We start from the raw sequence: 56,207 nt of genomic DNA, 5'->3' as shown, positions 1-56,207 counted from the left end.
GACGGTGCGAATGAGGTTGGGAAGTTCTGTAAGACGTCCGCGATAGCCGGTCTTGAGGATTTTCCAGTTCTTCCAGTGCGCGATGCATCTTTCGACCGCCGAACGGATGGAGGAGATGTATCGGTTGGCTGTACGTGTGTTGTCATCATGTTGTCCGTGGTGAAATTTTTTCCGGGGAGTGACTGCGGTGGTTCCGACGTACGCTGGGTCCGCTATCCACTCGGCATTATCGAGAATCGGTTCCCATCCACACAGGCTGATGGTCGCTCGGTCGTGCCGAGCGCCGGGGGTCGGATCGGACACGCAAAGCAAGTTACCGTTCACGTCCGAGGCAACTTGCACGTTCAGCCCTTGACGGTGTCGCTTCCCGGAGTAGTTCGCTCTCCCCGTCACGGCGCGGTTCCCGGTGGGAACATCGGTGCCGTCGACCAGGACCACTCGGCCCTGGATAGCCGTCTTTAAACACACCCCCGACAAACAGCAGGCCTGCTCGATCAGCGGGACGATCCGCCGATATGCGCGAGAAATCGTGGGCTGCGACACACCGAACATATCCGCGATAGTCGCTTGGTTCACGTTCTGCCGCAATATGATCAAAGTCATAACGACCTGCTCGCGAATGTTCAGCAGCACCGGGCGTCCCGAAACCTCACCCCTCCCCGCGACAATCTGCCAGATCCGACAGATCAGCTCCGTCAATTGCTCCGCATCCAGGCCTGTAGTAGAGTCGTACCGCATCGGCTTCCCGTTCCGAAAATAGCGAGCTTTGGAACTTCTATTCTCCCGAATGGGAAGCCGATGCCTCGGAACGACACGCCCGAATCAGACCTTATGAATAACGCTCTGAGTCGATTTCTCCGAGCTTTCAGTTCTCGAGCAGGAGACGCCGGTCGCAGGACGTGGCGACTCTCTCGCTGTGAGTCGCGATGAGGAAGCGGCTCCTCCCTGAACTTCAGGTCCGTGAACAGAGGAGAAACGGTGTTCTCGGTGAGAATGTCCAGATGGGGGCACGGGTTCCGCGGTCCTCGCCGCAGGGCGATGAGAGTACTCACGCGGGCTCCTCTGAGACCACTCCTGGCGCGAGTGCACGAGGCCGGTCGAGTCCTCGATCCCGAAGCGCTCGTCGAGCAGTGCTTCGAGCGCGGGGAGATCCACCAGCTCTCGCGCGTCGACGAGTGCGACGTGGACGGCGGCCGGGCCGTCGTCCTCCAGGTCATCGCTCATGCCGGCGGCCCCGTCGTCGCCCGGCGCACGAGCTGCGTCGGAAGCTGCACGTGCAGCGAGCGGGGTTCGCGGCCGGACATGAGGGCGATCAGCATCTCGGTAGCGGTCGCGCCGAGGGTCTGCATCGGCTGGCGGACGGTCGTCAGCGGCGGGTCGAAGCGGGCGGCCTCTGGGACGTCGTCGAAGCCGACCACCGAGAGATCGTGCGGGACGGCGAGCCCCAGGTGCGCGGCGGTCTCGATGATCGCGAGCGCAGAGACGTCGTTCGCGGCGAAGACGGCGCTCGGACGATCCGGGAGCGACAGTAGCGAGGAGGCGGGGCGTCGCGCGGTGTCGCGGTGGTAGTTGCCCACCCGCAGGAGGCGCTCGTCGAAGGCGATGCCCGCCTCCGCCAGTGCTGCCCGATAGCCGGCCTCGCGCAGCCGCGCCGAGCGGAGGTCGCCGCGGCCGGCGACGAAGCCGATGCGGCGGTGCCCGAGCGCGACAAGGTGGCGGATGGCCAGCAGGGCGCCGCCGAAGTTGTCGGACTCGACGGTCGGCAGATCGGCGCGGCCGGTGTGCGGATCGACGGCGACGAGCGGGATGTCGGAGGGGGCACTCACCACGGTCGGCGTGACCAGGATCGCGCCGTCGATGAGGGTGCCGCTCAGGCGGCTGAGCGAGCGCCGCTCCCAGCCCTCCTGCTCCCCCTCGTGCGAGCCGGAGTAGGCGAGCAGGTCGAAGCGCGACTCCGCCAGCACCGACCCGACGCCCTTGAGGATCTCAGCGCTGAACGGCTCGAACCCGGCGACGAGCACGCCGATCACGCCCGTGCGTCGTGAGCGCATGCTGCTCGCAACCAGGCTCGACTCGTAGCCGAGCTCGCGCACCACCTCGAGCACGCGCGTGGCAGTGGCGGGCGCGACCCCGTAGCGGCCGTTCACGGCCTTGGATACCGTCGCCACCGAGACTCCGGCCGCGGCGGCGACGTCGTGGATGGTGGGTCGCGCAGTCATGACCCCGACGATAATCCCCCCTTCGAAAACCATTTCGAAAACGTTTGACCAGTTTCGCAACCACTGCGGACACTGGCTCCACCCGCGCAGGCGGAAACCCTCACGGCGCCGGTGCACCAGGCGGCGCCCTCGATGAAGAGAACGGTTGAACGATGAAGTTCAGGAAGATCGCAGTGGCGACAGCCGCCCTGCTCGGCACGGTCGCGGCCCTCAGCGGCTGCTCGGCCCAGGATTCGGGATCGAGCGACGGCACCGTCGCGATGACCCTCTGGCAGAACTCCACGACGGGCCCCGGCCAGGAGTTCTGGGAGAAGACCATCACGGACTTCGAGGCCGCCAACCCCGGAGTGAGCATCGAGTCGCAGGCCATTCAGAACGAGGACCTCGACGGCAAGCTTCAGACCGCGCTCAACTCGGGCGACGCCCCCGACATCTTCCTTCAGCGAGGCGGAGGGAAGCTCGCGGGGATGGTCGCGGGCGGCCAGCTGAAGGACCTCACCGGAGGCATCTCCGACCAGGCGCGCAGTGAGATCCCCGAGGGCTCGTTCTCGGCGAACACCCTCGACGACAAGGTCTGGGCGATGCCGGTCGCGGTCCTCCCAGGAGGTCTCTTCTACAGCCAGGACCTCTTCACCGCAGCGGGCGTCACCGAGACTCCGAAGACGATCGACGAGCTCGACTCCGCGATCACGAAGATCAAGGGCAGCGGTGCTCAGGCCGTCGCGCTCGGCGCCAAGGACGCCTGGCCCGCCGCGCACTGGTACTACTTCTTCGCGCTGCGCGAGTGCAGCGCCGACACGATGGCCGAGGCGGCCGACACGAAGGACTTCTCGGACGACTGCTGGGTGCGCGCCGGCAAGGACCTGCAGGACTTCTCGGGCACCGAGCCCTTCAACGAGGGCTTCCTCACCACCGCCGCCCAGCAGGGCGCGGGCAGCTCGGCCGGACTCCTCGCCAACCACCAGGCGTCGATGGAGCTCATGGGCGCCTGGAACCCCGGCGTCATCGCCTCCCTCACCCCCGACGAGAAGCCGCTGCCCGACCTGGGCTGGTTCCCCTTCCCCGAGATCGACGGCGGTGACGGCGAGGCCGGCGCGATCATGGGCGGCGTCGACGGCTACTCCTGCTCGGCGGGTGCTCCCGACGAGTGCGTCGACTTCCTCAACTACCTGGCCACCGCCGACGTGCAGAAGGAGTACTACGCGGCCTTCAACGCGCCCCCGGTGAACACCGTGGCGCAGGAGGCGGTCACCGAGCCGTACCTGCAGCAGATCCTCGCGGCGTACAACTCGGCGCCGTACGTCTCGCAGTGGCTGGACACCGTGTACGGCCTCAACGTCGGCAACGCGCTGAACGTCGGAGTCGTCGACCTTCTCGCCGGCAAGAGCGACCCCGAGCAGCTGGTCGAGGCCGTCAACGCCGCCGCAGCGAAGGCCTAGTCACTGTGGCACTCCGCGAGAGCCCGCTCCTCGGAGTGGATGAGCCCCGCGGGACCGAGCGCACCGGAGGCGTCACCTCGACGCCTCCGGTGCGCCGGCGCCGCCGCAGCGTGGGCTGGGCGGGGCGCTTCGAGATCGCGCTCCTGGTCGGCCCGGCGCTGATCGTCTTCCTCGCCTTCGTGATCTTCCCGGTCGTGATGGCGGCCTACTACGGCTTCTTCAGCTGGCAGGGCTACGGGGCGCCGACGGATTTCGTCGGCTTCCGCAATTACCTGACGATCCTGCAGGACCCGACCTTCCACGACGCCCTCGCGCACAACGGCATCATCGTGGTGCTCTCACTGGTGCTTCAGGGTCCGGTCGCGATCCTCCTGGCGCTGCTGCTGAACCGCAAGTTGCGCGGGCAGTCGATCATCCGCGTCCTCATTTTCGTGCCGTACGTGATCTCCGAGGTCGTCGTCGGCACCGGCTGGAGCCTGATGCTCCAGACCAGCGGAGCGGTCAACGGCCTGCTCGAGAAGGTCGGCCTCGGCGCGCTGAAGCAGGACTGGCTCTCGGATCCGGCGATCGCGATCTGGACGCTGATGCTGATCATCACCTGGAAGTACATCGGCTTCGCGGTGATCCTCTTCCTCGCGGGCCTCCAGGGCATCCCCGAGGAGCTGTCCGAGGCCGCGGCCATCGACGGCGCCTCCTACTGGCAGGTGCAGCGGCGGATCACCCTGCCCCTGCTCGCACCGACCCTGCGGATCTGGGCGTTCCTCTCGATCATCGGCGCGCTCCAGCTGTTCGACCTGGTCTACATCATCTGGGGGCAATACGTGTCCTCGACCGCGGGCACCTCGACGATGGCGATCTACCTGGTCACCAACGGCCGCAACGCCGGCAATTACGGATACGGGAACGCCGTCGCGGTGGTCCTGTTCCTGATCTCGCTCGTGGTGGCGCTGCTCTACCAGCGCTTCGTGCTTCGGCGCGACACGGCGGGCGCACTGACGGGAGACAAGCGATGACCGGCACGACGATGACCGCCCCGCCGATCACTCCCCAGACGCCTCGGCCGCTCGCGGTGAAGCGGCGCAAGCAGCCGCTGGGCCGCGGCACCACCATCGCCTACGTCGTGGCGATCGTCGTGATCGCGCTGATGCTCGCTCCGGTGGCGTACATCATCCTCGGTGGCTTCCGCACGAACGCGCAGATCACCACCGATCCGGCAGGCCTGCCCTCGCCGTGGAACGTGCAGAACTACCTCGACGTGATCACTGGCGGCGTGTTCTGGCAGGAGGTCGGCAACTCCACGATTGCGGGACTTGCCACCACGCTCGGCGTGGTCGTACTCGGCTTGATGGCGAGCTACGTCCTGGCCCGCTACGACTTCACCGGGCGAGGCGTGTTCTACGCGCTCTTCGCCGCCGGCCTGATGTTTCCGATGACCGTAGCGATCACTCCGCTCTATCTGGTGATCAAGAGCCTCGGCCTGATGAACTCGCTCGCCGGAGTTGTCCTGCCGCAGATTGCGTTCGGCCTACCGACCACCATCATCATCCTGGTGCCGTTCCTGCGCGCGATCCCGGACGAGATCCAGGAGGCGGCCTTTATCGACGGCTGCAGCCGGATCGGATTCTTCTTCCGGATGGTCGTGCGCCTGGCGATGCCGGGCGTGATCACGACGGGGATCCTCGCGTTCATCGCGAGCTGGAACAGCTACCTGCTGCCGCTGTTCATCCTCAACAACGAGTCGACCTTCACGCTCCCGCTCGGGGTGCAGGCGTTCTCGTCGCAGTACTCCGTCGATACGGCGAAGGTGCTCGCCTTCGTGTCGCTGTCGATGATCCCGGCGCTGATCTTCTTCAGCGTCTTCGAGCGCCGCATCGTCGGTGGGCTCACGGGGGCGGTGAAGGGATGAGCGGATCGCTCCGCGCGCCTGCCGCCGCTCCGCCCGCCGCTCCGGCTCCCGCTCCGGCTCCCGCTGCGGCTCCTGCGCCCGCCGCCCCACCCGCAGAAAGGGTCGCACCGTGACCGCACCGCACGCACCAGAGGACCCCCAGGCTCCGTCCGCCCGCACCACCGAGCTGCTGGACCGGATGACGCTGGAGGAGAAGCTCGCCCAACTCGTCGGCTACTGGGTCGACCAGGGCGGGGAGGTCGTCGCTCCGCTCGCCGGCGAGATGGCGACCTCGACCGGATACGCCGAGGCCACCCGCGAGGGGATCGGCCAGCTCACCCGCGTCTACGGCACGCGCCCCGTCGATCCGCTCGAGCGCGCGCAGTGGCTGTGGAGCGAGCAGCGGCGGCTCGTCGAGGAGACGCGACTGGGCATCCCCGCGATCGTGCATGAGGAGTGCCTGACCGGTCTGGCCGCCTGGCAGGCCGCGACGTTCCCGACTCCGCTCGCCTGGGGCGCCTCCTTCGACCCGGAGCTCGTGGCCGAGCTGGGCGCCGTGATCGGCGGCTCGATGCGCGAGCTCGGGATCCACCAGGGCCTGGCGCCCGTGCTCGACGTGATCCGCGACCCGCGCTGGGGCCGCGTCGACGAGTGCATCGCCGAGGACCCGTACGTCGTCGGCACGCTGGGCACCGCCTACGTGCAAGGACTCCAGTCGGCCGGAGTCGACGCGACGCTGAAGCACTTCATCGGCTACTCCGCCTCCCGCGCGGGGCGCAACCACGCGCCGGTGCACGCCGGACCGCGCGAGATCGCAGACGTCCTGCTGCCGCCGTTCGAGATGGCGATCCGCGACGGCGGCGCCCGCTCCGTGATGAACTCCTACGCCGAGATCGACGGAGACCCGGTCGGAGCGACGCCCGCCTACCTCACCGGTGTGCTGCGCGAGCGCTGGGGCTTTGACGGAGTGGTCGTCGCCGACTACTTCTCCGTCGCGTTCCTGCACCTGATGCACGCGGTCGCTGCCGACCTGGGCGAGGCGGCAGAACGGGCGCTCGCCGCGGGGATCGACGTGGAGCTGCCCACCGGCGACGCGTTCCTCGCTCCGCTGGCCGCGCGCATCCGGGCCGGCGAGGCCGACGAAGCTCTGGTCGACCGGGCCGTGCTGCGGGTGCTCGCGCAGAAGGAGCGGCTCGGCCTGCTCGACGCGCGCTTCGACGACGCCCCCGAGTCGATCGACCTGGACTCGCCCACCCACCGCGACATCGCCCGCCGCCTGGCCGAGGAGTCGGTGGTGCTGCTCGCGAACGACGGCGTGCTGCCGCTCGCTCCGCCCCGCCGCCTCGCGCTGATCGGCCCGAACGCCGACAGCGCGCCCGCCCTGATGGGCTGCTACTCCTTCGCCAACCACGTGCTGGCGCACCACCCGGGCGTGCCGCTGGGCTTCGAGATCCCGACGGTCGCGGACGCGCTGGCGGACGAGTTCGGTTCGGCGGAGCTGGTGCTGGCCGAGGGCTGCGCGGTCGAGGGCGACGACGCCTCCGGGATCGCCGAGGCAGTTCAGGCGGCCACCGACTCCGACGTCGCGATCGTGGTCGTCGGCGACCGGGCGGGCCTGTTCGGCCGCGGCACGGTCGGCGAGGGCAACGACATGGAGAGCCTGGAGCTGCCGGGTCGTCAGCGCGAGCTGGTCGAGGCCGTGGTGGCGACCGGCACTCCGGTCGTGCTCGTGCTGCTGACCGGCCGCCCCTCTGCGGTGGGCTGGGCGCTCGACGGGCCGAACGCTCCGGCCGCTGTGGTGCAGGCGTTCTTCCCGGGGGAGGAGGGGGCCGGCGCGATCGCCGGGGTCGTCTCTGGCCGCGTCACTCCCTCCGGGCACCTGCCCGTCTCGCTGCCGCGCTCGGCCGGGGCGCAGCCGTTCTCGTACCTGCACCCGATCCTCGGCGGCCCCTCGGACGTGACCTCGGCCGACAGCACGCCGGTGCGGCCGTTCGGCCACGGGCTCTCGTACACAACCTTCGCCCGCACGGACCTGGCGGTGGCGGAGTCGGCTCCGACCGGCGGGTCCTTCACGGTGATCGTGCGGGTGCGCAACACGGGCGCGCGGGCGGGTACCGACCTGGTGCAGCTGTACGCCCGCGATGTGTTCGCGAGCGTGACACGGCCGGTGGCGCAGCTGCTCGGTTACCTGCGGGTTCCGCTCGAGGCGGGCGAGGAGGCGGAGGTGCGCTTCGAGGTCCCGGCCGCGCGCCTGGCCTTCACCGGGCGCGAGGGCGTGCGGATCGTCGAGCCGGGCCGCGTCGAGCTGTGGGTGGGCCCGGACTGCGCGACGCGCGAGACGGAGGCGGCGCTCGAACTGGTCGGCGCGGCCGCCGCGGTGAACGCCTCCTCCCAGCGCCTCGTCGGGACCGAGGTTCAGCGAGTGGGGGCGCGCATTCCGGCCTCATTCGGTTCATAACGCAGGAAGGATCGCTTCGGCGGCCCGTGGATCCGTGGATCCCGGTGCCCGCGGGGCGACCCTTCCTTCGTTATGAACACGGGCCCAGCCCTGGCGTGGTTACGGCGGGCGCGGCAGGCTGGGGGAATGAGCGACGACGCGAAGCAGACCCTCCTCCGCTACCTGCAGGAGGGGCGTGACGCCCTGCTGCACAAGCTCGACGGGCTCGACGAGTACGACGTGCGCCGGCCGCTGGTCGCAACGGGCACGAATCTGCTCGGCCTGGTGAAACACGTGGCCGGCACGGAGGCGGGCTACCTCGGCGTCGTGTTCGGGCGGCCGTTCCCCGAGCCGATGCCGTGGATGGAGGAGGAGTCGGAGCCGAACTCGGACATGTGGGCGACGGCCGACGAGTCGCTCGCCGATGTGGTCGCGCTGTACCGCCGCGTGTGGGCCCACTCCGATGCGACAGTCGCGGCACTGCCGCTCGAGGCTCCGGGCGTCGTGCCCTGGTGGACCACGCGCGAGGTCTCGCTGCATCGGATCCTCGTCCACATCACCGCGGAGACGCACCGGCACGCGGGTCACGCCGACATCGTCCGCGAGCTGATCGACGGGCAGGTCGGCCTCCGCGCCCCCGGCGACAACCTGCCGCCGGTTCCCCGGGAGTGGTGGCCCGAGTACCGCGAGCGCCTCGAGTCGCTGGCGCGTGCCGTCCGCGACCGGGGCTGACGTTCCGAGAGCGCAGGACTCCGGGGGTGCGATTCGCAGGGGATCCCGACATCGCGGAGTTCTTTGGGCCGAGGAGAGCGCTCTCCCGTGCGCATCCCCTGCGAATCGGACGGTGCTCCCCGGGCGGCGGCCTCAGCGGCAACGCGTGAGCACAGGAGAGGATCCGCACCCCTCTGGTCCACCCCGTCAAGGGGTAGGGAGCAGGGTGGCCGCCGTCCTACCGTCGGAGGACGCGCCGGCCGGAGTGGCGGTCCGGCGATCCTGGGGAGGACGAGATGCAGAAGCTGTATTACGCGAGCGGATACGTGCTGCTGGGGGACCAGGTGTGCTCGGCGGTGGTCGAGTACGCCCAGGCGTTGGCCAACGTGGGCAAGTCGGACCTCGTCGTGGTCCCGTCCCTGTCGGATGAGGGGCTGCGCGGGGAGACCCGGTTCCTGGTCGGACCGGCCAGCCAGCTCTTCACCAGCCCGGCTCTCGACCGCGGTGTCGACCTCGACGACCCGGAGGCGGTGGAGTCGATGCGCGAAAAGACTCGCCGACTCCAGCCCGCTCGGCCGACCGTGCAGCCCCGCGGCGAGGACGAGGACGACACGGACGGCGGGACCGACTACCTCTGAGCGTTCAGGAGTCGAGCGTGGCGCTGGGGCGCTCGCCGAAGCGATGGGCGTAGGAGGCCGAGAACCGGCCGAGGTGCGCGAAGCCCCAGCGTCGCGCGACTTCGCTGACGCTCACGACTCCGGGTTCGCCTGTCCGCAGCTCCTTCTGCACTCCGTCGAGTCGGATGCGGCGCAGGTAGTCGACCGCGGTGAAACCGAATTCACGGCGGAACTCGCTCTGCAGCGTCCGCAGGCCCGTGCCCGCCGCCTCGGCGATCCGCTCGGTCCGTAGCGGCTCGTGGGCGTGCGCGTACATGAACTCGATCGCCAACCGCAGCCGCCCCGAGCGGGGCACTCCGAGGTCGCCGGGGGTGTCGAGTGACGCATGCGGGAATGTCTCGAGCAGCGCCACCGCGACCGCGCGGTCGGCCTCGTGGCGCAGGAGTGGCGAACTGTCGGCGTCGTAGATCACCCGCGCGACCGTGGCGACCGTCGCCGACCAGTGCCGCAGCGCCGCGCCCTCGGGCCGGGCGGTGGTGTCGAAGAGGAGGGGACCGCTCGTGCCCTCCACTTCCTCCGCAATGCGCTCGAGGTAGGAGCTGTCGAAGTGAATGAGGTTTTGCCGGTAGTCGTGGAACTCGAACCGGCTGGGCCGGCCGTTGACGAAGATCGCCGGCCGCCCGAATCCGAGGGTCACCGCGTCGCCGTCGAGATCAGTGACTCCCTCGCCCGCGGTCAGCCACGAGACGACGTACTCGCCCTCGGTCTGGATGGAACCCTGCACGGATCCGGCGAACTGGCTCCCGCGGAGGGTGACGTCGCCGTCGCCGACGGAGGTGTAGCGGTACGAGAAGTTCGTGCTGGGTTCGACGACGAAGCGGTGTCCGTTGTAGAACTGCTCGAACAGGGCCCGCGCCTGCTCGATGTCGCGCCCGCCGATATCGGAGCGAGTGACCTCGTCGTTCTGATCCATCGGCACCAGAATCGCACGGTGGGCGTCGGCGACAGTGTGCCCCATCCGGGAATTTCGCTAGGCGGATAAACTGGCCGCTGGCCCTGCGGCACGGGTCATCGCCTGGACTGTGGCGGCCTGGAACTGGCTGAGCAGCACCACGGTGTGCCGCGCTCCGGTCTCGACCGCGAGGGAGAACGTGGCTCCGGCCGGGGTGGCCCGCCACGAGCGGATGTCGTGGGTGCCGACCTGGGTCGAGGCGCCGATGGCCGCGCTCCGCAGCACCAGAGAGTCCGGCGTCACGCGGAGCGCGCCGCTCACTCCGGCCACCGTCGATGAGCACTCGAAGCCCACCTCGTCCGGCATCGCACCGGCGAGTTCGACGAAGTCGGTGACCTCAATCGGCTCCGAACGGTCGGGGTCGCCTCCGGGCACGGCGCGCTCAGGCACGGCGTGCTCAGGCCGCGTGCGTGAGCCCGGAGGACTCGGACTGCTGCGCCGGTTCGGCGACGATGCGCAGGCCGCGCCCGCTGTTGGCCTCCTCCATCAGGGCTCTCACCCAGGTCGAGTTGATCGCCGGGATGCGGCTGCCGTGGAACGAGAACTGCAGCGGGATGGTCGGGTGCAGCCACAGTGTCTGGCGGCCGGTGCCGTGCGCGCTTGACGCATCGAGCTGGAACGCGAACGCCTCCTCCCGACGGAACTTGTTGATCATGACGATCTGGAGATGCGCGAGCGCGCGGTCGTCGATCTCGTGCGAGGTGGGGGGAGTGCCGTAGAGGAGAGCGCCCATGATGTGTGCCGCCGTTCTGTGCTGTGTCGCGGAGACGGCCGCGACGGTGGCTGTCCCGGCGAGTGCCGCCGGGAGGGGGAGTGCGAGTTCGAGGGGAGAGGGGACGTGCGAGTCGAACGCAGACCCGGGTTGCATCGTCGGTGGAGTCGAGTCGTGAGGGATGGTTGTCGGTCCCGGAGTAGCGGCCTTGGGGTACCGGTCCGGGGATATCTGGCCCCGGAATGTGGGGCCCGGACGCCGTCGTCCCGATGGTGCGGGCGCCTGCTCCGCAGGCTGGTGGACCCGAACGGTCGGGCCGCCGACTGTTCTTCGAAAATACGCTTCTCCTCCGGAGGGCACACACCGCTATCCGGAATGCGAAGCAGTCGCCGTCGTGCTTTCCGGAGTTCAGACTCGGCATCGCGTAGCGGACGCGGCAGGAGGGGAGGCGCTCGGCGAGAAGGAAGGATGCGTCAGCGGACACCCCTCGGTCCTTCTGCTGACTAGAGTCCCCTCATGCACGACGACTCCTCAGCCCGGCCCGACTCCTCCGATCTGCCCGTCGACCTCGTCGCCGCCCTCGCCGCGGTCGAGGCGGGCCTGGCCGCGATGGCCGCGGGCGACCCGGAGCCCTACCGCCGCTGCTGGGCCGACTCCGCCGACTCCACCCTCTTCGGCGCCTTCGGCACGATCGAGCGTGGGCGGCCGGCGATCGACGAGACCCTCGGCTGGGTCGCCGGGCGATTCGCCGCGGGGGTGCTCCGACCGCACTACGACGTCGTGCACGCGTCGGGAGACCTGGCGTACACGGTCGGTCACGAGACCGGCGAAACCCGCCTCGACGGCGGCGAGCTGAAGCCCGTGGTCATCCGCGTCACCCACGTCTACCGCCGCTTCGACGATCAGGGCTGGCGCATCGTCCACCGGCACGGCGACCATCCGCCCGCCCTCGAGCGCTGACGAGGCCGCTCCCTCAGGATGGACGCATGCCCTCCACCGCCGACCGTTTTCGCCGGGCCGGCGTCGAGCGCGCTCCTGACCAGGTGCCCACTGTCCAGAAGTTGTCGCACTCGGCGTCGAGTGCGACAACTTTTGGACTCTCGCGGGTGTCAGGCTCAGCCCGTGATCACGAGGCTGTCGATCGGCTGCGCGCCGACGCCGGTGGCCTGCTGGGCTGCCATGTCGAGGTCGACACGGTGGGACGTCACCGCAGCATGGTCACGTCGCCACCCGCGACAGCGGTGGTGTCGCGATTCGGTGCGCTGTGCCCCACCTCCGGCGGGCGGCGCACTATAAAGGAAAGCCCATGTCACTCGAGACCGATCGCCCCTCTCCGACCAGCCGGCCGCGGCGCGGTGTCTCGATGGCGGAGGTGGCCCGGCGCGCGAACGTCTCGGGCCAGACGGTGTCGCGGGTCTCGAATGGCAGACAGAACGTCGACGCCCAGACGCGCGAGCGGGTCCTCGAGGCGATGCGCGCCCTCGGCTACCGGCCGAACAGCGCGGCGCGGGCGCTGCGCACCGGCCGCTTCCACAGCATCGGTGTGATCATGGCCATGCTGTCCTCGTTCGGCAACATGCGCACCCTCGATGCCATCGCGCTCGCGGCCGCCGACGCGGGCTACTCGATCACCCTCATCCCCGTCTCGCACCCCACCCCGGGCGAGGTCTCGGTCGCATTCCACCGGCTGAGCGAGGAGGCGGTGGACGGCGTCATCGTCATCGTCGAGGCGCACCTGCTCGACGGGGCCGACATCGTCCTCCCGCCGGACCTGCCCGTGGTGGTCGTCGACTCCGCGGGCGGTGAGAAGTACCCCGTGGTCGACACCGACCAGGTCTCCGGCGCCCGCCAGGCCGTCGAGCACCTGCTCGGACTCGGCCACCGCACCGTGCACCACATCGCTGGCCCGGACCGCTCCTCCTCCGCCGAGCGCCGCCACGAGGCGTGGGAGTCGACCCTGATCGAGCGCGGCGCCCCGGTGCCGGAGGTTCTGGTCGGCGACTGGTCCAGCGACTCCGGCTACCGCCTCGGCCAGCGGCTCGCCGCCGACCCCGAGGTCACCGCGATCTTCGCCGCGAACGACCAGATGGCGCTCGGCGTGCTGCGCGCGCTGCACGAGGCCGGACGAGCCGTGCCCGGGGAGGTGAGCGTGGCCGGCTTCGACGACATGGAGGAGTCGGCGAGCTTCTGGCCGCCGCTGACGACCGTGCGGCAGTTCTTCGGTGACACGGGGCGACGCTCGGTCGACATCCTGCTGCGCGAGTTCGAATCGGGCGAGCGCACGGGGGTCTCGCTGGTGCAGACCCGGCTGGTGGTGCGGGAGAGCACAGGGCCGGCTCCGGCCGCCTCTTAGGGTGCGATCTGCAGGACTCCGTGCGATGCGCAGGGCTTCGTCCGATCTGCAGGACATCCGTCCGATGTACAGGACTCGAAGGCTGAGCTCCGACGTGACCCGAGGTCTGCCTTCGATGCGGGCGCGCCGCGACATTATTAATCCTGCGCCTCCACGCGGATCCCGCTCTCCTCGAATGCCACGCAAGGAAGTGTCAACACGTGGTGAAGAGTGCGAGAACACTCACGAGACGAGGATGAGGGCGAGAAGGAATTCGGGTTACTATCATCGCGGACCGGGTATTCGCCCGGCGTGTCTCCGGATAGTCGATCTTCTGCGCCCGAGCGCGATCCCGACCAGTGAGACGTCACTCACGATTTTCGAAGCCACGCCTCTCTTTCGCTGAGGCGCAGCGACGGTGATCTTTTCTGAAAGGTACAGCAATGACGTCTCATCGCGCCGATCGCACGCGAAAAAAGACTCTCTGTCTGATGAGCATCCTCATGATGGTCGCCGCGCTCGTCGGCTCCGCCACCCCTGCGAGCGCCGAGGATCAGGTGCGAGCCCGCTTCCCCATCGTCGCCGGAACGGCGCTGACGTTGCCCGGTGGGAGCGAGTGCACGGTCGGCGCAGTGCTCTCACGGGTCGGGCCGGGCTCCCTTGTCTCTCCGTATGTGGCCGCGACGCGATACGTCCTCCTCGCCAAGCACTGCTCCTCGGGAATCGGCGCGAGTATCGGCCTGAACCACCAGAACGTCGGCAGTGTTGTGTGGATGTCCGCGACCAACGACGTCGAACTCGCTGTGATCCCGCCCTACACCTCTCCAGCGCCGAGGGCATGCTTCGGATCCATCCAGTCGTGCTTCGCCGGGAGCGCGGTGGAGCCGCGTGCTGCGGGCAAGGTCATCATGAGCACGAGGGGCGGGGAACGAGCGGTGCCCATGAGACCGCCGGGCAGCCCCGCGCCGGGCGAGCGCTTCTGCACGAGCGGGGTGGACACGGGAGTGAATTGCAATTGGGTGTCGGAGGCGAACAGGCCTGTGAATTGGGGACACGACGAGGGCCTGATGGCCCGCTCAACGAACGCTCAAGGCCTCGAACAAGGTGATTCCGGGGGGCCCGTCATCAGCGAGGACGGACGGCTGTACGGCATCATCCAGAGAGCGGGCCTGGGGGAGTACGTGAACCTCATGCAGTACATGCCGATCGAACAGGTCCTCACTCAGATAGGTTCTCAGTACGCCCTCGCGCCGGCCCGATAGGCCGGTTCCCGGCTCCATCGGCCCTCTCGCGCACAATCACCGAGGTCGAGGCCGCGCTCGACGCCGAGGCCCCGATGCGCCGCCGCTCTGCCGGAAGCACCACCACTCCAGATGCCTCCGGGGATCCCCGAGGGTGATCCCCAGCGACGTCGTTGTCCCCGCGGGCGGCTCCGTCGCGGCACGGCAGAGCCGCCCGATCGTCGACCGGGCGGCCCTTCGTGCCTCAGCTACAGGAGGGCTCGGTGGTGTAGGTGGCGTAGTCGGCCATGCTGGAGTCGCCGTGCTCGCCGACGGCGGAGGTCACATTCTTCGCGACGGCGCTCTCGCGGGTCTTCCACCAGAGTTCCTTGTCGGGTGTGAGGAAGAAGCCGTAACCAACCGCCTTCGAGTTGCTCGGGACCTTGGCAAACGTCGTAAGCGTCCCCTCCTTGCCGCCGCTCTTCCACTGATAGTTGCCGTCGGCGGTCGTCAAGGTGGCGTAGTCCGCCATGGTGGAGTCGACGTGTTCGCCGACGGCGGAGGTCACATTCTTCGCCACGGCGGTTTCCTGGGTCTTCCACCAGAGTTCATTGTCCGGAGTGAGGAAGAAGCCGTAGCCGACGGCTTTCGAGTTCTTCGCGATATTCGGGAAGGTGTCGAGTGTTCCCCCGTCCGCGCTGTTCCACTGGTAGTTCCCGTCGGCTGTGGTGTAGGTGACGTAGTCCGCCATAGTGGAGTCCACGTGCTCGCCGACGGCGGATGTCACGTTCGTCGCGATTGCAGTTTCGCGCTTTTTCCACCACAGTTCGTTGTCGGGTGTGAGGAAGAAGCCGTAACCGACCGCCTTCGACTTCTTGGGGATCTTCGGATAGGTCTCGAGCGTTCCGTCCTCGCCCGTGGTGTCCCACTGGAAATTTCCGTCTGCGGTCGTATACGTGACGTAATCGGCGGTTGTGGAGTCGACGTGCTCGCCGACCGCAGAGGTCACACTCTTGGCGATCGCGGTCTTTCGCGTCTTCCACCAGAGCTCGTTGTCGGGTGTGAGGAAGAAGCCGTAACCGACCGCCTTCGAGTCCTTCGGGATGTTCGGGTAGTCCTCGACTGCCCCACCATCGCTGGTGTTCCACTGGTGATTGCGGGCGGCGGTGGAGGCGGGGGCGCTGACCGGCGCGCTCGTGCTGAGCGAATCGGAGGATGCCCCGAAGCGGCTGGTGCCGCCGTCGGCTGGCACCGTGATGTCGGGGAGGGTGAGGAGCTCCTTCGAGTCCGTTGTCCCCGAGTAGGTGGTCTTCCCTCCGGCGAAGGTGTAGCCGTCCTTCAGGGTCACGGTGATGGTCTTGCCCGCGTCCGCCGTGCTTCCGTCGGTGGTACGCGAGACCTGCACGCCGGTGATCGCCGTGCAGGCGGAGCCTCTGTAGGACGCTTCCGTGAACGTCAAGGTCGGCGACCCCGAGGCAGCCGCAGCCGGAGTCGCGAGGGAGACGGCAACCACGGGAACCGCCCATGCCGCGCCCTTCACGAAGACCCGTCGGTGCACACTCTCCGCGGCGGGGTTGCTCCAGCCATCGTCGATGCGGGTTGTGCGGGGGTCATCGGGGATCGAGTCGTTCACAAGGGCCTCCAGAGGCTGGTCGGGTGCGGACGGCCCCCATCTTTCTGATCGACCCGGCCGCCGAGGAGCGGAAGCGGCTCGGATCAGAAGTCTCGGCTCTGAGGTCCGGAACTTCCGCCCGATCGAGGCGGCCGCTGCCGACACTGATGGCCCGACCTCGTGTCCGCAACTGAGGTGCGATGTGCAGGACTTTCCTGGTTCGTGCGACCACGATCAGCGGAGGAGAGCGCTCTCACCGACGGAACTCCTGCAGATCGCACGGAACTCCTGCTGATCGCACGGAACTCCTGCTGATCGCACGGAACTCCTGCTGATCGCACGGTCGCCTGCTGATCGCACGGTTGCCTGCAGATCGCGCACGGGAGAAAGCGGAGACGGTCTCCCGCGCGCGATACTGTGAGCCCTCTCACCCCGGACTCTCAAGGAGACGCACATGTCGGTCGGCCTGCTGGCGGTTGTCGATGACATCCTCACCGCCGCTCTGAAGGCGAGCGCCAAGACGGCGGGCGTCGTGATCGACGACGCGGCCGTCACCCCGCAGTACGTGCAGGGCCTCACGCCCGCGCGGGAGCTGCCGGTGGTGGGGCGGATCGCGCTGGGGAGCCTGTTCAACAAGTTCGTCATCATCATTCCGCTGGCCCTGCTGCTCTCGGCCTTCGCGCCGCAGGTCCTGCCGTACCTGCTGATCCTCGGCGGCGGCTTCCTCTGCTTCGAGGGGGCGGAGAAGGTGCTGGAGTGGTTCGGCGTCTCGCACGGTGGCCACGAGTCGGAGGCGCGCGACGAGAAGAAGCTCGTCTTCGGCGCCATCCGCACCGACCTCATCCTCAGCACCGAGATCATGCTGATCGCGCTCGACGGTCTCGACCCTGACTTCGGCATCTGGCCCACGCTCGGCGCGCTGCTGGTCGTCGGGCTGGGGATGACCCTGCTCGTCTACGGCGCCGTGGCCCTCCTCGTGAAGATCGACGATGTGGGCCTGCGCCTGATGAAGAACGCGGCCCGCGGCGTGCGGCGCACCGGAGCGAGGATCGTCGCGTCGATGCCGGCCGTGTTCCGCGCGATCAGCATCATCGGGACGCTCGCGATGCTCTGGGTCGGCGGTCACCTGGTCGTCGCGAACCTCGCCGAGACGGTGTGGCACGGACCCTACGACGTCGTCCACGCCGTCACGCACGCCGTCGAGGGCGCCGGCCCGGTGGTCGTGTGGCTGGCCGACACCGCCGTCTCGATGGTCTTCGGCCTCGTGCTCGGGCTGATCGTTGCGGGCGTCGTGCTGGGCGTCTCCCGCCTCCGCACGCCCCACGCCGACGCCGCCGCACACTGACGAGCTCACACAGAACCGCTGCGGCCGCAAGAATCCAAAAGTTGTCGCACTCGCCCTCGAGTGCGACAACTTTTGGGGTGTGGGGACGCCGCTCAGGGCCGGTGCGTCGTCTCGGGGAAGGCCTCCGGCTCGCACTGGATCGTCGCGTGGTCGATGCCGTGGCGCTCGCGGAGGACAGCGAGTACCCGCGAGAGCGCCGCTCGATAGTCGGCGTCGGGCGCGACGACCACGTGGCCGGTGGCGCTTTCCATCCCCGAGGTGATCGTCCACACGTGCAGGTCGTGCAGCGCCAGCACACCGGGGACGGCGCAGACGTCGCGCTCGAGGGCGGCGAGGTCCACGTGCGCGGGCGCCGACTCCATCAGGATCCCCAGCGCCTGACGGGTCAGCGACCAGGTGCGCGGCAGGATCAGCAGCCCGATCAGCACGCCGACGATCGGATCGGCCCACGCCCACCCCGTCGTGAGCAGCACGATCGCCGCCACGATCACTCCGACCGAACCGAGCGCGTCACCGAGCACCTCCAGCGAGGCTCCGCGGAGGGTGATGCTCTCCTTCGCGCCGACGGACAGCAGCCGCAGGCTCACCAGATTGACCGTCAGGCCCACGACGGCGGTGATCAGGAGGGGGCCGCCGGGTACCGCGGGCGGCTCGGCGAAGCGGCGCACCGCCTCCACGATCACGAAGGCGGCGACGGCGAACAGGAGCAGGCCGTTCGCGAGGGCGGCGAGGACTTCGAGGCGGTAGGAGCCGTAGGTGCGGCCCTTCGCGGCGGGGCGCGCGGCGAGCGAGATCGCCGCGATCGACATCCCCAGGGCGAGCACATCGGTGCCCATGTGCGCGGCGTCCGAGAGCAATGCGAGCGAGCCCGTCGCGACTCCGACCGCGAACTCGACGACCATGAACGCCGCGGTCAGCGCGAAGGCGGCCAGCAGGGGGCGCCGGTGTCTGGCCGCCGCGGAGCCGGCCGGACTGCCGTGCGAGTGGCCCATCAGCGGCTCGGATCCCTGCTCATATAAGCAGTCTTGCATGTGTCCGGAGTGGGCGCGAGAGGACGTCAGCCGAGGAGCGGATCCAGCGCCTCGCCGAGGTAGGAGGTCAGCGTCCGCGCGTACGACTCGGTGAGGTGGCCGAGGTCGCGGTACACCTTCACTCCGCCGATGACGAGCGGGCAGCCCCGGTCATCGCAGAACCAGCGGGTGAGGTCGACGGAGGCGGCGCCCGGCCAGCCGTCGGCGGCGGCGGCCATCAGCTCGCGGTCGGCGAAGGCCTCCTCGAGCGGGACGCTGCACTCGGCAGCGGTGCCGGGCTGCTCCGCGCAGGCCAGCAGCGAGAGCGAGGGCAGCACCGGGTTGTCGCGGATCGCGACCACCGTGGATCCGCGGGCGATCAGCGGCGCCCACGACTCGTGGAACCCGTCGATGCCGGCCTGCTCGTCGGGAGTGCCTGACGCGTCGACGAACACCGACTTCTTCGCGGAGTAGGCGGTGACCACGAGGTCGTACGGGTCCGCGGCCGCGAGCGCCTCCTGGAGCTTCCCGTTCCAGACGTCGCAGGAGCGCCGGGCGGACTCCGAGTCGTCGCGGCGCTCGGCGGTCGAGAAGACGCAGCCCGTCTTGTAGTAGCTGTGCAGGTCCCAGCCGCGCTCCTGCGCCACTCCGCGCAACGCGGGGAAGAAGGAGGCTGCATGCGAGTTGCCGATCAACAGCACGCGCTGGCCGCCGGGGTCGCCGAAGCGGCACTCCTTGAGCTCGGTGCCCGAGTTGCCGGTGCTGCACTCGTCGGTGTTGAGCACGGAGCCGTCCTCCGAGGCGTCGACCGCGGGGAGGCTGGTGCTCCAGGAGTCGGGGCAGGCGTTCGCGAGCGCCGCCGCTCCGACGCAGCCCTCGGTCGAGACGGGGAGGGCGTGCGCGCGGGAGAGGTCGGCCGCGATCGCGGCGTTCGTGCCGCCGAGTCCTGTCACTCCGACCAGTGCGGCGGCGGCCAGCAGGGCGGCCGGGGCGAGCGGACGGAGGCGGCGCGGGCGCTCGACGGGGGCGCGGCGGTGCAGCGGATCCTCGAGGAAGCGCTTCGAGGCGGCGGCGAGCAGGGTCGCGGCGGCAACGATCCCGAGCCCGGCGAGCGCGCCCGGGTCCTCGCCGGTGCTCTCGCGCCAGAAGACCAGGAGCGGCCAGTGCCAGAGGTAGAGGCCGTAGCTGATGCCGCCGAGCCAGACCAGCGGGCGCGTGGCGAGCAGGCGGGCGACCCCGAACTCCGGAGCGGGTCCGCTGCCGGCGACGAGCACGAGCAGCGCGGACACGGTCGGCCAGAGCGCGGCGGCACCGGGGAACGCGGTCGAGACCTGGAGCACGAAGCCGCAGGAGACGACTCCGATCAGCCCCAGCCAGCCGGCGACCGTGCGCAGAGCGGCCGGCAGCACGCGGCCCGGGAGCACGAGCGCCGCGAGCGAGCCGAGGCCGAACTCCCACGAGCGCGCGAGGGTGCTGTAGTAGGCGGTCGGCTGGTCGACCCCGACCAGCACCACCGAGAGGGCGAACGAGAGCACGGTGAGCGCCGCGACGAGCACCAGCAGGATCCGCGGCAGCTGCGCGCGCCGGCGCAGCACGACGGCGATGAGGGTCGCGACGAGCACCAGGCCGAGCCAGATCAGATAGAACTGCCCCTGCACCGACATCGCCCAGAAGTTCTGCACCGGCGAGTGGAAATCGTCCTGCGCGAGGTAGTCCACTCCGGCCCGCGCGAGCGCGATGTTCTCGACGTAGAACGTCGACGCGAGCACCTCGGTGAAGGTCTGCAGCAGCTGGGAGGGGCGCAGGAGCAGCGGCGAGAGCGCCGCGACGACGACCAGCACCACCGCGGCCGCCGGGAAGAGCCGGGAGGCGAGCCGGGTGAGGAAGGCGACCGGCCGCACCCGCCCGTAGCGGCGGATCTGGCCGAGGAGGGTCAGGGTGGTGAGGAAGCCGGCGACGACGAAGAAGACGTCGACGCCTCCGGAGACGCGGCCCAACCAGATGTGGAACGTGGCGACCAGGAGTGACGCGACCGCGCGCAGCCCCTCGATCTCGGGGCGGTAGCCGGAGGCGTCGGCCTTGCGCACCAGCGCGGGCCGGCCGGGAGGCGCGGAGAAATGGCGGGGCACAGGGGTCCTTCCGGTGCGGCCGGTGGATGGCGGCGCGAGCGCCATCGATCGTCGGTGTCCAGGATCGCGCTCTTGCGCTCTGAGGGGAACCTCGTCCGTGGGCGTCTGCCGATTCCACGGGGACCGGCGCACGCCGTCCTCGGACCCCGAATCCCGCCAGTTTCTCAGCGCCGAGCACGCCCGGGCCGGTTCGGGGTCCTTGCGATCGAGTGGATTCTGCGCCGTCACGTCGAGCGGATCGAGGACTCTCCAGAGGTCGCCAGGCGCAGCGGCGGGGTGCGGCGCGACACCGAATAAGCGGCGATGGCGCGGAACACCTGTCGCGAATCGACGGGTCGAGGTGAGGCAAGGCTAGGCTTACCGCGCCCGGTCCCGCCCTCTTCGCCGCGGCACGCAGACGAACCACGGGAGATCCATGTCCACGCACCGACGGCGTCACGCCGCCCTCGCCCTCGCCGCCCTGACGCTGCTCGCCCTCACCGGCTGCGGCGCTTCCGAGCAGGTCGACGCCCCGAGCACGGCCGCCGCAGGGGAGGGCAAGACCTCCTACCCGGTCACCCTCGACAACTGCGGTACCAGCACCACCGTCACCGCTGCCCCGCAGCGGGTCGTCTCGCTCGATCAGAACTCGACCGAGATCCTGCTCTCGCTCGGGCTCGAGGACCGGATGGTCGGCACCGCCTCCTGGACCGATCCCGTGCTCGGCACCCTTGCCTCCGCGAACGAGAGCGTGCCGCGTCTGGCCGACAACGCACCCACCTACGAGGTGCTGCTCGGCGCCGACCCCGACTTCGTCACCGCCTCCTTCGGTCGCCACTTCGCCCCCGAGGGCGTCGCCTCCCGCGACCGTCTCGCCGAGACGGGCATCGGCTCCTATCTCGCCCCCTCCGACTGCGACTCCGGCGCGAGTGTGAACGGCGGCAGCGGCGTCCGCACGGTCCCGCTCACCGTCGACGTCCTCTACCAGGAGATCCACGAGCTGGCCGAGGTCTTCGATGTGCAGGAGCGCGGCGACGCGCTGGTCGCGCAGCTGCAGGCGCGCGCCGCGGCCGCGACCGAGGGAGTCGACTTCGGCGGCCGGAGCGTCGCCTTCTGGTTCGCCGACACCAAGACGCCCTACATGTCGGGTGGCTACAACTTCGCCTCGATGCTCGGCACCACGACGGGGATGACCAACGTCTTCGCCGACCGCACCGAGGACTGGCCCGCTGTCGGCTGGGAGAGCGTCGTCGCGGCAGCCCCCGACGTCCTGGTGCTGGGCGACCTGCAGCGCGACCGCTTCCCCGGCGACCGGCTCGCCGACAAGACCGCGTTCCTCCAGTCCGACCCGCTCACCAGTACTCTGCCTGCGGTGCAGAAGGGTCGCTTCATCGCGCTGCACGGTGCCGAGCTGAACCCCTCGATCCGCTTCGTCGACGGGCTCGAGAAGATCCACGCCTGGTGGGACGCGAACGGGGCCTCACTCTGACCGCGGTCCTCGTCCGCCGAACGCCGCGGGGCCTCATCGCCGCGGGTCTGGTCGGCGGCGGGCTGCTCGCGCTGGCGCTGTCGGTCGGCGTCGCGGTGACGCTCGGCCCGGCGGACGTCTCGCTGGTGAACGTCCGCGACATCCTCCTCAACCATCTCGGGCTCGCCGCTGTGCCCGTGCGCGCGGCCGAAGACGCGATCGTCTGGCAGGAGCGTCTCCCGCGCGCGCTGGTGGCCGCGGCCTGCGGCGCGGGGCTCGGGGTGTGCGGGGTGATCCTGCAATCGCTGCTGCGCAACCCGCTGGCCGACCCGTTCGTGCTGGGCGTCTCCTCCGGCGCCTCGACCGGCGCGGTGCTCGTCGGCGTGCTCGGGGTCGGCGGAGGAGTGGTCGGGCTCTCCGGCGGCGCCTTCGTCGGCGCGCTGGTCGCCTTCGGCTTCGTGCTGCTGCTCACCCGCTTCTCGGCGGGCGGCACCTCGGGGGTGATCCTGGCAGGAGTCGCGAGCACGCAGCTGTTCTCGGCGCTGACCTCGCTGATCGTATTCGCGCTCGCCGATTCGGACGAGACGCGCGGCGTGATGTTCTGGCTGCTCGGCTCACTCGAGGGCATGCGCTGGGACGACGTGACTCTGAGCGGCGGAGTCGTGCTGCTCGGCTCGGTGGTGTGCCTGGCCGCGGCGCGCACGCTCGACGCGTTCGCCTTCGGGGAGGACGTGGCCGCCTCACTGGGTGTGCACGTCGGCCGCACCCGTCTCCTCCTGCTCGTGGTGACGGCCCTGCTGACGGCGACCCTGGTCAGCATTGCCGGAGCGATCGGATTCGTGGGGCTGGTGCTGCCCCACGCCGCCCGCCTGGTGTTCGGGCAGCGGCACTCGCGGGTGATCCCCGCGACCATCCTGCTCGGCGCGGTGTTCCTCGTGTGGGTCGATGCCGGCTCGCGTGTCGTCTTCGCGCCGACTCCGCTGCCCGTGGGTGTCGGCACGGCGCTCGTGGGTGTGCCGGTGTTCATGCTGCTCCTCCTGCGGCGCAGGGGCCGCTCGTGACGCTCGAGGCCGACCGGGTCGCCTGGCGGCGGGGCGGTCGCCTGGTCGTCGACGGGGTCTCCCTCCGGCCCGGGCCCGGCGCGACCGTCGGGCTGCTGGGACCCAACGGGTCGGGTAAGTCGTCGCTGCTGCGGCTGCTCCAGGGCACGGCGGCTCCGGATGCGGGGGTGGTCACCCTCGACGGCGCGCCGCTGCGCTCGCTCCGCCGCCGCGAGGTCGCCCGGGTCGTTGCGACAGTGACGCAGCAGGCCGAGACGGAGGCGGACCTGCCCGTCCGCGATGTCGTCCGACTCGGCCGCACCCCGCACCGCTCACTGCTCGGCGGCGACACGGCGGAGGACCTGCGCGCGATCGAACGCGCGCTCGAGCAGGTGGGGCTCGGGGCGAAGGCCGACCACCTGTGGCACACGCTCTCGGGCGGCGAGCGCCAGCGTGCGCACATCGCCCGGGCGCTCGCGCAGGAGCCGCGCGAGCTGCTGATGGACGAGCCGACCAACCACCTCGACATCCGTCACCAGCTGGAGCTGCTCGCACTGGTGCGGGCGCTGCCGGTGACCACGATCGTCGCGTTGCACGATCTGAACCTCGCCGCCCTCTTCTGCGATGAGGTGCTGGTGCTGCGCGAGGGGCGCGTCGTGGCGGGTGGTACTCCGGAGGAGGTGCTCACTCCAGCGTTGATCGCGGAGGTGTACGGCGTGCGGGCGCGCGTGGTCGTCGACGCCGGGCGGCCGCACGTGCTGTTCGACTCCTGACACCGCATTGCCAGAGGATCGCCGATCAGTCAACGGTCTCGTCTTCGTCGCGGGGGACGTCCTAGCGTCGTGGTACCGGTGTAGAGACCTCTCAGGGAGGTCCACCCCTCGCGCTGGGCGATGGGCTCTCCTCGGCGGAGGTCGACGGGCGTGCCGGTGACGATGAGGGGAGTCCAGAGATGTCCAGAGACGACGTGGCGCCGGGGCGGTTCGCGCGATTCGTGAAGTGGGTCAATAAGGCCGACGGCTGGGAGCCGCAGTACCTGCGCGGCCGGGTCGTGGCAAAAAAAGATGGCGAGTGGATCGTCGCCGTCGACGGCGAGGAGCGCCGCATCATCAAAAAAGAGTGGAGCGTCTACCGCTAACCCCCCTCCCCCTTGTGTGGCGCTGAGTCGCCCGACATGGTCGTCCGCTCCGGCGTGTCGCGGACCATCTCGGGCGACTCAGCGGCGCCGTCCGCTTAGAGGTGGCGGGCGGGGCCCTGGAGGCCGAGGACGGTGATGGTGAGGGTGGCGGTGGTGGTCTGCGCGGCGGGGGGTGCCGAGTCGGACAGGCGCAGGGTGAGGCGGAGGTGGTCGGTCGCGCCGACCGCGAAGGCGGGCGAGCCGGGCAGGTCGAGGCGGGCGGTGGCGGGGCGGTCGGCGGTGACGGTGGTCACAGTGCCGGGGCAGGCGGCGGCGTCGGCCGACCAGGACTGCGAGCAACGCTCGATCGTGAGTTGCAGGCCGTCCGAGAGGTCGGTGCCGGTGGTGGTCTGGAGTTGGAGGGCCGACATCGCGACGGTTCCGGCGTTCGTCAGGTCGAGCAGGCGACGGGCCGTTCCGCCGGGGACGAGGCCGGAGACGGGCACCGGGACGGTCGTCGCTCCGGTGGCGTCGAACTCGGCGATGACCGTCCCGGAGGCGACGCGGGCGCCCGCGGAGGCCCGGTCGAGGAAGACGGCGGAGGCGGTCGCGGCGGCACCGAGGACAAGGGCGCCCATCACAAGGCCCGCCAGGCCGGCTCGGGAGAGCACGCGGCGGCGCACCTCGGGGGCGTGCCGCGGTGCTCCGCGGTCGCGGGAGGACGGCCGCGCACTGTGACGTCCGTGCTCCTCGGGCGGACGCTCCGGCTCGGGCACGACGTCGAGTGGGCGGTGCGCGCCGCTCATCGGGGCACCTCCTCGGGGCGGCGCCAGATGGCGAGGAGGAGGGCGCCGACGACGACCGCGCCGCCCGCCGCGAAGAGAGCGAAGCGTGCCTCCGGGTGCGCGAGGGCGATGCTCGGCCACCCCAGCAGCGGTACCACGGAGTTTTCGCGCCAGATCCGCTGGTCGGCGATCGTGACGATCCACGGATCCGCCGACTCGTTGTTGTCGCCCTTGGTGGTGAGCGCCAGCTGGCCCGGCTCACGGCCGCGGAGGGCGGCCGCCTCCGCTTCGGAGTAGACCAGGGTGACGCGGTGGATGACGCGGCGGCCCGGATCGTCGGGGTCGGTGAAGACGATCACGTCGCCGGCGCGGATCTCGGCCTGATCGACGGGCAGGGTGAGGGCGAGGGAGCCCACCGGCATCCCGGGCGCCATCGAGTTCGAGAGCACCGGCACGAGCCGCACGAGGCCCAGGGCCGAGAGGGCGAAAACGGTGAGGCCGGCGACGGCGACGAGGGCGACCAGGCCGCCGAGGAGAGCGCGGAGAAACGTCATGCCCGCTCCCTCCTGCGGCGCCGCCCCGCTGCGGCCAGCAGCGTGCCTGCGCCGAGGGCGAGTATCCCGCCCAGGAGTGCGGCGCCCAGGTCGCGGCCGGTGACGGCCAGGCCGCCTCCCGCCGGGCCAGGGCCGGAGCTGGCGCCGGGGCTGGCGCCTTCGCCCGCATCCGACGTTCCCACGATCACCCGCAGCGACGCCCCCGCGAGCTCCATCGCGTTGCCGGCCGACTCCGGGAACAGCACGCGCACGTGCACGCCCTCGGTGACTCCGCCATCCAGCGGACGCGCGGCGTCGAGCCGGCCGAGCGTCGCCGCCGGCCCGGAACCCAGGGGCACCGCGTCGGCGGGGCAGAGGTAGCGCTGGATCGTGCGAGGACCGTCGACGATCTGCTCGACGGTGAACGCCGAGTCGCAGAGCTCGACGCTCAGTTGGAGGCCATCGCGCGGATCCTGCGCCAGCATCCCTCCGTCGACCACGAACGCCACCGACACCTCCTGCGGGGTGAACCCGGTATTGGTCACCTCGACCGCCCAGTCCGCACGATCGCCGGGAGCGAGCTCGCTGAGCGAGCCCGCCGGGGAGAGCTCGCGCACGTCGAGGACGCCGACGGGCTCGGCGCTCGCCGCGGGGGCGAGGAGCACCGCGGCGAGGACGGCGCCGTACGCACGGGCGTGGGTCATGGTGGCGACTCCGGGAGCGAAGGGGGAGGCCTCCGCCCCGCACCGGCGGCGGCCGGGCGAGACGGAGGCAGTACGAAACGGTCTACTTCTGGATGCCGGCGCGCTGGATTGCGGCGGCGGTGAAGGTGACGGTGGCGGAGGCGTTCTCGTACGCGTTGTCGGCGGCGGTCGGCAGGACGAGCTCGATCAGCGTGTTCAGCGACACATCGCCGGCGTCCGAGGGGAAGGTCCCGGTCGCGGTGGGGGTGATGCCGAAGTTCGCCGGGGTGAAGTTCGCCGCGTTGGCGACTCCGCCGATGGTCGAGAGCTTGCCGGTGCCGGTGACGGTCTGCGTGCCGGCGCAGCTGTACGGGCCGTTCTCCGCGGGTGCGGCGGCGGGGACCCAGGCGGTCGAGCACGTGAGCAGGCGGTAGTCGAGGCCGTTCGCTCCGGTGACCAGGGATGCGCCGACGCGGCCGGGGTCGGTGGTGTCCGAGCCGACGACGTCGTTGGTGACGTCCTGGTAGAAGCGGACCGTCGAGACGAGGTCACCGTCGTTGGTGGCGTTCGGCAGCACGAGGCTGATCGGGCGCTGGACCGTGTCGCCGGGCGCGATGTTCGCGACTGTGAACGCTCCGGTCACCGAGATGTCGGTCTGGCCGGCGTCGACGTTGCCGACCGCGGTCCCGGAATCGGTGAACACGGCGAAGGCGCCGGCGCCCGCGAGGGCTCCCGCGGCGAGGAGGACGCCGCCGGTGAGGGCGACCTTCTTCCACGGGCTACGGCGAGTGGGTGCTGTGGTGGTCATGGCGACCGTTCCTTTCTGGTGGGTGGTGCCCGGAGCGGGCGTGGTCTCCCTCACGAAGACGCGTGCAGGACGAGAGGGGTGTCGAGGGGGAGGCATCAGCAGCCTCCGGCGGTGGTGACGGCCGGCTGGGCGACGGCGGTCGAGGCGGCGGAGGCGACTCCGAGCCAGCGCTGCAGATCCGGGCGGACCCGCCACTGGTAGCTGCGGCCCTCGCCGACACGGTCGTCCGTGAAGCTCGTGGCGGCGGCGCCCGGCGTCGCGACCACGGTCCACGGGCCGGGAGTCGCGCCCGCGAGGCGGCGCTCGAGCGTCCAGCCGGTCGCTCCGGCGGCGGCCGACCAGCTCACGAGAGTGCTCGGTCGGCCGGCCGTGCAGCTCGCGACGGGAGTGGCGACCACCGAGGAGCGGATCCACGCGCCGAGGCCGATCGCTCCGCTCGTCGCGTCACTGCCGGTGAAGCCGCGCCGGATGAGTGGAGCCGGATCGACCCAGACCGTGATCGTGCTGCCCACCGTGAGCGCCCCGTCCGAGACCGTGTACGCGATCGTGGCGCTGCCGGTCCAGCCGTCGGCCGCGGGCGCGTAGGTGCACGTCGATCCGGAGCAGGAGAAGGTGCCGCGCAGCCCGCCGGGGACGCTCGTGCCCGCCAGAGCGAGAGTGCTGCCCGCGTCCTCGTCGGTGTCGTTCGCGAGCGGAGCGACGGTGACGGCGGGGCCGCCGGTGGTCGCGACCACGCGGTCGGGGCGGGCGATCGGAGCGCGGTTCAGCGCAGTGACAGTGACGGTGACCCGCACGTTCCAGGTGCCGTACTGGCCCGAGAGCGAGTAGTCGAAGACGTCGCTGCCGACGAAGGCGGCGATCGGACGGTAGGTGCACTGGCCGCGGGTGCTGCCGCTGGCGACACAGGTGACCGACCCCTGCACGGGAGTGGCGGGTGCGGGGCTCGCCGCGCCTCCGATCGCCTTCGGCGTGGCCGAGAGCTGCGCGCGCGAGAAGGTGGCGCCGGTCGCGGCGGGCCCGTCGTTGGCGAGCACGTCGAGCACGACCGAGCCGCCCTGCACGACCGTCGCGGTGTCGGCCACCGGATCCGGGATCACCGAGATGCTCACCGAGGCGGTGCGGGTGAAGGCCCCGCCGGTGGGGCCGGTCGCGGTCGCGGTGGCGGTGTTGGTGATCGTGGCGGCCGAGACGTCGGCGGTGGTGGTGGTGTAGGTGGCGGTCGCGGTGACGACCTGGCCGGGCAGCAGTCGTCCGGAAGTGCCCGGCCAGGAGTAGGAGAGAGCGGAGAGTCCGCTCTTGGGGTCGGTGATCGCAACGGCGGTGAGGGTGGTGGTGCCGGTGTTGGTCGCGCGGAAGGTGTAGGTGATGACGGTGCCGGCGGTGCTGATGAAGGCGGGGTTCGCGGTCTTGGTCAGAGCGAGATCGTTCGTACGGGCGATCACGACGGTCTTCGAGGCGGTGGCGGTGACCGCGGCACCGGTCGACGGGGTGCCGGTGGCGGTGGCGGTGTTCAGGACCGAGCCCGCGTCGACGTCGGCCTGCGTGAGCGTGTAGCTGGCGGAGGCGCTGACCGACTGGCCGACCCCGAGCTGCCCCGCGGTGCCCGGCCAGGCGCCGTAGGCGACGGTGACTCGCGGGTCGCTGATTGCGACCGCGGTCAGCGCGGTGTTGCCGCTATTGGTGGCGGTGAAGCTGTAGGCGATGGTGGAGCCCGCGGTGGCTCCGGCGGTGAGGGCGCCGTCCTTGGTCAGCGAGATCGAGGGGGCGTAGCGGATCGGCGTGGTCGCCGTCGAGGTCGCGCTGACCGTGGCGGGGGTGGCCGCGAGGGTCCGGCCGCTGACGGTCGCGGTGTTGCTGACGGCGGTGCCCTTGTCGATGTCGGCCTGCGTGACGGTGTACGCGGCCGAGGTGAAGGTCGTGCTCGCTCCGGGCGCGAGCTGCGTTGAGGTGGGCGTGATGCCGGACACCCGGGGGTCGGTGACGGCGACGCCCTGCAGGGTGACGTTCCCGGTGTTGCGTGCGAGGAAGGAGTAGCTGATCCGCTCGCCGACATCGGCCTGAGCGTTGCCGTTGCTGTCGGTGAGCAGGCCGGTCTTGGCGAGCGTGAGGGCGGGGGCGGGAGCGATGATCGGGGCGGTGGCGGAGGAGGCGGCACTGGTGATGGCGGTGGTGCCGCTCTGAGCGCTGGCTGTCGCGGTGTTCACGAGCGTGCTGGCGAGTGCCTCGGCGGCGGTCACCACGTGCGAGCCGGTGCAGGTCACGGAGGCCAGCGGCGCGAGTGTCGTCGCGGGGCACGAGACCGTCGCCTTGGGGTCAGCGACGGCGACGCCTGTCAGGGTCGCCAGCGTCGAGGTGTTCGTGACGACGAACTGGTAGGGGATGCTCGAGCCCTCGCTGTAGCTGGTGGGCTGAGTCGTTGTGCGGTCGATCTGCTTGACCAGGTTCAGGGCACCGAGATCGTTGATGGTCGAGACGCTGACGTTGCGAATGAGGTGCGTGTCGCTGGATCCGCCGGTGGAAGCCGTGAAGCCGAGCTTGTAGGTCGAGGGTGCGGCGGTCGTCATCGTGAACCGCATCACCTCCGTGAGGTTCGCCGCAGGCGTCCCCGCCGACCCGCCGTAGTAGACGACCACCTCGGGGAAGGTGGCGGGCGACACGGTAATGCGGATGGTCCGACCAACCGAGGCGGCGGGATTGGCGGTGTTGGCGAGCACGGTCGTCGGCCGCAGGTTGCCGAAGGAGGGCGGCGCGGAGCCGCGGATATAGCAATAGCCGACCAGGCCCTGGCCGGGACCGCGGGCGACGATCCGGTTCGCCTGCTGCCCCGGGGCGGTCGGGGTGGTGGGGCAGCCCGCGCCCAGACCGTTGCCGCCCGCTGCGGTGTTCGAATAGTTGCCGAAGGCGTCCAGGCCGATGCCGAGGTAGCCGCCGTTCACACCGTCGACGCTCGAACCGGTCGTCGTGTTCTGGCCGTAGCCGAGCGCGCCACCCGCGGCTCCGGCCATCGTGAGGCTCCTGGAGCCGTCGGTCAGGAAGAAGCCGATGCCGTCGGCGCCGGCCAGGGAGAGGCTCGCGCCGTACTGGTACTGGTCGAAGAGGACGTCGAGCCCGCCGGTCGCGGGGATGGGCCGGTTGAGCACCGCGCCGCCCTTGGAGTTCGTGCGGTTGTCGGTCAGCTGGAGGAAGCCGGGGTCGGTGCTCGCGGCCGGAGCCGCGGTCCGGTTCGCGCAGACGCCCAGGCGGGATCCGCTCGAGGGCGGAGCGACCGTGGCGCGGGTGATGCAGCCCGAGTCGAGCGGCTGCCAGGCGGAGTCGGCGACGCTGGTGCCGCCGAACCCCTCCTGCACCAGGACGGTCGCGGCCTGGGCCCTCGACGCCGGCAGGACGACCAGGGCGGCGGCGAGCAGGAGGAGGACCAGGGCGAGTGCGAGGGGCGGGCGAGAACGGTCGAGAACGTGCGTAGTCATCGCTGATCGACCTCCCCCCGGAGCGCTTCGCCGGGCCTTCCGGGTGGAGCGGAGATCACGATAGATCGGGCTCGGGAGGTGCCTTGTCCCCCTGAGGCGGGACGTCCGAGGAGGCCGACGAGTTCCTTTTTGGGCAGACGTGCAGGGATGGAACAGCGAGCTGGGGACCGGATATCAGGTGTCTTTCAGACAAGGCGAGGCTGTAGATGGCGTGTTGACGTGCGCATTCCGCTGCTGGATTGCGATGTCGAGGTTCTTGGGTGTCGGGGATGGCGCGTGCGCGTCACCGGCACCGCTCGGGGCGACCCCGAGGGGTGCTGGCGGAGAACGGCAGGGTAGTGACGCGAGATGGCGCTCTCCCGTGGCATCGTTCGTGGCGCGCTGCGGCGCGGGGGCGCGCGGTTACCCCCCAAAAGGGTCCCCTACGCGGCGCCATGCGGATATCGTGTCCGATCGGCCCGCTGTCCTCGAGCCAGGGCTGGTGCCGGAGGCGAGGTACGGGTGATGATGCCCGTGCGTGTGCCCGAGCACCGTGGTCCGGTCCTGGGTCGTTCCTGGTCCGGTCCTGGTCCGCTCCTGCTTCGGGGCGCCACGCCTGCCCTCAGCGGTCCCTTCCGGATCGCAGTTCCGGCGCCGGCGGTCCCCGGTGACCGCTCGCTCCTCCTGATCCTTCCGGTCCGGCGCCCGCCCGGCCGGGTCGCCTCTCCTCCCCCGGGGGTCTTCCCATGTCCGCACCTCGTTCTTCCGCACCGCGTTCTTCCGCACCGCGTTCTTCCGCACGCGGTTCGTCCGCACCCGGGCGTCGGCACAGCCGTCGCCTTGTCCTCACCGGAGCCGCGCTCGGCCTCGGAGCCGCCGTCGCCTCCGCCATGACGGCCTCCGCCGCTCCCGACTACAGCGTCATCCCTCTGCTGCCCGGCGAGCTGGGGCGCAGCGACACCGCCTCCTCGCGCTTCGGCCGGAAGCCGTACCAGATCATCGACGTGTCGATCGCGGGCGACCGCACCCGCCTGTTCGTGCCGCACACCGCGGTGCCCTCGGCGCGGGTCGGCCAGGTCGTCTACTGGTACTACCACGCGAACGGCAGCTCCTACGCGGCCCTGTCCGGCGCCTTCCAGTACACGGCCGACCAGGCGGTCGACGACGGCGTGATCAGCATCTGCCCCAACTACGGCGGCAGCGTCTGGACCAGCCGCGCAGCGATCACTGCGCAGACCAACGCGGTCGCCTGGTTCCAGAAGACCTGGCGGATCGGCGCGAGCTTCCTCCGCTCCAACTCCGGCGGCGGCGCACTGCTCTGCTGGGCATACGGCAACCGACTCGTCCCCGAGATCCGCGGCGCGTACCACGCGAGCGGCGTCTACGACATGAACGACATCGCCACCCGCGAACCTACGCGGACCCTACCCGCCTACGGCTTCGACGCCGCCACCATCCCCGCCACCGACCCCGCGCTCCTCCCGCAGGCATCGTGGTCCGGCACGCGCCTGCGCATCACCGGATCGCCCGAGGACCAGCTCGTGCCGATCGCGGCCCACGGCGGCAAGCTGCACGCGCTGGCGCAGCCGGTGGCGAAGGAGTCGGTGCTCACCCTGCACTCGTCCGAGGGTGCTCCCTCGGGTCACATCGTCCCGAGCTTCACGCAGAAGGACATGCTCGACACCTTCCGGCGCTGGCTCGCCGAGGAGCCCGTGGTGGTGCTGCCGGATCCGCCCGCGCCGGTGATTCCGGGCGAAGGCACCTACCAGAACGACTCCGCGTTCGTCACGCTGACCGGCACCTGGTCGACCCTCTCCGGCGGCGGCGACAGCGGAGGCGCCATCGGCTACTCGAGCTCGGCCGGCGCCTCGGCGACCCTGCGCTTCACGGGCACCGGCGTCAGCTGGGTGAGCCGCCTCACGGCGTCCTCGGGAATCAACGAGGTGCTGGTCGACGGCGTCGTCGTGGCGAGCGTCGACCGCTACAGCGCGACGACCCGCTCGGGAGTGACGGTCTGGTCCAGCGGCGCCCTGCCCGCCGGTCAGCACACAGTGACAGTGCGGCGCGGATCCACCAGGAACCCGGCGGCGACGGGGGCGACCCTCATCCTGGACGCGTTCGTGGTGACGGCGGGGACTCCCGCCACCTCGACTCCTACTCCCACGCCCACGCCCACCGCGCTTCCCGCCGCGGGTACCTACGAGAACGGAGCCGCCGCGATCACGACCGTCGGCACGTGGTCGACGCTCTCGGGAGCTGCTGACAGCGGCGGCAGCATCGCGTACTCGAGCACGTCCAACGCCTCCGCGACGCTGCTCTTCTCGGGCACGAGGGTGAGCTGGCTGAGTCGGCTGACCCCCTCGTCCGGGATCAACGAGGTGCTGCTCGACGGCGTGCAGGTGGCGACCGTCGACCGTTACAGCGCGACGATCCGTTCGGCCCGCACCGTCTGGACCAGCCCCGTGCTGGCCGCTGGCGAGCACACCGTGACGATCCGCCGCGGGTCGACGCGGAACCCGGCCTCGACCGGGACGACGCTGATCCTGGACGCGTTCGTCGTGGTGTGAGGAGGTGCCCGTGCCCGGCGCCTCGGCGCGCTCGTGCGAGCATGCGGGGAACGCTGATCCTCGGAGGAACGGGCTGGCTCGGCGGGCACCGCGCCGCGGAGGCGCTGCGGCACGAGGTGACCTGCGTCGCACGCGGCTCGGGCGTGCCTCCGGGTGCCGTGTCGGTGCAGGCCGATCGTGGCGACGCGCTCTCGGCGGCACGTCCTGGGACGCCGTGATCGACCTCTCCTCGACTCCGGCGCACGTCTACCGCGCCGCCCGCGGCCTGCGCTGCGGCCTGTCCGTGCTCGTCTCGACGACCAGCGTCTCCGCGGTGAATTCGGTCATCGGAGCGATGGAGGACGCGGAGTTGCTCGCCCCCTCCGACGACCCCGCCTCCTACGGCGCCGCGAAGGTCGCCTGCGAGCAGGCCGTCCTGGCGGGAGCGGCGCCCGCCCTGATCGCGCGCGCCGGCCTGATCGGCGGGCCCTGCGACCGGGCGCTCGTCGTACGGGCCGTGGCGGTTCGCGCATCCGGCTGTACCTGGGGTGGTGCTGGGCGCTGTGGCGCTGCTGACATCGGTGCTGAACGTGCGGGACCTCGCGCGGTGGCTGGTGTCGTCGGCGGAGGCGGGCGTGATGAATGTCTGCGGGACTCCTGTGTCGCTGGGGGAGCACCTCGCGGTGGCGCGGGGCGAGTCGTCCGCCGTGCCGGTCGCCGCGGCGGAGGAGTGGCTGCTGGCGCGCGGAGTCGGGCAGTGGTCGGGACCCGGCTCGCTGCCGCTGTGGATCCGACACCCTGACTGGCGCGGAGTACGCGCGCCCGCTGCCCGCTGCCCGAGACGCTTCGCGCCGCCCGTTGAGTCGCCCGAGAAGGCTCGTTCTCGGGCGTGAGAACGAGCCTTCTCGGGCGACTCAACGCAACGGTGCGCGCGAGGAGGCGGGAGGCGACTCCGCGGCGCAGGAAGCGGGGCGAGACGAACATCATGTCGATCCAGCCCGCGGCGCTCACATCGGAGAAGCCGACGAGTTCATCGCCGATCGTTGCCACGACGGCGTTCCTGGCCTGCATCGCAGCGTTCCAGGTCGGCAGGTCGCGACGGCCGGCCCAGGCGGTGATCTGCTCCGGGCTGTAGTCGGCCGCAGCGGTCTCGGTGACGGCCGCGAGGAACACGGCCAGAGTGTCGGCCGCGTCACACTCGAGGTAGGGCCGGATCGTGATGTCCATCCCGCCATCCTGGCCGCGGTACGGGACTACTCGAGGAGGAAGGCGCGCCCGTTGATGAGCAGAGTGTCCTCGTCGGTGGCGGCGAGCTCGTCGGTCGAGCGGGCGGAGTTGTCGGCGGTGTCCGAACTCGCGCCGACAGCGGGGGTGGCTGCGGTGAGGAGGAGTCCGCAGGCGAGTGCGGTGATCACGGTGGTGCGGTTCATCGGCGTCGTCCTTGGCGTCGGGGTGGGCCGCTTCTCGTGGAGGCGGCGGAAATTGATTCCGAGCCTAGGCCGCGGAGCCCGTCAGCGCCCTGGGTCGTTCCTCTGCTTCCGCTATGAAGTACCGTGCAGGCAGGCTCTGGAGACGCGCGTACTTCGCCGTGCAGGCGCTGGGTGGTGCATCGCGGGCGCAGTCGTCTCCGCCCTGCAGACGGCGACGCTCGGCAGCCTCGATCCCCGTCCTGTCGCGGTTCTCGACCTCCCGCTGTTCGTCGGCGCCTCCGCGCTCGCGGCGGCCGGCGTGCGCTGGGCGGCGTTCACCGCCACCGGCTGGACGCTCCTCGTCGCGGGCGGGCTGACTTCCTGGGGCACCCTGACGGGGGAGGCGGGCTGGGGCGTCGTCGTCGAGCGGGTGATGCCGCAGATCCCGGCGCTGCGGCCAGTTACCCGCTCCATCTATAAAGTCACGAAGCAACTATCAGCTGAGATACCTGCCAGAGCACATACACCACAGTAATCGATGCAGTCCCGTATACGACCAACTGGCACGAAAATTGCGTCCGAAACCCTCGCGTCGCAAGCATAGTCGCAAAAAGAAGAATCGACACACTGATCGCAATACCGACACCGTCAACCCAGTACCGATCGGGCATGATGTGGTCAAAGACAAAGCCCATCCCAAAGGTCAGAATCGAGCAAATAACTGACGCGCGCGCACATGGTCTCCAGGGAAGCTCCGCGCCTTGCTGACGCCCATTTTTGGCTGAAGCAAGTCGCGGAGCTGATAGCAGCGCTGGCACAACCACTGTTGCGAACACTGACGATATAACAGAAGTCGCGATTTCACTATCTTTGAATACCCCACCTATAAAGAAGGGCAGACACCCGAGCAACCCCGCAACTATGCAGACTGCAAGCCATTGAAATCTTCGATAACTTACGACTCTACTCATTGATTGCTCTTAGCCTGATACCGTCTCGTTGATATTTTCGGACGTGCAGATCGCCGGAAGGAGGCAATTGAAGTTAGTTCCAGTGGCTTGATAAAGGGTTTTCCATGATTCGCTTCCATCGCTGCTGGAGAATCGAGCGTACGCCTCATGGGAGGGCACCGGCTGACGAGAGCCCTCAATCGAAACCGATCCGCTACGATATATTTTGACCCACGTCAGAGAATAGCGCACAGCGCCGGCGACGCAGAAGGGATCTCCGACCTCGTGAGAGACTCCGAAGGTCACAAGGTTGCCGGAGCGGGTAGGATTCTGAAACACCATTCCTGCGTCTGACGCTGTACGAGTCTCAATCACATCTCCGCTGGAATTGAGCTTCCTGGTCGGTCCGACGCTCTTGACGTACGTTAGATCGTAGGGAGCCGTATTGTCCCAATTGACGTTGAGGAACATTTGTGTCCGGTACGATGGAGTGCTGTATGGCGCTCCTGCGCCGGGGCCGATAAAATTCCTGTTGTCCCCCATGAAAAACTCATCGCTTTCAAGCCCGCATCCAAGCTGGGCTGCGAAGTTATTAACTTTGTCATTCGGGATGAAGGTTTTATAGTCGTACGCTGTTGTGTACGGCTGATAGCCTAGCGGCTGGAGAACTTGATCGCTTCGATTGTCACTTTCGCCAAGAGTTCTGACCGTTAGTGATCTGCTGGCAACGTTACCTAACTCGTCCGCCTCTCCCTCGAGAAGATAATCGTATGAGAGCCCGGGCTGCAAGCTGGAATCGGTAAATTTGCCGTCAGTAGAGCTTCCGATCTCGTCACCGTCGCGAAGCACGCTATATTCCGGACTTCCCGATTTGTCCCAATCGAAACTCGCCGACTCTGCAGTGATTGCCGAGGCAAAATCCGGTGCGGCTTCGAGTCGCTCGCCGCGATCGACGGTGCCACCGAAATTTCCGGAGGAGAAGATGGTGCCGTCGATGGTCGTCATGCTTGGTGCGGGAGCTGTCGTTGTGCCACTGTCGTCGGCCTGATTGCTCGAGGCGGGTTCGGCCCTGCCCGCTAGATCTCCGATCGGACGATACTGCACAGTAACGAGAGCGGCTTCACCATCCACGTCGACGAGTTGTACAGTCTCTCCCTCACGTGCTTCACCCTCGACCATTTCGACGGCTTTATCGGGATGTGAAGTGGCGACGCTGGCGCCGGTCGCCTCTAGTTCGACAATGAGGTCTCCGCTTTTCACTTCGCTCGCGAATGCGGAAGGTGACACGTAGAGCCCCGAGGCGCACAATGGCAATGCAATAATTATAGCCAGTCTCATGCGACTTTTATCATTCACATTATTCTCCTCTAAAGAGGCCAAGTCTAGCGGCTGCTGGCTCGGCAAATCTCTGCCCTTTCTTGGGGGCATATCGGGGGACAGGCGCTGATCCGCGTGACCCCGTACCGGCGCGAGAGGCTCGGCTCTGCAACCAGGCCATCCGCCCGCTAGGTAAGGCCGCCCGCCTCCGCCCCCCGCTGCACGCCCCCTGAGAAGCCAAAAGTTGTCGCACTCGACGCCCAGTGCGACAACTTTTGGACACGCGGGCGGGCCCGCGCACGAGCCCCGCCTACGATGGGTCGGGATGTCCCCCGCTCCCGTGCTCGCCGCCCCGCCCCGCACGCCGCGGGCCCGGACGCGGCGCGGGCCGCTCCTCGGGATCGCGCTGGTCGCCGTCCTTGTCGCGACGCGACTCCTTGCGCCGGACTCGGCGGGCGACGCCCTCTCGGACGCTCTCCGCGACTTCCTCACCCTCTCGATCAGCGTCGTCATCGAGTCGCTGCCGTTCGTCTTCCTGGGCATCGTGCTCTCGATCGCCGTGCAGCTGTGGGTGCCCGAGGCGGTGCTGCTCCGGATCCTGCCGAAGCGCGCCCTCCCGCGGCGGCTCGTGATCTCGCTGCTCGGCGTGCTGCTCCCGGTCTGCGAGTGCGGGAATGTGCCGCTCGCGCGCGGGCTGATCGTCAAGGGACTCTCGGTGTCGGAGTCGATGACGTTCCTCCTCGCCGCGCCGATCGTGAATCCGATCACCATCGTCACGACCTACCAGGCCTTCGGCTGGGCCGACGGGATCCTCGTCTGGCGGATCGTCGGCGGCTTCGTGATCGCGAACCTCGTCGGCTGGATCTTCAGCCGCCACTCCGACCCGATGACTCTGCTCACCGACCGCTTCCGCGCCGCCTGCGAGGCGGGCGAGCGGCCCTCCCGCTCCCTCCGCGACCGCGCGCGCCGCAGCGTGCTGCTGTTCGCCGAGGAGACCGGAGCGATGATGCCGGCCCTGTTCGTCGGCGCGGCGATCGCCGGGCTGATCCAGGTCGGCGTCTCGCGCGACGTGCTGACCGCACTCGGCGGTGACCCGCTCTGGTCGGTCCTGGCGCTGATGGTGCTCGCCTTCGTGATCTCCATCTGCTCGAACGTCGACGCGTTCTTCGTGCTCTCGTTCGGCTCCACGTTCCTGCCGGGAGGCATCATCGCGTTCCTCGTCTTCGGCCCGATGATCGACGTCAAGATGCTCGCGCTCTTGCGGACCACCTTCTCGGCGGCGACGCTGGTGCGCGTGACCGTGCTGGTCGCGCTCGCCGCCGCCGTGCTCGGACTGGCGGTGAACTATGCGCTCTGAGCGCCTCCTCGCCCGCTGGAAGGGCGTGGTCCTGAGTCTGATCGGCGTCGTCTCGACGCTGTGGCTCGCGGCGACCGGGCGCCTGGGCCTGTACATCCACCCGCGTTACTTCGAGTTCTCCGTGGTGCTCGCGATGATCGCGGGCGTGCTGCTGATCGCGGCGTTCGCGGTGGTGCCGGGAGCGGACGAGGACGCGCACGACGTACCCGCGCACGACGCCGACGTCGACCACCTCCACTCCTCCACCCCCTCCGCCCCGTGGCGGCGCGTCCTCGCCCTCGCGGCCGGAGTAGCGGTGATCGCTTCCGCCGCTATCGCCCTGCTCGTGCTCCCGCCCGCCGCGCTCACCGCCTCGACCGCCACTCAACGCGAGGTCAACACCAGCGCGGTCGACGCTTCCGTGACCGCCGCGGCCCCTACCGGCGACACCGCCTCGTTCAGCGTGCGCGACTGGGCGACCCTGCTGCGCCAGGGCGCGAGCGAGCAGTTCCTCGCCGGGCGGACGGCGACGGTGAGCGGATTCGTCACGCCCGACGCCGCCGACCCCGAGAACGTCTTCTACATCGCGCGTTTTGTGGTCACCTGCTGCGCCGTGGACGCGCAGCCGGTCGGCGTGCCGGTCTATCAGGCCGGCTGGGCCGACACCTACACCGAGGGGCAGTGGCTGGAGGCGAGCGGCGGCTTCGGCGCGAACCCGAGCGTCACGAGCGCCGAGACCGTCGTGCTGGAACCGGCGACGGTCACCCCGATCGACGAGCCCGCGATGCCGTATGTCTACTGAGCCCGTCACAACGAAGGCTGAGAGCGGCAGAGCGGCCGAAAATGGCGCGCGGCGGGCTCCCGGCCTTCGTTCTGCGGGCGGTTCCGGCTTCCCCCGCGCCTTCTGGGCCGTCGTCGCTGTGCTTGTCCTCGCCATCGGCGGCCTCACCGCCGCCACGGTGGCCAAGGGCCCCCGTGTCGCCTCCCTCGAGGTCAGCACCGACGGCGTGGTCGAGCGCGACGGCGGGCGCGCGCGCCTGCACCTGGACCAGGCCGTGGAGCCCGACGCGCTCGAGCGGCTCACCGTCACCCCGGACGCGCCGCACACCGCCGAACTCGACGGCGGCGTGCTCACCGTGACCTTCACCGACACCCTCCGCTACGCCACCCGCTACGACATCGGAATCGACGATGCCCGCAGCGCCGCGACCGGCTCCGCCGCCGACGTCTCCGCCTCCTTCACCACGAAGGACCCCGACCTCTTCACCCTCGATCGCACCGCCGAGGACCCCTCGCAGCCCGACGCCGTCCGCGTCCGCCCGCTCTCGGGAGGCGACGCCCGCGTCCTCTTCACGGCCGACCGGATTCAGGACTACACCGTCGTCGGGCCGGTCCTGGTGGTCGTGACGATCGAGCCCGACGACACGAACCTCCTGCGCACGATCACCCTCGACACCGGCTCCGAGGGGATCATTCCGCTGCCCGGCCCCGGCACCGTCCGCGAGCTGCACTCCTCTCCCGAGAAGGGCGTGCTCGGCTGGACCTTCACCGGGCAGACGCCCACGGGCCCACTCGATCGCGCCCTCTTCTCCTACGACCTCACCGACCGGAAGGCCGAGGCGGTACCGGTGCTCGGGATCGACGGCGGGCCGCTGCGGGCCAGCGACTGGATGTTCGTGCCCGGCACCACCTCCGTGGTCACCCACTCGCTCGATGACACGGTGCTGCTGCTCGACCTGCTGACGCCCGGCGCGATCAGCCCGCTCGGGCAGCACGCGGAGTTGCGGGGCTTCGTTCCCGGAGCGAACCGGCTCGTGGTCGCCGACCCGGAGTCCGGGTCGCTGATCGACTTGGCCGACGGCTCGGTCGAGAAGCTCGCGCTCCCGCCGGCCGGGGTGAGTGCGACCGCCTCTCCGGTGCAGACCCTGCTCCTCGACTCCGGGAGTTACGTCGAGCTCGAGGCCGAGTACGCGCCCGAGACGGGGGCGACCCAGTACTCGGTGGTCCGCGTCGACGCCGCCGGCTCCTCAGAGGTGTTCCGCACCTCGCCCACTGGACGCATCCGCGGCGTCTGCCTCTCGCCGAATGGGCAGTACCTGGCGGTCGAGACCGTGTCGGTCGAGGGTCGGCCCGACGACTACCCGGGCGAGCCGGGCTTCAGCGCGACCTCGACCGTGCTCGTCGACCTCGGCACCGGCGACACCGCACGCAGCGTCAACGGGCGCTCGCGCGACTGGTGCGCGTAGGGCGCTCGTCGAACCGGGCGCCCTCGGGCCGCGGCGGCAGCACGAACAGGATCAGCAGGAATACATAGCCGGCGATCGGCACGAGCCCCGCGAGGATCCACAGCCCGCTGCGGTTCACATCGTGGAGCCGGCGCCACACGAGCGAGAGCGAGGGGAGGAACGTCGCCAGGCCGATCGCCCCCGCGGCAATCGACACCCAGGCGGTCTGGAACGGCGCACCGCTGGGATACGGCGTCAGCGTCAGGTCCAGGCCCCACCGTCCGCCGTCGGCGATCTGCAGCAGGACGGACACGATCGAGCCGGTGAGGATGATCCACCAGTACTCGGCGCGGCTCGCGCGTCCGCGGAAGCGGAGGTAGTTCTCGAAGAAGCGGCGGACGGCCGCCATCGGCGGGGCGCCGTAGTAGGGGAGCGCCAGGGGCGGCTCGAGGGTCCGCGGGCTCATCGGAATTCGTTTCTCATCCCTCGACCGTATCCCGTGCTCCGTGAGGCGTCGCGTCGGCCGAGCGGAGGAGATCGCCGTGTTCACAACGCAGGGCGAACGGTGGTCGCCGCACGGAATCCTGCGGATCCACGGGCGCCGACCGCGATTCTTCCGGAGTTGTGAACGCGATCAGCGGCTCGCGACCGCCTCCGCTCGCACCGCCGCGGTCGCCCGCGCATCGACGATCAGGCTCACGACGAGCCCCACCGCGACGATCGCGATCGCGACCCACGGCAGCACGTCGAGTCCGCTCAGGTCGATCGCCAGCCCGCCGACCATCGCTCCGCCGCCGATGCCGATGTTGAACGCGGTCGTTTGCAGCGCCGCGGCGAGGCTGCGCAGCTGGAAGGAGGAAGTGCGCAGCATCCGGGTCTGCAGCATCGCCGGGATGCCGCCGAACGCGATGTTCCAGACCACGGCGGCCACGACCACGGCCGTGGGGGCACCGGTGCCCGCCGCCACAGCGAGGCCGACGAGCGCCAGCACGACCGCGATCGCGGCGACCACGAAGCCGGAGCGCGGGAATCGGTCGGTCGCGAAGCCGGCGAGGACCAGCCCGACCGCACCCGCTCCGCCGAACGCGAAGAGCACGAGCGGCACCGTGTCGGGCGCGAACGAGGCGTTCTCGAGCCAGGGCGTGATGTAGGTCGAGAGGGTGTTCTGGCCGATCAGCACCAGCAGGATCACGACGCAGACGCCGATGATGCGCGGGAGAGTGCGGTCCTTCCGGGCGGGCAGGCGGATCTCGCCCGTCCGCAGCGGGATGTGGTGATCGACAGCGGGCAAAAACTTCACCACGATCAGCGCGAGCACGAGGACGACGCCGCCGAGGATCGCAAAGGTGGGCCGCCAGCCGAAGGCGTGCCCGAGCGCGGTGCCCAGCGGGACGCCGAGGACGAAGGCCGCGGATCCGCCGCCCGCCGTGATCGCGGTCGCGCGGCCGAGCTGCTCCGGAGCGACGAGGTGGGCGGAGTAGGCGGCGACGATCGCCCAGAAGAGGCCGTGCGCGAGCCCGCCGAGGATGCGCGCGCCGATGAGCAGCCCGAAGGTGGGAGCGAGCGCGGCGAGGACGTTGGCGACCGCGATGGTGCACAGTGTCACGAGGAGGAGGCTCTTGCGGGAGAAGCGCTGCGTCACGAGGGTGAGCGGAGTCGTCGCGACGACGACGGTCGCGGCGAAGATCGTGACGAGCTGCCCGGTGAGCGAGATACTCACGCCGAGGTCGCGCGACATGTCCGGGATGAGCCCGGTCGGGAGGAACTCGCTCGTGACCGAGACGAAGATGGCGCCGGCGAGCGTGAGCAGGCCGATCCAGGGGAAGGCAGGGGCTTTCGCGATGTCTGGCGAGTTCACAGTGTCCTGAGGTCGGGGGGCAAGGGGAGGGAGCGACCCTCAAGCCTCGCACGCCGGAGCGGCGAGTGCGCCGGTGGGCGGCCGCCGATGCGGCTACCACAGCCGCTCCGGTGCGTGTACGGGGTGGCCCGGAAAGAGCCACGCGGTGATCCGCGCCGCGGGGCGCGAGTGCAGGAGGGCGTCTCGATGCGACGAGCGCGACGCGGCCACACCGCGCTGCCCAGGGGCTGCCCAGCGTGCGCGGGCAGACTGCCTGAGCCGATGATGGCGACCGGACGAGGGAGCAGTACCCGGAACGCGACAAGACTGACTCGAAGGAGCTGTCATGTCCTGGATCGTCCTCATCCTTTCCGGTGTGCTCGAGGCCGTGTGGGCCACCGCCCTCGGCAAGTCGGAGGGGTTCACTCGGCTGGGCCCGTCGGTGGTCTTCGGAGTCGGCGTCGTCGCGAGTATGGCCGGCCTCGCCTACGCGATGCGCGAGCTGCCCACCGGCACTGCCTACGCGGTGTGGGTCGGGATCGGGGCCTCGCTGACTGTGCTCTACGGCATGTTCTTCGGCGGCGAGGGCTTCTCGCTGGTGCGCACGCTGCTCGTCCTCGGCATCGTTGCCTGCGTCATCGGCCTGAAACTCGTGCACTGACCCCTGCCTCCCCTCCGCGAGATGCCACTTCAGGAGGCAACACGCCGATGAAGGCCTACCGAACTGGCATCTCGCCGAGGGTCGGCAGCGGGCGGTTGCAGGGGGCGGCGCGTTCCACCTAGGCTCGGCGCATCAGGGGAGAACGATCGTTCTACTGCTCTCTCCGCTCGCCAAGGAGGACTCATGCCCACTCGCACCGCACGCACCGCCTGGAACGGCTCGCTCGAGACCGGCGAGGGCCAGGTCGAGCTCTCGAGCTCGAAGATCGGCACCTATGACGTCTCGTTCCCTCGTCGCGCCGCGGACGACGCCAACGGCTCGACCAGCCCCGAGGAGCTCCTCGCCGCCGCCCACTCCGCCTGCTACGCCATGCAGTTCTCGGCCGTTCTCGGCCAGGCGGGCGGCACCGTTGAAGCGCTCGACGTCCGCGCCGACGTCTCGCTCGGCCCGGACTCGGCCGGTGGGTTCAAGCTCACCGGTATCACGCTCGTCGTCAGCGGCGAGGTCACCGGTATCGACGAGGCCGCGTTCCTCAAGGCCGCCGACGAGGCCAAGGAGACGTGCCCCGTCAGCAAGGCGCTCACCGGAGTCGACATCACGCTCGAGGCCACCTTCGAGGGCTGAACCTCGCAGAAGCACCCCGTCGCAGGCCGCGGCGGGGTGTTTTTGCGTCCGGGCCTGGGCCGCTGGCCGGTGCGGGCGGTCGAGCGCCCTGTCTGGGCCGCCGGTCGGGCGTCATTCCGTTCATAACGCAGGACGAATGTCCTGACGCACGTCCCGGATCCGCGGATCCACGGTGCGCGCCGACCATTCATCCTGAATGACGAACAGCACAGCCGCCCGAGACGCCGGAATCAGGCGGTGCTCCGGTAGCGGAAGCCGGCGCCGAGGTGCTCCTGGGGCAGGCGATCGCCGCGACCGTGCAGCTTGTGGCGGAGGCTCCCCTCGACGTACTCCTCCGGGTACGCGCCGCGGCGGCGCAGCTCCGGCACAATGAACTCCACCACGTCCTCGAATGTCCCGGGTGTGATCGCGTAGGCGAGGTTGAATCCGTCGACGTCGGTCTCCTCGACCCACTCCTGCAGGTGGTCGGCGACCTCCGACGGCGAGCCGACGACGAATGGTCCGAGCCCGCCGATCACGCTGAGCCTGGCGATGTCGCGGACCTTCCACTCGCTGCCGTCCGCATTCGCCTCCTGGAAGTTGGCGACGGCCGACTGGATCGCATTGCTCTTCACGTTGCCGATCGGCTCGTCAAGGTCGTACTGCGAGAGGTCGATGCCCATCCAGCCCGACATGAAGACCAGCGCCCCCTCCTCGCTGCCGTACGAGAGGTATTCGCGGTGCTTCGCGTGCGCCGCCTCGCTGGTCTCGGCGGTGATGATCGTCAGCAGCGTGTAGATCTTCGCGGAGTAGCGGTCGCGGCCGGCCGCCTCCAGGGCGTCGCGGATCCGCGAGACGGTCGCCGTGAGGCCTGCCTTCGTCGAGGACGCGACGAAGATTGCCTCCGCGTTTCCCGCCGCGAAGCGGATGCCGCGCGGCGACGCGCCCGCCTGGTAGATGACCGGCGTCCGTTGCACCGACGGCTCCGAAAGGTGGATGCCGGGGACGGTGAAATTCGTGCCGCGGTGGCCGATCTCGTGCACCTTCGCCGGATCGGTGAAGACGCCGGACTCGCGGTCGCGGATCACCGCGTCGTCCTCCCACGACCCCTCCCACAGCTTGTACAGCACTTCGAGGTACTCGTCGGCGACGTCGTAGCGGTCGTCGTGCTCGAGCTGGTCCTCGTGGCCCATATTGCGGGCGGCGCTGGGGAGGTAGCCGGTGACGACGTTCCAGCCGACGCGGCCCTTCGTCAGGTGGTCGAGCGTCGACATTCGCCGGGCGAACGGGTACGGATGCTCGTAGGCCGTCCCTGCGGTGATGCCGAAGCCGAGGTGCTCGGTCGCGGCGGCCATCGCCGAGACGAGGAGGATCGGATCGTTGACGGGGACCTGCGCGCCGTGTCGGATCGCGGCCTCGTTGGAGCCTCCGTAGACGTCGTAGGTGCCGAGCACGTCGGCGATGAAGATGCCGTCGAAGGTGCCGCGCTCGAGCAGCTTCGCCAGGTCGGTCCAGTACGAGAGGTCCTTGTATCGCCAGGACTGGTCCTGGGGGTGGCGCCACATGCCTGAGGACTGGTGGGCGACGCAGTTCATGTCGAAGGCGTTGAAGCGGATCTGACGGGTCATGGTGTCGATAGTGCCGAGCGGATCCGCGAACGGGTACCAGCGGCGACGCACGGCGTCACACAGCGACGCCCGTCCGGCGCCGCCGGAATCCGAATCAGCGCCGCCAGCTCAGGCGGATCGGATGCTCGGCGAGTTCCTGGCCTCGCCGCCGATGAACGGAGTCGTCCGGGAGGGACCGTGATCTCGCGCCAGCGGAGCACGTCACCGCCGCCCATGAGTAGCATCCCGGAGAAATACGCAGGGACGGTAGGCAGGGAGACGAGTCGGTTCGACGACGAGACCGGGGCCCGTGCGAACACGACAGTGCTGACCGAACGGATCACGGCGCTATCGGACGAGTTCGCGCGCGACGAGACCGGTGCTGCGGGCCGCCTGTGAGACGAGCTCGACCGACGACTCGTACCGGGTCGTGGCTGTCGCCCCCCTGTGCTGAGGGCTACGACTGCGACCTGCTCATGGAGGACAGTGCTCAGCGCGCTGCCGGCGAGGTGCTTCCCGGCGACGAAGGGGTGAGGGACAAGCCGAACCCCTCCGTGACGCTTGCGCCGACCGGGCGGCTCCTCCTAGGCGAGTTCGCGAGCCAGGAAGCGCACGTGCTCGCCGATCTGGAACGCCTCGCCGCCCTCGTGCCCGTTGAAGGGGTACACCCGGATCTCGCGCGGGCCGGCGTAGCGGTTGTAGGACGCATAGACCGTGGACGGCGGGCAGATGTCATCCCGCAGCGCCACCGAGAACATCGCCGGGGACAGTGCGTGCGGGGCGAACGAGGTGCCGTCGAAGTAGGAGAGGGTGTCGAACACGCGGGCCTCGGCGCCGCGATGGGTGTGCAGGTACTGCACGATCTCGCCGTACGGCATCGTGTCGACCAGGCGCACGGCATGCGGGATGTGACTGAGGAAGGGCACGTCCACGATCGCGGCGCGCGCCGACTCCGACTCGCCGAGCAGGCCCACGATCCCGGCGACGGCCAGGGCGATCCCCCCGCCCTGGCTGCCGCCGGAGACGGCCACACGGGAGGCGTCGACGGCGGGATGCGCGCGCAGCACGTCGAGGGCGCGGACCGCGTCGGTGAAGACGCGGCGGTAGAAGTGTTCGGCGGGCGACTCGATGCCCTGCGTCATGAAGCCGGAGGCGTGCGGGCCACTGCCGACCGGGTCGGGTGTGGCTCCGGCTCGGTGCCCTGACCCCTGGCCGCGGGTGTCCATCACCAGGTGCGCGTAGCCGGCCGCCGACATCGCGGTCCACTCCGCGAGCTGCCCGCGGCCGCCTCCGTAGCCGATGAAGGTCACGAGGCCGGGGAGGGGGCCCTCGACACCGCGGGGGAGGATCAGCCAGGCGCGGATCGGATGGCCGCCGAAACCGGAGTAGGTGACATCGACGGTGTCCAGCAGTCCGAAGCCGGCATCGACCCGCTCGAAGCGCGGCTCGGTCGCGACGGCGCGTGCCTCGGCGACCGTCTCGCGCCAGAATTCGGCGAATCCGGCGGGCTCGGGGATCTCGGGGACGTACTGCTCGAGGAGGTCGAGCGGGAGGTCGAACTGCGGCATCACGGACTCCTTCTCGGGCACCGGCGCCCGAGAACCGAGGCTACTGGAGCACCGACCTGGGTGCGGAGTGGGAGAACACCGCGGGGCGGAATGCCCCGGCGCCGGCGGCGTTCACCTCAGCATGACGACGTACGGAATCATCGGAGCAGGCAACATCGGCAGCCAGGTCGCACGGGCGGTCATCGCCCTCGGGGATGAGGTGGTCATCGCGAACTCGCGGGGCCCCGAAACCCTCGCCGACCTCATCGCGGAACTCGGCCCGAAGGCCCGTGCCGCCACGGCTCAGGAGGCGGCCGAGGCCGCGGAGGTCGCCGTGGTGACGGTGCCGCTGAAGAACCTCGAGGAGGTGCCGGTCGCGCCGCTCGCGGGCAAGATCGTCCTCGACACCAACAACTACTACTTCGAGCGCGACGGCCGCATCGAGGCGCTCGACAAGGGCGAGACCACAACCAGCGAGATGCTCCAGCAGCACCTCCCGGAGTCGAAGGTCGTCAAGGCGTTCAACCACATCATGGCCGCCGACATCACCACGGACGGCACCCCGGCCGGCACGCCCGACCGCCGCGCGCTCGCAACGTCCAGCGACTACCCCGAGGCGATCCACTTCGTGACCGACCTCTACGACCGGATCGGCTTCGATACCGTCGCGATCACTCCGCTGAGTGAGTCGTGGCGCGTCGAGCGCGACCGCCCCGCTTACGTGGTACGTCAGAATCGCGAGGAGCTCGAGGCGAACCTCGCGAAGGCGCCGCGCACGGTCTAAACCGCCTGCTCAGGGGAGTGGTGCTTCGGCGCCGCTCCCCTTTTTTGCGAGTGGCAGCGGGTGGCGGGGAGGCACGGCGACACAACGTCGGCTGAGGCGCCGTCTCATCCACGATGGTGGCTGAGAGGTGCTCTCAGCTGACGTTGTGTCGGCCGGCTCAGCCGGGAGCGCGTCCCGACGGCGGCCTCGGCGCTCGCGCGGGGGATGCCATAGTCGAAGGACCAGCCACGCACCAGAGAGCCCCGACCGGGCTCCGAGAGGAGAGGTCCGCCATGCCCTCGTCACCCCGTTCCCTCCCTTCCCGCTCCGGGCTCTCGCGCCGCAGCGTCGTGATCGGCGGACTCGCGGTGCTCCCGTTGCTCAGCGCCTGCACTCCGGACTCCTCCGACCCGGATGCCGACCAGGAGGCCCCCCGCACCCGCACGGCGGCACCTTCGACGCCGGTGGTGCCCGCCGCCGATGCGCTCGCTGCGAGTGCGGCCCTGTTCGCGTCGGCCCCGCTGGTTGTCCTGGTCGAGGACGTCGCGGAGTCGCGGCTCCGCGCAGCGCAGGTGAGCATCGCGTGGGGCGTACCGCTGCTGGTCGGCTCGGCTGAGAGCTCCGGAGCGACGGCCGCGCCGACGGCGAGTGCGGCGGACGCCACGGACTCCGCGGACGCCTCCGAATCGGCGACGCAGACCCCCTCGACGCAGACCCCCTCGACTCCGTCCCCCTCCGCTCCGACCGCAGACGCTCTCGCCGCCGAGTTCACCCGCCTGGGCGTGACCCGCGTGCTCGCGATCGGCGACGTCACTGCGCCCGAGGGAGTGGACGTCGTGGTCTCAGCACCCGACGCCGCCTCCCTCAGGACCGCGACCGGGGTGACCGTCGCCGACCTGGCGCTCGCCGACCTCGCAGCCGCCGCGCCGTCCACCGCCTCCGACGCTCCCTTCGGCACCCTGCCCACCCGCGCTGACCCGCTCACCGGCGTGCACGCTCTGGCCCGCGCGCAGGATGCCGACGTCGCCGCGCTGGCGACCGCCCGGGCCGCAGGCGTGCCCGTGACGGTGGTCGACGGCGACGATCTGCTCGCCTCGGGTGATGCGGTCAGCGCGATCGCCGACGCCGACGCGTCCTGCACCCTCTTGCTGGGCCCTGCGCTCGCCGCCCAGTCGGAGCCCGAGTGGGCCGTACGGGCGGCGGCGAGCGGCTGGCAGCTGCCGGGCGGCGGCCAGCGCTTGTTCGGCGGGCACCTCTTCGTCGCGATCTACGGCACTCCGGGAGCGCCTGTCCTCGGCGTGCTGGGGGAGCAGGGCCTCGAGTCGACGATCACGCGCGCGGAGGCGGTGGCCGAGCCGTATCGCGCGCTCACCGGCAAGCAGGTCGTGCCGAGTCTGGAGATCATCACCACGGTCGCCGCGGGTGACCCCGGGAAGGACGGCGACTACTCCAGCGAGCTCGACGCCGCCGACCTCCGCCCCTACATCGACGCCGCGCAGGCGGCCGGGATGTACGTGGTGCTCGATCTGCAGTCGGGGCTCACCGACTTCCTCACCCAGGCACAGCAGTACGCCGACCTGCTGAAGCTGCCCAACGTCGGCCTGGCGCTCGATCCGGAGTGGCGGCTGCTGCCCGGCCAGAAGCCGCTGCAGCAGATCGGCCGGGTCTCGGCCGCCGAGGTCGACAGCGTGTCGGAGTGGCTGGCCGACCTCGTGCAGAGCGAGGGTCTGCCGCCGAAGATGTTTGTGCTGCACCAGTTCCAGCTCTCGATGCTGCAGGACCGGGAGAGTATCCGCCGCGATCGCCCCGAGTTGGAGTTCCTGATCCACGTGGACGGCCAGGGTTCGCAGCCCGACAAGCAGGCGACCTGGGATGCACTGCACGAGGGCGCCCCCGAGGGCATCGCGTGGGGCTGGAAGAACTTCTACGACGAGGACAAGCCGATGCTGACCCCCGCCGAGACGATGGCCGAGGTCCGCCCCCTCCCCGACCTCGTCACCTACCAGTAGCCGCGGCGCTTCCGGGAGCGGCGCGACGCGGGGTCCACGCCGCGCATCAGTAGTGATAGCGCGCTTGGAGAATTGTGATGCGAGCGTCGTCGGCGAGGTATATGAGCCTGTTCGTCTCATCGATGCGCCGCGACCAGGCTCCCACCAATGCATGCTTGAGGGGCTCGGGTTTGCCAATGCCCTCGAACGGGTCGTCTCGGAGCACATCGGCGATGAGGAGGTTCAGCCGACGGAGCGTCCGCCGGTCCTGGGACTGCCAAGAGAGGTAGTCCTCCCAGGCCTCGGCCGTCCAGGCGAGAGTGCGGGGAGTCACGGCTCGAGGAGCTCCCGCTCGACGACGTCGCCGCTGCGGGCGCTCTCGAGGGCGGAGAGCAGACGACGCGCGTTCTCCGGGGAGCGCAGGAGGTGGCTGGTCTCGACCAGCGAGTCGTACTCGTCCTTGGACATCAGCACGGCGGACCCGCGCTTCGAGGTGATCTCCACCTCCGTGTGATCGAGGTTGACCCGCTCGATCAACCCGAAGAGGTCTCGTCGTGCTTCGCTCGTGGTGATTGCCATCTCAGCTCCTGACTCGTACCGGATATGGTACCAGTTATCGGTGCTGCGATGTGCATGCGGCTCCAACGCGACCTGAGAGGTTGCCAGGCGAACGGCCCTGCGGGCGCAGAATCGGCACTTACTAGTAAGGAGAGCGGTGGCGAGAACGCATCAATGGCGCGTTGCAGACCACGACTTTCTTCATTCCTGTACTTTCACCTTCGTTCTTCGAGAGCGAAGAATGCCGTCGGGAATTTTTGAGCTTTTACAGCACAGCGAAGTCACTAGGCGTGACTCAGTACCTCCTGGCGATTAGGTATGCGCCGATCGAGGAACTGGATCCGACCAGTGTCAATCAGGCGAAGGCCATCGCCGCGGAAATTCAGTATCGCGATTGGGAAGCACTTCGCCTCGTGGATGAGGCTGGTCCGGAACATCGGCAGGCCGTGAACGGACTTGCTCAGGATCTGCGGCGGATGATGAATATCGTGCAGTCGCAACCTGCCGCAGGCGCGGCCGAGGCGGTGCTTGTCGCAGAAAAAGGCTCTGTGTTACGGCGCAAAGAAAGCGGGTCGCATCTAGTCGCGGAAGATGATGACGATCCTTACGGTGACCAGCCGTCTCCGTTAGAACTCGTGGCGGACCTGCCCGACCGCTCGAAAGAGTGGACAGATACGATGACCCTTTTTCAGAAAGCCACTGAAGATTTCAGCGCCGTCCTCAATCGGGGGTCTGCCAAGCTCTCGGAAGTCGAAGGTAGGCCGCTAGCGAAGAAGCTCCTCGTCCTTCGCGAAACCGCGGCTGAGCTCGATGAGCCGACGAGGAGGATCGAGGCTGCTGGTGAGCAGTACATGCAGGCCCTCCTCGCAATCGATCCTTCCTTCAAGGCCCTCGCGGAAATCGGGCACTCTCAGAGGAGCGAGCCGAGCGAGAAGGACCGAAACGCGCTAAAGAGTGCGCAGGAGTCGATCCGTTCTATGGTCGGCGCAGGGGTGACGGCAAGTAGGAGTGTGCAGGGTGCAATCGAAAAGGGAAGGGCTCTTGCTCGGATCTCCCGGGACCTTCGAGCGCCCTTGAAGCGTTACGAGATTGGCTCTCGAAATATCATCGACGGCCAAGGTGTCATGGAAGAGTGGCTCGTCCTCATCGAGTCCGTTGAATGGCCGGAGGCCGTCCCGTCTGCCGCGATCGCGCGGGAGTAAAAAACGTGCCTCTGTGATCAGAAGCCGCTCATAGGGCCGACACGAAGGCTGGCATCGACGAAGGTGGCATCTCGCGGAGGGGCGGAGGGGGGACAGGAGGGGGTCAGCGCCGCAGGAGCTCGCCGGAGACGACGCCGGCCTCGACCTCCTCGAGGGCTCGGCCGCGGGTCTCGGGCACGCGCTTCCAGAGGAAGACCAGCGCGAGCAGGCCGACGGCGCCGAAGAGGAAGAACGTGCCGGTGATCCCGACTCCGGAGACGAGGGTGGGGAAGAACAGGCCGAGCACCGCGTTCGTGATCCAGTGGCAGAAGATCGCGATGCCGACGCCGACTCCGCGGATCCGCAGCGGGAAGATCTCGGACAGCATCACCCAGGTGACGATGTTGAGGAACGTCTGCATGCTGCCGACGAAGGCCACGACCAGCACCAGGATCACGAACGGCCGCGCGGGAGTGCCGACCGGCAGGGCGACGGACGCGATGCCGATCAGGACGTGCATGGCCGTCGTCAGGGAGTAGCCGAGCAGGAGTGTCGTGCGGCGATTCATGGTCTGCATGAGCCGCAGCCCGACCAGGCCGCCGATCACCGCGATCGCGCCGGGGGCGATGTTGGCCACGAGTGCGCCGTCGTGGTCGAAGCCCGCCTCCTTCAGCACCGACTGGCCGTAGTACATGATCGAGTTGATGCCGGTGAGCTGCTGCGCGACTCCGATCCCGATGCCGACCAGCAGGATGCGCACCGCCCAGCGCTCGCGCAGCACCTCGAGCAGCGGCACCTTGGGGCCCTCGGAGGTGGCGATCGAGCGCGCGATCCCCGCCGCCTCCTCCTCGGCCCGTTCGGGACTGCGGAGGGTGCGGAGTACGCCGAGCGCCTCGTCGCGGCGACCGTGCGCGAGGAGCCAGCGCGGCGACTCGGGGACGCGGGTCATGCCGAGGAGGAGCGCCGCGGCCGGCAGTGCGGCGACGGCGAGCATGATCCGCCACACGCCGGGCAGCTCGCCCCAGACGGTGCCGATCACGGCGTTCGCCACGAAGGCGGCGAGCTGGCCGATCACGATCATCAGCTCGTTGCGACCGGCGAGCAAGCCGCGGATCTCGGAGGGGGAGATCTCGGAGAGGTAGATCGGCACGACCACCGAGGCGCCGCCGACGGCCAGTCCGAGGACCGCTCGCCCGAGGACCATTACGGCGACGTTCGGCGCCACGACGCAGACGAGCGCTCCGACCAGGAACAGCACCGCGAGCAGTCGGATCGTGCCGCGCCGGCCGATGGCGTCGGCGAGGCGTCCGCCGGAGATGGCGCCGATCGCGGCCGCGAACAGGAGCGAGCTGGTGACGACTCCCTCGGTCAGATCGGTGAGCTTGAGTTCGGCCGACATCGGCTCCAGCGCGCCGTTGATAACCCCCGTGTCGTACCCGAACAGCAGCCCTCCCAGTGTCGCAACAAGAGCAATAAAGCCAAGACGCCGGGAGATGGTCATCCGCTCAGCCTGGCGCATCGCCGGACACCGAGGGAACCCCGGCCCGTCGAGGGAGCCACAAGTAACGGGCGGTCTCGACGGTTCGGGGTTCCCTCACAGCACCCGGTGCTCAGACGCGGAGCGGGCGCCCTCCTCCTTGGCCTGCTGCACGAGCGCGGCGATGCGGCGGCGCGAGCGCGAGCGGCCGGCGAGCAGCGCGGCCAGGATGAGGGCGACGCCCAGCAGCACGAGCAGCTGCGGGACCGGTACGGCCGCGACAGTGATCGACTCCGTCGCGGGCGCGGTGGTGACCGGATCCTGGTCGGGCGCAATGACGGTCGGCGCGATCGTCAGGTCAGCGCCGACTCCGAACAGCGGCCAGATGCCGTCGAGCTGCACCGACACGCTGCGCCGGTCGCCGGGCAGCAGCTCCTGCTGGGGGGCGTCGGCGGCGACGACGGGGGCGGAGGCGCCCTGGGCGCTCGCGGTGCCGTCGAGGAGCAGGCGCACGTTGCCCGTGTTCACCACGTCGGCGACGAGCGAGAGCGAGCCGGGCTGGAACGGGTTCCAGGAGAGGCGGTAGTCGCTGGCGAGGTCCTCGATCGAGAAGGACGGGGTCACCGCGCCCGTCACACGGGTCATCACGCGGAAACCGATCCGGCTCTCGACGCCGACGTTCGCTCCGCCGGCCTCGGTTCCCTCCGAGAGCACGGAGGCGGCGATGCCGGCGGCGTGGTCGCCCGGCGTCGCGTTGGCGGGGACCGTCACGGTGAACGGCACCACTGCGCTGCCGCCCGGATCGACGGTGACGGTCTCGGGCGCCGAGATCCACCGTCCGGCGTCGACCGACTCCTGATCGGAGGTGAGCATGCTGAAGCGGCCCTTGTCGGTGAAGTAGCCGTCCGCGCTGGTGATCTGGAACGTCACGGGCTGATCGCTGAGGTTGCGCACGACCGCCTCGTCGGAGGCGCTGACGCCGGGGGCGAGCTCGAGCTCGACCCAGGAGCGCTGGTCGGGCACTCCGTCGGTCGAGGGGCTGACCGCCCAGGTGATCGCTCCGTCGGCGGCGACGGCCTGCGGGGCCACGCCCGCGGCGAGCAGGGCGACGATCAGCGCGAGAAGCGCGGGGAGGAGGGGGCGGCGCGGAGCAGCGGGGCGGCGCGGAGCAGTCATCAGAACCTCATGGTCGCACAGGAGAAGCGCGACGCGGCCGGGCGGGAGGGCCCGGCCGCGTCGGCCGTGAGAGTCGCGGCCGAGGGGTGTCCACCCTCCGGCCGCGGGAGGTCACTCGAAGAGCGACAGGGTGATGGTGGACGAGTACGCTCCGGCGTCCACGCTCACGGGGGTGCGCAGGAAGAGGTCCGCATCGGCGCTCCAGGAGCCCTCGGGGTTGATCTCCTGCGAGTCGATCGCCAACGCGAGCAACTCGCGACCCTCGAGGCCGACTCCGTTGACGCCGCCGTCGATGGCCGTGTCGACCTGGTCGCCGGCCGCGACGAGACCGAGGTCTCCGCCGTCGACCAGAGCCGGGGTCCAGCCCAGGTTCTCGGCGCCGATGGTGGCGCCGTCGGCCGAGGTGAAGTCGCTCGCGGTACCGAGGACGTACCAGCCGGCGCCCTCGGGGACGTCCGCTGCGTCGCGGGTGTCGGTGACGGTGACGGTGGGCAGCGCGCCCGTGAACTGGCGGCGGACGTTGTCCGAGCCGTCCTCGGTCAGCGTCGTGGAGGTTCCCGCGACGGACATCGAGAGGGCGCCGGTCCCGGGCAGGTCGGCGATATCGACGTTGACGTCGACGTCGTCGCTGCCGTAGTCGATCTCGGCGGCGAAGGCCGTTCCGGCGACTCCGAGCAGGAGGACGCCTCCGGCCAGTCCGGCGGCTCCGCGGATCAGAAGGGATCGGGTGTTCATGTCGGGTGTTCTCCGTTCTCCGGCCGGCGTCGTCGCCGGCTCGATCTCAGTGGGTGTCAGGTCGTGCCCGCGGGTCAGCCGCAGCTGGCCGCGGAGTAGGGGGCGGTCGTGGAGGTCGTGGTCGGCTTGCCGTTCACGAACGCGGTCGCCGTGGCGGTCGCGGATCCGTCGGTCACGCTGGTCGCCCGAGTGGTGATGGCGGCCGAGACGGTGGCGCCGGGAGCGACGTCCGCGAAGCTCTTGGAGCCCCACGTCGTGCCGATCACGATCTTCGCGGCGACAGCGTTCGGGTTCGTGGCGGTCGCGGTGACGACGATCTTTCCGGCGATGCAGCGCGTCGTGGCGGTCGCGGTCACGGCGAGGGCGGGCGACGCGTCGGTCACCGGGCCAACGGAGGCGGAGGCCGTCGCCGGCGTCCACTGCGGCTTCGCGGCGGTCACGGCCACCGAGATCGTCGCTCCGCGGTCGGCGGCGGTGAGCGTGTAGCTCGACGCTGTCGCGCCGCTGATTGCGGTACCGCCGCGCTTCCACTGGAAGCCGGTCGCCGTCCACGGGGAGGAGGCGGAAGCGGTCAGTGTGCTGCCCACCGTCGCCTTCCCGGTGATCGAGGCCACGAGCGGCGCGCTGTCGACGACCGTCTGCGGCGCCACGCTGGTGAGGGTCGGGGTGACCTTCTGCATCAGGCCGGTCGTCGGGTCGAAGGCGACCCGGTCGATGGTCGTCTCGCGGGTGGTCCCGTTGCCGCCCGGGATGGCGAAGCGGTGGTAGGCGATGTACCAGTCGTCGGTACCGGGGACGTTCACGATCGAGTTGTGGCCGGTCGCGAGGATGCCCTGCGCCGGGTCCTTCTCGAGGATCACGCCGCGGTAGGTCCACGGTCCATCGACGCTGGTCGCGGTGGCGTAGCCGACCTTGTAGTTCTCGGAGCCGGTGTCGTCGATCGAGTAGGTGAGGTGGTACATCCCGTCGCGGTAATTCACGAAGGTGCCCTCGCGGAAGTCGGTCAGACCGCTGATCCGCTTGGTGGTGCCGGCCTTGATCGAGAGCATGTCGTCGGACAGCTCGGCGTAGACCGGGTTGCCGTTGCCCCAGAAGAGGTAGCTTTTGCCTGTCTTCGGGTCGGTGAACGCGGCCGGGTCGATGGCCTGGCCCGAGTTCACCGACTCGCCGTTGGTGATCATCGCGGTCGGCTGCGCGGTGAAGGGGCCCATCGGGCTGTCCGCGACCGCGACTCCGATCGTCTTGCGGTCGAGCGAGGCGTTGTGGCCGGAGAAGTAGAAGTAGTACTTCCCGCCCTTCTCGGTGATGGTCGGTGCCCACGCGTTGCCGGTCGCCCACGGGACGTTCCCGTTCGCGCCGTCGAGGGTCAGGAAGGGCTTCTCGCCGCGGGTCCAGTCGACGAGGTTCTTCGACGACCAGGCGTAGAAGGTGTTACCGCCCCACCCAGGGGTGCCGTCGGTGGTCGCGTAGATGTAGTAGGTATCGCCGAAGACCGCGATGTTCGGGTCGGCGTACAGGCCCGGGATGACCGGCGACGTCATGGTGACCGCCTTCAGGGTCCAGGTGGTCGTCGCGCCGCCGCCGGTGGGCGTGAGCACGACGGTCTGCGGGGTGGAGAGGTTGCGGACGGTGCCGGAGGCGGGGCTCGCCGTGACTCCCGCCGCCGTGGAGAACGTCGGGGTGAGCGTGGTCAGATCTGTGCCCGGCTTCACCGGGAAGGTGACGGTGCGAGAGGCCGAGTCGACGATCGGA

The 56,207-nt window shown here is 69.8% G+C and carries 51 protein-coding genes, 1 pseudogene and 1 riboswitch (2 of these 53 cut by a window edge); of the genes and pseudogenes, 26 read left to right on the top strand and 26 right to left on the bottom strand.

The features are described 5' to 3' along the window. Nucleotides 1-738, bottom strand: partial view of a transposase family protein gene (locus tag A6122_RS16190; RefSeq protein ID WP_084415986.1) — the 5' portion only. Its footprint begins 33 nt before the window's first position; only the first 738 of its 771 coding nucleotides appear in the window; its start codon is at nt 736-738; its stop codon lies beyond the left edge, outside the window. Nucleotides 739-1,220: 482 nt separating this feature from the next. Continuing rightward, nucleotides 1,221-2,219: a LacI family DNA-binding transcriptional regulator gene (locus tag A6122_RS14795; RefSeq protein ID WP_068256499.1), complete on the bottom strand. Its 999-nt coding sequence runs from the start codon at nt 2,217-2,219 to the stop codon at nt 1,221-1,223. A 152-nt stretch (nt 2,220-2,371) separates the two neighbouring features. On the opposite strand from A6122_RS14795, the gene A6122_RS14790 reads away from it, so the two are divergent. From A6122_RS14790 to A6122_RS14765, 6 genes are all read left to right on the top strand, one after another. After that, entirely contained in the window at nt 2,372-3,658 is a 1,287-nt protein-coding gene (locus A6122_RS14790) for an ABC transporter substrate-binding protein (protein WP_068256496.1), read from the top strand. A 5-nt stretch (nt 3,659-3,663) separates the two neighbouring features. Continuing rightward, nucleotides 3,664-4,671, top strand: a complete 1,008-nt coding sequence (locus A6122_RS14785; protein ID WP_068256493.1) for a carbohydrate ABC transporter permease — start codon at nt 3,664-3,666, stop codon at nt 4,669-4,671. Further along, complete coding sequence (locus A6122_RS14780; protein WP_084416105.1) at nt 4,668-5,564, top strand: carbohydrate ABC transporter permease; 897 nt, start codon at nt 4,668-4,670, stop codon at nt 5,562-5,564. The genes A6122_RS14785 and A6122_RS14780 overlap by 4 nt, the downstream gene beginning before the upstream one ends. A 109-nt stretch (nt 5,565-5,673) precedes the next feature. Then, nucleotides 5,674-8,001: a beta-xylosidase/alpha-l-arabinosidase gene (locus tag A6122_RS14775; protein WP_068256490.1), complete on the top strand. Its 2,328-nt coding sequence runs from the start codon at nt 5,674-5,676 to the stop codon at nt 7,999-8,001. A gap of 126 nt (nt 8,002-8,127) precedes the next feature. After that, on the top strand, nt 8,128-8,712 hold the full coding sequence (locus tag A6122_RS14770; RefSeq protein WP_068256488.1) for a DinB family protein: 585 nt from the start codon (nt 8,128-8,130) through the stop codon (nt 8,710-8,712). A gap of 275 nt (nt 8,713-8,987) precedes the next feature. Then, complete coding sequence (locus tag A6122_RS14765; RefSeq protein ID WP_068256485.1) at nt 8,988-9,329, top strand: hypothetical protein; 342 nt, start codon at nt 8,988-8,990, stop codon at nt 9,327-9,329. A gap of 4 nt (nt 9,330-9,333) precedes the next feature. On the opposite strand, the gene A6122_RS14760 is transcribed toward A6122_RS14765, so the two are convergent. From A6122_RS14760 to A6122_RS14750, 3 genes are read right to left on the bottom strand one after another with little or no spacing between them, the layout of a single operon-like run. Then, a complete protein-coding gene (locus A6122_RS14760) occupies nt 9,334-10,281 on the bottom strand; it encodes a helix-turn-helix transcriptional regulator (protein WP_181137166.1) in 948 nt (315 codons plus the stop codon). A gap of 57 nt (nt 10,282-10,338) precedes the next feature. Beyond that, entirely contained in the window at nt 10,339-10,710 is a 372-nt protein-coding gene (locus A6122_RS14755) for a hypothetical protein (protein WP_068256480.1), read from the bottom strand. Nucleotides 10,711-10,717: 7 nt separating this feature from the next. After that, nucleotides 10,718-11,188, bottom strand: a complete 471-nt coding sequence (locus A6122_RS14750) for a DUF7882 family protein (RefSeq protein WP_237358208.1) — start codon at nt 11,186-11,188, stop codon at nt 10,718-10,720. A 360-nt stretch (nt 11,189-11,548) separates the two neighbouring features. On the opposite strand from A6122_RS14750, the gene A6122_RS14745 reads away from it, so the two are divergent. From A6122_RS14745 to A6122_RS14735, 3 genes are all read left to right on the top strand, one after another. Further along, a complete protein-coding gene (locus A6122_RS14745) occupies nt 11,549-11,992 on the top strand; it encodes a YybH family protein (protein ID WP_084416104.1) in 444 nt (147 codons plus the stop codon). Between the two features lie 346 nt (nt 11,993-12,338). Then, nucleotides 12,339-13,385, top strand: coding sequence for a LacI family DNA-binding transcriptional regulator (locus A6122_RS14740; RefSeq protein WP_068256478.1), 1,047 nt, complete (start codon nt 12,339-12,341; stop codon nt 13,383-13,385). Nucleotides 13,386-13,855: 470 nt separating this feature from the next. Continuing rightward, nucleotides 13,856-14,626, top strand: coding sequence for a chymotrypsin family serine protease (locus A6122_RS14735; protein WP_068256475.1), 771 nt, complete (start codon nt 13,856-13,858; stop codon nt 14,624-14,626). A gap of 223 nt (nt 14,627-14,849) precedes the next feature. On the opposite strand, the gene A6122_RS14730 is transcribed toward A6122_RS14735, so the two are convergent. Continuing rightward, nucleotides 14,850-16,217 (bottom strand): hypothetical protein, encoded by a 1,368-nt coding sequence (locus A6122_RS14730; RefSeq protein ID WP_068256472.1) that lies wholly within the window; start codon nt 16,215-16,217, stop codon nt 14,850-14,852. Between the two features lie 433 nt (nt 16,218-16,650). Between A6122_RS14730 and A6122_RS14725 the strand changes: the two genes are divergently transcribed. Then, nucleotides 16,651-17,541, top strand: a complete 891-nt coding sequence (locus A6122_RS14725) for a DUF808 domain-containing protein (protein WP_068256469.1) — start codon at nt 16,651-16,653, stop codon at nt 17,539-17,541. A gap of 92 nt (nt 17,542-17,633) precedes the next feature. Here A6122_RS14725 and A6122_RS14720 read toward each other — a convergent pair whose 3' ends face one another. Further along, complete coding sequence (locus A6122_RS14720) at nt 17,634-18,533, bottom strand: cation diffusion facilitator family transporter (protein ID WP_068256466.1); 900 nt, start codon at nt 18,531-18,533, stop codon at nt 17,634-17,636. A 65-nt stretch (nt 18,534-18,598) separates the two neighbouring features. After that, on the bottom strand, nt 18,599-20,680 hold the full coding sequence (locus tag A6122_RS14715; protein ID WP_167542400.1) for an acyltransferase family protein: 2,082 nt from the start codon (nt 20,678-20,680) through the stop codon (nt 18,599-18,601). A 415-nt stretch (nt 20,681-21,095) separates the two neighbouring features. Here A6122_RS14715 and A6122_RS14710 point away from each other — a divergent pair, with 415 nt between their 5' ends. The 4 genes from A6122_RS14710 (at nt 21,096) to A6122_RS14695 (ending at nt 24,305) form a co-directional block, all read left to right on the top strand. Further along, complete coding sequence (locus tag A6122_RS14710; RefSeq protein ID WP_068256463.1) at nt 21,096-22,148, top strand: ABC transporter substrate-binding protein; 1,053 nt, start codon at nt 21,096-21,098, stop codon at nt 22,146-22,148. Continuing rightward, nucleotides 22,121-23,188, top strand: a complete 1,068-nt coding sequence (locus A6122_RS14705; protein WP_068256460.1) for a FecCD family ABC transporter permease — start codon at nt 22,121-22,123, stop codon at nt 23,186-23,188. Before A6122_RS14710 ends, A6122_RS14705 begins: the two co-directional genes overlap by 28 nt. Continuing rightward, nucleotides 23,185-23,940 (top strand): ABC transporter ATP-binding protein, encoded by a 756-nt coding sequence (locus tag A6122_RS14700; protein WP_068256457.1) that lies wholly within the window; start codon nt 23,185-23,187, stop codon nt 23,938-23,940. The genes A6122_RS14705 and A6122_RS14700 overlap by 4 nt, the downstream gene beginning before the upstream one ends. A gap of 179 nt (nt 23,941-24,119) precedes the next feature. Further along, a complete protein-coding gene (locus A6122_RS14695) occupies nt 24,120-24,305 on the top strand; it encodes a hypothetical protein (protein WP_068256455.1) in 186 nt (61 codons plus the stop codon). Between the two features lie 95 nt (nt 24,306-24,400). Here A6122_RS14695 and A6122_RS14690 read toward each other — a convergent pair whose 3' ends face one another. The 5 genes from A6122_RS14690 to A6122_RS17510 all read right to left on the bottom strand — a co-directional run bounded on the left by A6122_RS14690 (nt 24,401) and on the right by A6122_RS17510 (nt 30,560). Then, the gene (locus A6122_RS14690) at nt 24,401-25,090 is read right to left on the bottom strand and encodes a hypothetical protein (RefSeq protein ID WP_068256453.1); all 690 of its coding nucleotides are present in this window, start codon (nt 25,088-25,090) and stop codon (nt 24,401-24,403) included. Then, the gene (locus tag A6122_RS14685; RefSeq protein WP_068256450.1) at nt 25,087-25,623 is read right to left on the bottom strand and encodes a signal peptidase I; all 537 of its coding nucleotides are present in this window, start codon (nt 25,621-25,623) and stop codon (nt 25,087-25,089) included. The genes A6122_RS14690 and A6122_RS14685 overlap by 4 nt, the downstream gene beginning before the upstream one ends. Next, nucleotides 25,620-26,306 (bottom strand): hypothetical protein, encoded by a 687-nt coding sequence (locus A6122_RS14680; RefSeq protein ID WP_068256447.1) that lies wholly within the window; start codon nt 26,304-26,306, stop codon nt 25,620-25,622. Before A6122_RS14680 ends, A6122_RS14685 begins: the two co-directional genes overlap by 4 nt. A gap of 82 nt (nt 26,307-26,388) precedes the next feature. Next, nucleotides 26,389-27,093: a TasA family protein gene (locus tag A6122_RS14675; protein WP_068256444.1), complete on the bottom strand. Its 705-nt coding sequence runs from the start codon at nt 27,091-27,093 to the stop codon at nt 26,389-26,391. A gap of 95 nt (nt 27,094-27,188) precedes the next feature. Beyond that, nucleotides 27,189-30,560: a DUF7507 domain-containing protein gene (locus A6122_RS17510; protein WP_068256441.1), complete on the bottom strand. Its 3,372-nt coding sequence runs from the start codon at nt 30,558-30,560 to the stop codon at nt 27,189-27,191. A gap of 869 nt (nt 30,561-31,429) precedes the next feature. Here A6122_RS17510 and A6122_RS14665 point away from each other — a divergent pair. From A6122_RS14665 to A6122_RS17455, 3 genes are read left to right on the top strand one after another with little or no spacing between them, the layout of a single operon-like run. Further along, nucleotides 31,430-33,106 (top strand): hypothetical protein, encoded by a 1,677-nt coding sequence (locus tag A6122_RS14665; RefSeq protein ID WP_068256438.1) that lies wholly within the window; start codon nt 31,430-31,432, stop codon nt 33,104-33,106. A 41-nt stretch (nt 33,107-33,147) separates the two neighbouring features. Then, a complete protein-coding gene (locus A6122_RS16830) occupies nt 33,148-33,324 on the top strand; it encodes a Rossmann-fold NAD(P)-binding domain-containing protein (RefSeq protein WP_157593829.1) in 177 nt (58 codons plus the stop codon). Continuing rightward, entirely contained in the window at nt 33,321-33,887 is a 567-nt protein-coding gene (locus tag A6122_RS17455) for a Rossmann-fold NAD(P)-binding domain-containing protein (protein WP_068256435.1), read from the top strand. Before A6122_RS16830 ends, A6122_RS17455 begins: the two co-directional genes overlap by 4 nt. A gap of 122 nt (nt 33,888-34,009) precedes the next feature. Here A6122_RS17455 and A6122_RS17450 read toward each other — a convergent pair. Both A6122_RS17450 and A6122_RS16825 read right to left on the bottom strand, forming a co-directional pair. Continuing rightward, nucleotides 34,010-34,312, bottom strand: a pseudogene (locus A6122_RS17450) (GNAT family N-acetyltransferase); the annotation flags it as partial. Between the two features lie 26 nt (nt 34,313-34,338). Beyond that, complete coding sequence (locus tag A6122_RS16825; RefSeq protein WP_157593828.1) at nt 34,339-34,515, bottom strand: hypothetical protein; 177 nt, start codon at nt 34,513-34,515, stop codon at nt 34,339-34,341. A 52-nt stretch (nt 34,516-34,567) separates the two neighbouring features. Here A6122_RS16825 and A6122_RS14650 point away from each other — a divergent pair, with 52 nt between their 5' ends. Further along, nucleotides 34,568-35,029 carry a hypothetical protein gene (locus A6122_RS14650; protein ID WP_146076722.1) on the top strand — a complete coding sequence of 154 codons (462 nt, stop codon included), beginning with the start codon at nt 34,568-34,570 and terminating at the stop codon, nt 35,027-35,029. A gap of 445 nt (nt 35,030-35,474) precedes the next feature. On the opposite strand, the gene A6122_RS16820 is transcribed toward A6122_RS14650, so the two are convergent. Then, on the bottom strand, nt 35,475-36,800 hold the full coding sequence (locus A6122_RS16820; RefSeq protein ID WP_146077215.1) for a hypothetical protein: 1,326 nt from the start codon (nt 36,798-36,800) through the stop codon (nt 35,475-35,477). 286 nt (nt 36,801-37,086) lie between these two features. Between A6122_RS16820 and A6122_RS14645 the strand changes: the two genes are divergently transcribed. The 3 genes from A6122_RS14645 (at nt 37,087) to A6122_RS14635 (ending at nt 40,343) form a co-directional block, all read left to right on the top strand. Then, nucleotides 37,087-38,118, top strand: coding sequence for a permease (locus A6122_RS14645; RefSeq protein ID WP_084416101.1), 1,032 nt, complete (start codon nt 37,087-37,089; stop codon nt 38,116-38,118). Beyond that, on the top strand, nt 38,108-38,899 hold the full coding sequence (locus A6122_RS14640) for a TIGR03943 family putative permease subunit (protein ID WP_068256427.1): 792 nt from the start codon (nt 38,108-38,110) through the stop codon (nt 38,897-38,899). Before A6122_RS14645 ends, A6122_RS14640 begins: the two co-directional genes overlap by 11 nt. Before the next feature lie 118 nt (nt 38,900-39,017). Continuing rightward, complete coding sequence (locus A6122_RS14635) at nt 39,018-40,343, top strand: hypothetical protein (RefSeq protein ID WP_068256425.1); 1,326 nt, start codon at nt 39,018-39,020, stop codon at nt 40,341-40,343. Here A6122_RS14635 and A6122_RS14630 read toward each other — a convergent pair. Next, nucleotides 40,312-40,788 carry a DUF805 domain-containing protein gene (locus A6122_RS14630; protein WP_068256422.1) on the bottom strand — a complete coding sequence of 159 codons (477 nt, stop codon included), beginning with the start codon at nt 40,786-40,788 and terminating at the stop codon, nt 40,312-40,314. The genes A6122_RS14635 and A6122_RS14630 overlap by 32 nt on opposite strands. Before the next feature lie 168 nt (nt 40,789-40,956). Further along, nucleotides 40,957-42,180 carry an MFS transporter gene (locus A6122_RS14625; RefSeq protein ID WP_068256419.1) on the bottom strand — a complete coding sequence of 408 codons (1,224 nt, stop codon included), beginning with the start codon at nt 42,178-42,180 and terminating at the stop codon, nt 40,957-40,959. A 252-nt stretch (nt 42,181-42,432) separates the two neighbouring features. Then, nucleotides 42,433-42,496: riboswitch (guanidine-III (ykkC-III) riboswitch) on the top strand. A gap of 9 nt (nt 42,497-42,505) precedes the next feature. Between A6122_RS14625 and A6122_RS14620 the strand changes: the two genes are divergently transcribed. Together A6122_RS14620 and A6122_RS14615 are read left to right on the top strand one after the other, a co-directional pair. Continuing rightward, nucleotides 42,506-42,820, top strand: coding sequence for a DMT family transporter (locus tag A6122_RS14620; protein WP_068256416.1), 315 nt, complete (start codon nt 42,506-42,508; stop codon nt 42,818-42,820). Nucleotides 42,821-43,003: 183 nt separating this feature from the next. Further along, nucleotides 43,004-43,444 (top strand): OsmC family peroxiredoxin, encoded by a 441-nt coding sequence (locus A6122_RS14615; RefSeq protein ID WP_068256414.1) that lies wholly within the window; start codon nt 43,004-43,006, stop codon nt 43,442-43,444. A gap of 230 nt (nt 43,445-43,674) precedes the next feature. On the opposite strand, the gene A6122_RS14610 is transcribed toward A6122_RS14615, so the two are convergent. Together A6122_RS14610 and A6122_RS14605 are read right to left on the bottom strand one after the other, a co-directional pair. Beyond that, nucleotides 43,675-45,051 carry an LLM class flavin-dependent oxidoreductase gene (locus A6122_RS14610; protein WP_068257727.1) on the bottom strand — a complete coding sequence of 459 codons (1,377 nt, stop codon included), beginning with the start codon at nt 45,049-45,051 and terminating at the stop codon, nt 43,675-43,677. Between the two features lie 563 nt (nt 45,052-45,614). After that, complete coding sequence (locus A6122_RS14605) at nt 45,615-46,598, bottom strand: acetylxylan esterase (protein ID WP_068256411.1); 984 nt, start codon at nt 46,596-46,598, stop codon at nt 45,615-45,617. Between the two features lie 67 nt (nt 46,599-46,665). Here A6122_RS14605 and A6122_RS14600 point away from each other — a divergent pair, with 67 nt between their 5' ends. Both A6122_RS14600 and A6122_RS14595 read left to right on the top strand, forming a co-directional pair. Continuing rightward, a complete protein-coding gene (locus A6122_RS14600; protein WP_257722300.1) occupies nt 46,666-47,361 on the top strand; it encodes an NADPH-dependent F420 reductase in 696 nt (231 codons plus the stop codon). Between the two features lie 272 nt (nt 47,362-47,633). Beyond that, nucleotides 47,634-49,349, top strand: coding sequence for a hypothetical protein (locus tag A6122_RS14595; protein ID WP_068256405.1), 1,716 nt, complete (start codon nt 47,634-47,636; stop codon nt 49,347-49,349). A gap of 46 nt (nt 49,350-49,395) precedes the next feature. Here A6122_RS14595 and A6122_RS14590 read toward each other — a convergent pair whose 3' ends face one another. Further along, nucleotides 49,396-49,662, bottom strand: coding sequence for a Txe/YoeB family addiction module toxin (locus A6122_RS14590; protein ID WP_068256402.1), 267 nt, complete (start codon nt 49,660-49,662; stop codon nt 49,396-49,398). Further along, the gene (locus A6122_RS14585; RefSeq protein ID WP_068256399.1) at nt 49,659-49,907 is read right to left on the bottom strand and encodes a type II toxin-antitoxin system Phd/YefM family antitoxin; all 249 of its coding nucleotides are present in this window, start codon (nt 49,905-49,907) and stop codon (nt 49,659-49,661) included. The genes A6122_RS14590 and A6122_RS14585 overlap by 4 nt, the downstream gene beginning before the upstream one ends. 161 nt (nt 49,908-50,068) lie before the next feature. Here A6122_RS14585 and A6122_RS14580 point away from each other — a divergent pair, with 161 nt between their 5' ends. Continuing rightward, complete coding sequence (locus A6122_RS14580; protein ID WP_146076688.1) at nt 50,069-51,088, top strand: hypothetical protein; 1,020 nt, start codon at nt 50,069-50,071, stop codon at nt 51,086-51,088. 103 nt (nt 51,089-51,191) lie between these two features. On the opposite strand, the gene A6122_RS14575 is transcribed toward A6122_RS14580, so the two are convergent. From A6122_RS14575 to A6122_RS14560, 4 genes are all read right to left on the bottom strand, one after another. Continuing rightward, nucleotides 51,192-52,568 carry a sugar porter family MFS transporter gene (locus A6122_RS14575; protein WP_237358207.1) on the bottom strand — a complete coding sequence of 459 codons (1,377 nt, stop codon included), beginning with the start codon at nt 52,566-52,568 and terminating at the stop codon, nt 51,192-51,194. A 93-nt stretch (nt 52,569-52,661) separates the two neighbouring features. Beyond that, on the bottom strand, nt 52,662-53,720 hold the full coding sequence (locus tag A6122_RS14570; RefSeq protein WP_068256392.1) for a WxL protein peptidoglycan domain-containing protein: 1,059 nt from the start codon (nt 53,718-53,720) through the stop codon (nt 52,662-52,664). Between the two features lie 111 nt (nt 53,721-53,831). Further along, nucleotides 53,832-54,455, bottom strand: a complete 624-nt coding sequence (locus A6122_RS14565) for a hypothetical protein (RefSeq protein ID WP_068256389.1) — start codon at nt 54,453-54,455, stop codon at nt 53,832-53,834. A 74-nt stretch (nt 54,456-54,529) separates the two neighbouring features. Further along, nucleotides 54,530-56,207, bottom strand: partial view of a family 43 glycosylhydrolase gene (locus A6122_RS14560; RefSeq protein ID WP_068256386.1) — the final stretch only. The gene runs 2,894 nt beyond the window's last position; only the last 1,678 of its 4,572 coding nucleotides appear in the window; its start codon lies off the right edge, out of view; the stop codon is at nt 54,530-54,532.

The organism is Rathayibacter tritici (genome assembly GCF_001641005.1).
Lineage (GTDB): Bacteria > Actinomycetota > Actinomycetes > Actinomycetales > Microbacteriaceae > Rathayibacter > Rathayibacter tritici.
This window is presented reverse-complemented; position numbering and strand designations above follow the sequence as displayed.

What these genes read in the sequence shown, in the direction of transcription:
- A6122_RS14795 (WP_068256499.1), bottom strand. Translation starts at nt 2,219, where the DNA reads ATGACTGCGCGACCCACCATCCACGACGTCGCCGCCGCGGCCGGAGTC.
- A6122_RS14790 (WP_068256496.1), top strand. Translation starts at nt 2,372, where the DNA reads ATGAAGTTCAGGAAGATCGCAGTGGCGACAGCCGCCCTGCTCGGCACG.
- A6122_RS14780 (WP_084416105.1), top strand. Translation starts at nt 4,668, where the DNA reads ATGACCGGCACGACGATGACCGCCCCGCCGATCACTCCCCAGACGCCT.
- A6122_RS14770 (WP_068256488.1), top strand. Translation starts at nt 8,128, where the DNA reads ATGAGCGACGACGCGAAGCAGACCCTCCTCCGCTACCTGCAGGAGGGG.
- A6122_RS14765 (WP_068256485.1), top strand. Translation starts at nt 8,988, where the DNA reads ATGCAGAAGCTGTATTACGCGAGCGGATACGTGCTGCTGGGGGACCAG.
- A6122_RS14760 (WP_181137166.1), bottom strand. Translation starts at nt 10,281, where the DNA reads ATGGATCAGAACGACGAGGTCACTCGCTCCGATATCGGCGGGCGCGAC.
- A6122_RS14750 (WP_237358208.1), bottom strand. Translation starts at nt 11,188, where the DNA reads ATGCAACCCGGGTCTGCGTTCGACTCGCACGTCCCCTCTCCCCTCGAA.
- A6122_RS14745 (WP_084416104.1), top strand. Translation starts at nt 11,549, where the DNA reads ATGCACGACGACTCCTCAGCCCGGCCCGACTCCTCCGATCTGCCCGTC.
- A6122_RS14740 (WP_068256478.1), top strand. Translation starts at nt 12,339, where the DNA reads ATGTCACTCGAGACCGATCGCCCCTCTCCGACCAGCCGGCCGCGGCGC.
- A6122_RS14735 (WP_068256475.1), top strand. Translation starts at nt 13,856, where the DNA reads ATGAGCATCCTCATGATGGTCGCCGCGCTCGTCGGCTCCGCCACCCCT.
- A6122_RS14725 (WP_068256469.1), top strand. Translation starts at nt 16,651, where the DNA reads ATGTCGGTCGGCCTGCTGGCGGTTGTCGATGACATCCTCACCGCCGCT.
- A6122_RS14720 (WP_068256466.1), bottom strand. Translation starts at nt 18,533, where the DNA reads ATGGGCCACTCGCACGGCAGTCCGGCCGGCTCCGCGGCGGCCAGACAC.
- A6122_RS14710 (WP_068256463.1), top strand. Translation starts at nt 21,096, where the DNA reads ATGTCCACGCACCGACGGCGTCACGCCGCCCTCGCCCTCGCCGCCCTG.
- A6122_RS14695 (WP_068256455.1), top strand. Translation starts at nt 24,120, where the DNA reads ATGTCCAGAGACGACGTGGCGCCGGGGCGGTTCGCGCGATTCGTGAAG.
- A6122_RS14690 (WP_068256453.1), bottom strand. Translation starts at nt 25,090, where the DNA reads ATGAGCGGCGCGCACCGCCCACTCGACGTCGTGCCCGAGCCGGAGCGT.
- A6122_RS14685 (WP_068256450.1), bottom strand. Translation starts at nt 25,623, where the DNA reads ATGACGTTTCTCCGCGCTCTCCTCGGCGGCCTGGTCGCCCTCGTCGCC.
- A6122_RS14680 (WP_068256447.1), bottom strand. Translation starts at nt 26,306, where the DNA reads ATGACCCACGCCCGTGCGTACGGCGCCGTCCTCGCCGCGGTGCTCCTC.
- A6122_RS14675 (WP_068256444.1), bottom strand. Translation starts at nt 27,093, where the DNA reads ATGACCACCACAGCACCCACTCGCCGTAGCCCGTGGAAGAAGGTCGCC.
- A6122_RS17510 (WP_068256441.1), bottom strand. Translation starts at nt 30,560, where the DNA reads ATGACTACGCACGTTCTCGACCGTTCTCGCCCGCCCCTCGCACTCGCC.
- A6122_RS14665 (WP_068256438.1), top strand. Translation starts at nt 31,430, where the DNA reads ATGACGGCCTCCGCCGCTCCCGACTACAGCGTCATCCCTCTGCTGCCC.
- A6122_RS16830 (WP_157593829.1), top strand. Translation starts at nt 33,148, where the DNA reads ATGCGGGGAACGCTGATCCTCGGAGGAACGGGCTGGCTCGGCGGGCAC.
- A6122_RS16825 (WP_157593828.1), bottom strand. Translation starts at nt 34,515, where the DNA reads ATGAACCGCACCACCGTGATCACCGCACTCGCCTGCGGACTCCTCCTC.
- A6122_RS14645 (WP_084416101.1), top strand. Translation starts at nt 37,087, where the DNA reads ATGTCCCCCGCTCCCGTGCTCGCCGCCCCGCCCCGCACGCCGCGGGCC.
- A6122_RS14640 (WP_068256427.1), top strand. Translation starts at nt 38,108, where the DNA reads ATGCGCTCTGAGCGCCTCCTCGCCCGCTGGAAGGGCGTGGTCCTGAGT.
- A6122_RS14630 (WP_068256422.1), bottom strand. Translation starts at nt 40,788, where the DNA reads ATGAGCCCGCGGACCCTCGAGCCGCCCCTGGCGCTCCCCTACTACGGC.
- A6122_RS14620 (WP_068256416.1), top strand. Translation starts at nt 42,506, where the DNA reads ATGTCCTGGATCGTCCTCATCCTTTCCGGTGTGCTCGAGGCCGTGTGG.
- A6122_RS14615 (WP_068256414.1), top strand. Translation starts at nt 43,004, where the DNA reads ATGCCCACTCGCACCGCACGCACCGCCTGGAACGGCTCGCTCGAGACC.
- A6122_RS14610 (WP_068257727.1), bottom strand. Translation starts at nt 45,051, where the DNA reads ATGACCCGTCAGATCCGCTTCAACGCCTTCGACATGAACTGCGTCGCC.
- A6122_RS14605 (WP_068256411.1), bottom strand. Translation starts at nt 46,598, where the DNA reads ATGCCGCAGTTCGACCTCCCGCTCGACCTCCTCGAGCAGTACGTCCCC.
- A6122_RS14595 (WP_068256405.1), top strand. Translation starts at nt 47,634, where the DNA reads ATGCCCTCGTCACCCCGTTCCCTCCCTTCCCGCTCCGGGCTCTCGCGC.
- A6122_RS14585 (WP_068256399.1), bottom strand. Translation starts at nt 49,907, where the DNA reads ATGGCAATCACCACGAGCGAAGCACGACGAGACCTCTTCGGGTTGATC.
- A6122_RS14575 (WP_237358207.1), bottom strand. Translation starts at nt 52,568, where the DNA reads ATGACCATCTCCCGGCGTCTTGGCTTTATTGCTCTTGTTGCGACACTG.
- A6122_RS14570 (WP_068256392.1), bottom strand. Translation starts at nt 53,720, where the DNA reads ATGACTGCTCCGCGCCGCCCCGCTGCTCCGCGCCGCCCCCTCCTCCCC.
- A6122_RS14565 (WP_068256389.1), bottom strand. Translation starts at nt 54,455, where the DNA reads ATGAACACCCGATCCCTTCTGATCCGCGGAGCCGCCGGACTGGCCGGA.